Consider the following 47,089-nt stretch of genomic DNA (forward strand, 5'->3'; position numbering starts at 1 on the left):
TGACTTCGCATATTCCGCAGGCCTCCCCAGATAAGAACGTCATCTGTCTGCCCGCGACCACCCAAGTCTACAGGACTAGCCCTTGGCGGCTTTGGATTTCGTTGTGTTTTGGCAACTCATCCGACTAACCCTGCCTCCAATTGGGTTCGTGTACCTTGGCCCGTGCATTTGCCTCCGGCTTCCTTCAGATTCCGCCTCACGACGGACACCCTTGCCCTTGGCTACGGTAGGCGCTCGCCAGCCCCCGCTCGGGACTTTCACCCTAAAGATGACGTCCATGCTGGGCGTACAAAAAACGAAGGAGAACGGGCGAATCCCGCTCTCCTTCGGGTCGAAAAGCCGATATGGCCGAATCAAAGCCCGTAAAACCGGGTTTTGTCCGGAATGTTGCGATCGTACTCGGTTTTGATCTCGCTCCGGTAGGAGCGTTCGATTTTCCGAACGTACGGAAGCCGCTGGATGTTGCGAACCGTTTCCTCCGCTATGTCCGAGTTGACATATAAGACAGCGTAATTCATTCTGCGGGACACATAGTGAAGCGTTCCGTACTTTTCCAGCCCCCGCGCCGCCTTCCAATCGCTGAACCAAACGATATATCCTGTCCGTTCCGCAATCATGCGCGAACCTCCCGACATCGAAAAATAGAGCGCTCCCGGCGCCGCGCCGTTACCCGCAGCCGCCGCTGCCGCACGAACAGCTGCCGCCGCTGCCGCATCCTTTCGGATTCGGATCGTTGTCCGGCACCTTGATCGTGTCGGATACGGCGCGGGCAATCGCCAGCGACACTTCGTAAAGCAGATGGTCGACCGCCTCTTCGGCCGCTTTGAACCGCCGCACGGACTCGAAGCCGGCAAGCTCCCTTTCGAGCTCGCGAACCCGGTCCAGAGCGGCGTTGTAGTCGGGGTGAAAGCGCCCGAACCGCTCGCATTCGGCGAATTTTTCCTTCGCTTTGACGAATTCGCGCGACAGCGATTGGACCCGTTCGTCGCGCCGCACCCGTTCCTTGCAATAAACGTATTCCGCGGCAAGCGCGGATTGCTTGATCATCTCACCCAGCTCGAAGGCGCGGGACATCAGCAATGTTAAATCGGCGGCTTCTCCTTCGGCCTTGCCTCCCTCAGCCACCGCCGCCGGGAGGGTCTCCAGCCCGTTAACCATTGAGTCCACCTCACCTTTAGGCTTGCGGTCTTTCTTATCATACCACAAAGGCGCGCAAGTTGGTCAACGATTTGCCGTTTGCCTAGAGGTCGGACGGGAGCACGATCATCAGCTCGCGGCACTCTTCCGCAGTAAGCGCGACGGCGCCGCCGCTTGCGTCCGGTGCCGCGGAGGAGACCTCGTCCCTCCGGATGATCCGCCCCCGCACCCGCCAGCTTTCCTCCGCGCCTTCAAGCCGCTCCGGCACGAACGTCAGATGCCCTTCGTTCCCGACGCGCAGAGCCGTTCTCCAGGCGATGGCGAGCTCGATCAGCTTGCGCTTGGTGGAAGGGTGATAGCTGGCGGGTTTCTGCAGCCATGTCTTGGGCACGCCGTCCCACCCGGGGAATAGCTCGGAGCGGCCGGGAAGAAGCGGGTCCGGCTCGTAAACGGCCAAATCGTACCGTCGGCAAGCCCAGCCGGCCTCCGGCCGGACGGACGGGAAGGCGTCGTCCGCCTTGCTTTTCCGGTTGCCGCCCGCCGTTCCGCTCGTCTTTCTTCCCCCCGTTCCGCCCGCCTTGTCCTCCCGGCCGCCGCCGAGCAAGGCGGACGCGCCGTCGGGATCGACGTTTACCGGGTAGCCCAGCTCGTTTAGTCTTCGGGTCAAATCGTCCATCGCTTCGGGGCGGACGATGAACGCCGTCGTTCCGAGGCGTTCGGCCAGCGCTCCCACCGCCTGCGGGTCCGCGGCGATCCGGTCGGCCAGCTCCTCGTCCCGCACGCGGAGCAGCACGGCGCTTGCGAGGGACAAGCGGCCGATCGTGCGAAACCAGTCCGCAAGCGTGGAGCGGACGGAGTCGGGCAGCGGGCCTTTGGACAGCTCCTCCAGCGCGGCGGTCAGCGACGCAAGCCCGTACCCTCTTCGGCTGGCGGCAACGCAGCCCGCCTTGGTTAGCCGGTACGCGGATACGACGTCGGCCGTCACCCGCTCGGCGACTTCCTCCAGCCGCCATCGGCAGCCGAGCGTCACCCCCGGCGGAACCATAATCTCCAGATCCGGCAGCACGCATATCCGCTCGGGCTCGCCGGACGGACCGTTCTCCGGCCCGGACGGGGAGAGGGAGGGCAAAGCCGCATTTATGTTCCAGCGAAAAACCGGCTCCGCTTGCCACCTGCCTCGCTCCATCCAGCCCCATGCGCTCATCAGTCCGATCCAAGCCTGAAATCCGCCGCGCGCCTGCTCAGGCATTTGCGCAATCACGTCGGATTCCCGATGCCAGCGAAGCGGAGCCAGCGCCCGCAGCGCGGCGGCTGCGCCGTATAGCGGCGCATGCTGGGACGCGTAGCGGCATACCGCGGCCTCAAGGAGCTCACGGTCGGCCTCCGCCGGCGTCCGCCCCGCCCAGCCGGCGGGCGCCCCTTCCGCTTCCGTCACGGCAAATCCGTCCGGCCTGCGAACGAGAACTCCGAAATGCAGGCCGAGATCGAGAGCGAGCGACAGCGGAAGCGGACAAACGGACGCTTGCGGCAGCGCAAACGCGATCGGCGCAAGATCCGCCTCGGAAAGCCGCATTTCCGAGGCGATGCGGGCGGCGGCGGCTTTATGCGGCACCCCTTTGGCCGTTATCGGCAAGCCGTGTCTGCGGATGCCGGACCAAGCCGCAAGCAGCTCCAACGACAGCGGCAAGCGAAATTCCCGGGGATCGGCGCGCACCTCGCGTTCTTCCTGAGCGCCAAGCGGGCGGCTTTGGACCGGCAGGAGCAACTGCTGCCACAGCGCCGCCGTGTCGGCGGGAACGTACAGCAGCGTCTCTCCCCACAATTTCCGGACGGCGAATACGATGCCCGCTTGACGCAAGCGCACGAGGGCGACCCGGATTTCGGCGCCGGTAAGCCCCCCTTCGGACGCCAGTTCCCGCTCCGGCTTCTCCGCCTCAAAAGGCGTTGCCGCATACGCGGCGACAATTCTCCGCAGCGTCTCCACGGACGCGCGGTCCGCCCGGGCAGCCCATTCCCGGGCCCAGTCCGCATCCGAAAGCGTCTGCGTCAGCGAGCGCCCTTCTTTCAGCCGGGCGGCGATCAGCGGTTCGGCCTCGAGCCGCTCGCGTATGGCCGGCGGAAGCCTGGACAGCGTTTCGCTCAGCTTCACCGGCCCGCACCTTCCTTGCGTTCGACGGCCACGCCGACGTAAGACTCGATCTCATAGCGGTATCCCTGCTCGAGCAGAAACCGCTGCCGCCTGCGCGCGAATTCCACCTCTTCGGTCCCTTCGCTGACCAGCGTATAGAAGTGCGCTTCCGCTTGGGACCGTTTCGGCCGCAAAATCCGGCCGAGCCGCTGCGCCTCCTCCTGCCTGGAGCCGAAACTGCCGGAAATTTGAATGGCCACCGACGCTTCGGGCAAATCGACCGCAAAATTGGCCACTTTGGACACGACAAGCGCCCTCAATTCGCCGCGGTTGAACCGATCGAACAGCCGGCGCCGTTCGGGTTGCGGCGTGCTGCCCGTAATGACCGGCAAGGACAGCGATTCGGCGATGCCGCGAAGCTGGTCCAGGTATTGGCCGATAATGAGCGTCGGTTCGGACTCGTGCCGGGACAGCAGCCGCCGCACGAATTCCGCCTTCATCGGGTTTTCGCCGGCAATCCGGTGGCGGCTCCGCTTGGGGGCCGACGTATAGGCCGAAGCGGCGGTCTCGTCCATCGGCACCCTCAGCTCGCGGCACGTCGCCTTCGCGATCCAGCCCTCGTTTTCCAGACGAAGCCAGGGAAGCTCGTATTTCTTCGGACCGATCAGCGCAAAAACGTCCCCCTCCCGCCCGTCTTCGCGAACGAGCGTGGCGGTCAACCCGAGCCTTCGCGTCGCCTGCAGGTCCGCCGTCATGCGAAACACGGGAGCAGGCAGGAGATGGACTTCGTCATAGACGATCAGCCCCCAGTTGCGCTCGCCGAACAGCTTCCAGTGGGGGTTGCTTTCCTCCTTCGCCTTGCGGTGCGTCAGCACCTGGTAGGTGGCCACCGTTACCGGCCGGACACGCTTCGTTTCGCCCGTGTATACCCCGATGTCGGCTTCCGTCAGCGTGGTATTTTGCAGCAGTTCCCGTACCCATTGGGTAACGGAGACGGTGTTGGGCGTCAGAATCAGCGTTTCGCAGCGCAACGCCGCCATGACGGCCATCCCGACCCATGTTTTGCCCGCGCCGCACGGAAGCACGACGACGCCGCTGCCGCCGGTTCCGTCTTTTCCATGCAAAAAGGCGGCGGCCGCCTCGGACTGATAGTCGCGAAGCCGAATCGGCTTCCCGTTGCTTCCGGCGTCCCGGAACGCCAGGTCGAGCGCTTCTCCGGCCCGGTAGCCGGCTTCGTCCACCACGGGAAAGCCTTTGGCCGCCAGTTCTCGCTTGAGCCACCCCCTCGTCTCCGGCCGAATCCGGATCGCGCGGTCGCCGGACGGCTTCAGCCAGGCGGCAGCCAGCGCGCCGATATTCGTCACCGTCTTCAGCAGCCCGGGTTCCGCCGCCAGCAGCTTAAGCCCTTCCCCGTCCGAAACGAGCTTCAGCCGGCCGTATGCGTCCATGTAGCCCCGCAGCTTGTGCTCCCAGCTGGCGGGCACGCCGTACCGGGAAAGCGAGCGCAGCCGCTCCAGGACGGCTTCCGACGTCCACCCGGACGCGGCCGCGTTCCACAGCGTAAACGGGGTCATCCGGTACGTGTGCCACTGGCCGGGACGTTTGTGCAGCTCGGCCCACTCGCCGAGCGCGGCGGCGGCCTCTTCGTACCGCGCGTGGCGTTCGTCCAGCAGTACGGTGCCGTCGGATTGGACAAGCAGCGGCTTCGAATCGTCAAACGGCAAAACGTGCACCCCCTTGCAAAATGAGGACGATCAAATCGTTTCACCCTGATTTTGTCCAATTTCGGCCGGTTTAAGACCCGCCCTTTTTGCCGCACAAAACGGCCGAAAACGCAAAAAAAAGCCGCTGTCCGGGCCGTAAAGGCTCCGGCAACGGCCGCAAGAAGCGGGCGCTTCAATGCGCGTAAGACGGTTCTTGGTGATTGTGCTCGGAAATGCCGCTGAGCGCCTGGCCGGCTTCATCGACGAAAATTTCCCGCACCGCCAGGTCGCCGATCGAGACGATCCCTTTCAGCTCCCCGTTTTCGACGACCGGAAGCCGGCGGATTTGCCGCGAAGACATGATCGATGCGGCTTCGTCGACGGACATATCCGGAGTGATCGACTCCACCTCTTTGGTCAGCACCGACATGACGGATTCGGAACCGGAATGCTTCTCGGCATACCCCCGGATGACAAGATCGCGGTCCGTCACGACCCCGATCAGCTTTTGGCCTTCCACCACCGGCAGAAAACCGATATCGTGCTCTTTCATTTTAACGGCGCATTCGTAAATGTTGTCTTGCGGCGTGACGGTCACGCAGTCTTTGGACATGACGTCGGCGATTTTTCGCATAGGCAGATGAGTACCTCCTTTTTTCGTCCCGCCTTTAGCATGACCGGATCAACCGCCGCCCATACGAGCGCCCCGCTTCCATCATTAAGCTCCGGACCCGGTTTCGGACGCGGAATCGTCCGCTGCCGCCACCAGCAGTCTTGCCGCCACCAGCATCGCCCGTTCGTCGATATCGAAGCGCGGATGATGATGCGGCGGCGAGCTGCCGTCCTCCCGGCCGGCTCCGACGAAGAAAAAGCAGCCCGGGCGCTCGTTCAGATAATAGGAAAAGTCTTCGCCGGCCATAATCGGCTCGCATTCAAGCACGCGGTCTTCTCCGAGCAGCGCGCTTGCGACGCGCAGGATTCTGCGCGCCTCCCGCTCGTCGTTGACGACCGGCGGATAGCCTTCGACAAATTGAAAGTTCGCCTCTACGCCATGCAGAGCCGCCGTATGCCGGACGACTTCTTCCAGCCTGCTGCGCATCAGCGAGCGAACCTCGGGCTTAAGCGACCGAACCGTGCCGGCAAGCTTGCTTCGTTCGGCGATGACGTTGTTGGCCGTACCCGATTGGAAGCGGCCCACCGACAATACGGCCGATTCCAGCGGATTGACGTTGCGCGCCACAATCGTCTGCAGCGCCGTGACCAGATGCGCGCCGGCCACAAGCGCGTCGGCGCTCTGATGCGGCAGCCCACCGTGGCCGCCCCGCCCGATCAGTTCGATTTCGAACTCGTCCGGCGAGGCCATAAACGGACCGGGACGCGTCGCAACGATGCCGTACGGAAACGGCGACCACAGATGAACGCCGTAAACCGCCGCGACGCCGTCGAGCGCTCCTTCCGCGATCATCCGCAAAGCCCCGCCCGGCAGCGTTTCTTCGGCAGGCTGGAACAGCAGCACGCGTTCGCCGGGCATCTCTTCCCGATGCAGCGAATAATAGCGCGCAACGCCCAGCAGCTCCGCCGTGTGGGCGTCGTGGCCGCAAGCATGCATGACGCCGGGCACGGCGGATGCGTATTCGCATGTTTTCTCGTCCTGGATCGGGAGCGCGTCGATATCGGCGCGCAGCGCGATGGTCCGCCCGGGACGTCCTCCCTTCAGTCGGGCGATGACTCCGGTGCCCGCCGCGCGGGTCACCTCGTACCCCCAAGCTTCCAGATGATTCGCGATGAACCGGGACGTTTCCCGCTCCTGAAACGAAAGCTCCGGGTTCCGATGCAGGTGACGGCGCCATCTGACCATGTCCTCCTGCAAGGACAGCAGCGTTTCTTCCCGTAAATTCATCATGCGGCTCCCCATTCTCCATCCTTTTTGGTTATCATTGTACCAGATCGCCGGGGCCCATGTAATCCCGCGTCCCGGCCGACGAATTTTCGTCACCGCTTCGTCGCCCGGCAGGCTTGCGCAAGAAAGACAAACCGTCTATGATGAAGGGGTAAGTAAAACGGCTGCGCCGATCTTTACGGGCGGCGCGCGCGTTTTCGCGGAAAAAGGTCCGGCGGAAAGCCAAGCGCTTTTCCGAACCGCACCTTCGGCCTGGTTGCCGTTTCCGCCGCGGCTCGGCGTACGGTTCGGTACGCTTTGTCCTAGAACGATGAAGGAGGAACTTTCATGATTCTCGAAAATACGGGTTTGAACGGCATTAAATCCGACCTTGCGCACCTCGACGAATCCGCGGAGAAGGTGGGCTTCATCCGGTGGCAGTGGGAGTACCGGCGCGCAACCTACGATCTGAAGCTTCACGACAGCGCGAGCGGCTACGACTACTATCTGCGCTTTAACACCCGCGCGGTCGAAGGCAAGCTGGAAAATCCGGAAGCGATCCTGCAAATTGAATCCGTCTACATAGGCCGGGCCACGTTCCCGCACGGGCTGGAGTACGAGTCCCCGATTCCGCCCGCGATTTTGGATACCGCGAACCAAAGGTTGCAGCAGCTTAAGCAGCTTCTCGTCTAAGGACGCGGGTGACCGAGGAATGAAGAATCCGGGGAGCGGCCAGCGGGGAACGCCGGATTTCTTGCTGCTTATCATGACGCTGTTGCTCGTCGGCTTCGGGCTTGTCATGGTGTTCAGCGCCAGTTCCAGCATGACGGTCGTTTCCAAGAAATTCGGTTACGACGCCCTGTACTTTACCAAGCGGCAGATCATGTGGGCGGGCCTCGGCACCTTGGCCATGCTCGTGCTGATGAACATTCCATACGAACGGTACAAGAAATGGTTTGCGCCGTTTCTGCTTTTCACCGTGATTTTGCTGATCATCGTACCGTTCTCCAAAGGGATTAACGGCGCCAGCAGCTGGCTGCTTATCGGAGGAATGGGCGTCCAGCCGACCGAGTTCGCCAAGCTGGCGGTCATTTTGTATCTTGCCGCCATCATTACGAAGAAGCAGGAGAAATTTCGGGAATTTAAGCGCGGACTGCTTCCTGTCATGATCGTCGTCGGATTCATCGCCGGCCTTATCATGCTGCAGCCGGATTTGGGTTCCTGCGCCATTCTGGTCATGTGCGCCACGGCCGTCCTGATTGCCGGCGGAGCCAATCTCAAGCAGCTTCTGCTGACGGCCTGCGCGGTGACCGGCGTGGGCGCGCTCGGCTTCAGCCTCTACCTGCTTGCGCATCCGGATTTTGACGGCGGCTATCGGATGGCGCGGTTCACCGCGTTTATCGACCCTTTTTCGGATCCCGAGAACTACGGTCTTCAGCTTCTCCGCTCGCTCGAAGCATTCGGGCACGGAGGATTGACGGGGACAGGGCTCGGCAACAGCGTGCAAAAGCTTTTTTATTTGCCGTATGCGTACAACGATTTTATTTTCGCGGTCATTGCTGAGGAACTCGGCTTTATCGGAACGACGTTGTTCATCCTGTTTTTCCTGCTGTTCCTCTTGCGCGCGCTCGTGGTCTCGCTTCGCTGTCCGGATCCGTACGGGACGCTTGTGGGCGTAGGGCTCGTCTCGCTGATCGGAATCCAGGCCCTGATCAATATGGGAGGGGTAAGCGGCGCGATTCCGATCACCGGCGTCACGCTTCCGTTCATCAGTTACGGCGGCTCGTCGCTGCTGAGCTTGATGATGGGAATGGGCATTCTGCTCAGCATCTCGAGGGAATACAACCGAAGCGGCAGAAGCTCCCAGCGGACACGCGAAACCGAGCGCAGAAGCGGCCGATAATCAAACGCGCAAATCCGGCCAAAAACGAAAGCGGCGCCCTGCCGGCTGTAGAAACCAGCCGCAAGGGTGCCGCTTTTTCGCTGACGTTTTATTTAAGGCGGTTCGCTTCCTCGTTCTCCGCCTCATCCTTAAAAGCGACGCCTTCTACCTTGACGTTCACCTCGACGACCCGCAATCCCGTCATGTTCTCCACCGCTTCGCGCACGTTTTCCTGAAGCCGCACGCCGACTTCCTGAATCGGGATACCGAACTGGACCACGATTCGCAGATCGATGGCCGCCTCCACCTGGCCGACTTCAACCGTCACGCCCTTCTGCGCATTGCGGCCGCTCAGGCGCTTGGCCAGTCCTTCGGAAATGCCCCCCGACATTGCGGCGACGCCCGGCGTTTCCAAGGCCGCCAGCCCGGCGATGGTCGCGACGACATCGTTGGAAATTCGAATTTGTCCTTGCTGCAATTGTTCTGTCATGGGCGGCTCACTCCCCGTTTCATTCGTATTTCCATTGTATAGGAAGAACCCATGCGCAAGCAACCCGGCCTGAGGTCCGGATTTGCGAATTCGTTTCGGCCGATTTACTTCGTCCCAAGTTTTGGTTATAGTAAGGTTTGTTGCCTTTACTAAACTCGAAACCTGAGGTGCGTTTGCTTGAAAAAATGGTTTTTTCCCCTCTTGATCGCAACCTTCGCGCTCAGCGCGGCGGCGCATTACGCGCATTGGAACTCGATTTTGCAATTTGTGACCGCAGCGGTCGCAATCGTCTTCGCAGCCGGCTTTCTCGGCAAAGCGACGGAATCCGTCGCGCACTACGCCGGCCAAAGGCTCGGGGGCTTCCTCAACGCCACATTCGGCAACGCGGCTGAACTGATCATCGCGATTTTTCTGGTCAAGGAAGGGCTGTTCGATATGGTGAAAGCCAGCCTGACCGGCTCCATCATCGGCAACCTGCTGCTCGTGCTCGGAGCAAGCGCGTTAGCCGGCGGCCTGAAGTTCAAGGAGCAAAAATTCAATCTCCATCTGGCCGGGCAGAACGCCACCTTGATGCTGCTTGCGGTCATCGCCTTGTTCATTCCCGCCGTATTCGTCAAAAGCGAGCATCTGAGCGAACAAGATTCGCTTACGCTGAGCGTGACGATCGCCGGCGTGCTGATCGTTGCCTATGCCGGCTGGCTGATCTACTCTATGATTACGCACAAAAGCCTGCTCGAAGACCATGAAGAAATGGCGCCGGATCACGGCGAAGCGGCCTCCTGGTCCCGAGGGCGGTCGATTCTCTATCTGGTCTTGGCCACCGTCATGGTCGCTTTCATAAGCGAATGGCTCGTCGGGACGCTGGAAGTGTTCACGCACCGATTCGGCCTGTCCGAGCTGTTCGTCGGCGCCTTCATCGTGGCGATCGTCGGCAACGCCGCCGAGCACAGCGCGGCCGTCATGCTCGCGATGAAGAACAAAATCGGCGCCGCCGTCGAAATCGCCGTCGGCAGCAGCCTGCAAATCGCGCTGTTTGTCGCCCCGGTCCTCGTGTTCGTCAGCCTGTTGTTCAGCCAGCACATGAACATTTTGTTCTCGACGGTTGAACTGGCGGCCATCGGCGTGGCGGTTCTGATCGCGACCTCGGTGTCCCGGGACGGCGCAACGACCTGGTATGAAGGCAAGCTGCTGCTTCTGGTTTATGTCGTTCTGGGCGTCGCGTTTTATTTTGTCCAATAATGGCCGATCTTTGACGCTCAGGCTAAAAGCCTGCCCAAAGCATCCCATGAGAAAAAGCCTTGGACCCCGGTGTCCAAGGCTTTAACGTTTTCCAAAAGTTGGCCGGTCTCAGGCTTCTTCCTTCTTCGCCATCGCTTCGTACAAATTCGCGAGGTTGCGCTCAAGCTGACTGATGAGAAGCTTACCTGCGCCATCTTCCACAAGTCCTGCCCGCACTGCAAAATCAACCGCCCGAGAGAAGCCGTACATTTGCGTGTCCAACACTTCTTCGTAAAGCGGGCATTTGCGGGTCGCCAAATTTTCCATCTGAATGGCGATCAGTTTCTCGATTTTACTGGCGTCATCCTGCAGCAGGCGAAGAGCCTTCTGATTCAGGTCCACCATAACATCCGATGAAGCCATTCCCACTCCCCCTGTGCCCTAACTTGCCAACTAAAGCTATTCCCTTTCATATTAGACGAAATTAGCCGTCAGCACAAGGACAGGACGGTTGCAAATTCGAATCTTTTGGGTCCGGCGGCTCATGACCCGCCGATTCCCTGCCTGCCGATGCGGCGCTGCAGCAGCCAGGCCGCCGGCGCAATGAGGACCAGCGCGGCGACGATGGCCGTCATTTCGCGGTGAACCCACTCCTCCGCCTGGCGCCAATGCTCGCCCAGCATGACGCCGATCAGCGCGAACACGCTCGTCCACAGCAGCGCGCCCAATGCGGCATACAGCGCAAAAGCTCCGTACGGTCTTCTGCCCGCTCCGTACAGCAGCGCCGTTACATGCCGCATGCCGGGGATAAAGTATCCGACCAGCAGGATGGAATGCCCGTACTTTTCGAACCGCTTCTCGTGGCGTTCAAGCCGCTCCCGGGACAACCCCAGACGGGCGCCGTAGCGGCTGAGAACCATGCCGAAAGCCGTGCGTCCGACCCAGTAGCTGACGGACATTCCGGCTACGCTCCCGCTTACCGCGGCCAGCATCGTAAACCCCAGATGCATGCGCCCCTGGGCAATCATGTACCCGGACGAAGTCAGCAGCAGCTCATCCGGCATGGGCAAGCCCGCAATGCCCAACGCCATCGCCAAAAAAAGCCCCCAGTAGCGGAATTTGAATACAAGCCCAAGCAGCAGTTCGGTTGCGGACAAGGGTACCATCCTCTCATTTGCCAAAAGCCCCCGTCCATGCGGACCGGGGGGATGTGTACGGTATCATAGAACGGGCGTTGACGCCTCTTGAAAAAACTTATTCGACGATCTTGACGTTCAGATTGTGTTTGGCGAAAACCGTTGCCAGTTCCTTCTTCGCTTCTTCGGCGTCGGGGCCGTGAACGTGAAGCTCGTAAGATTGTCCTCCGACAAGCGTCGTGAACAGCCCGAGAATGCTTTTGACATCAATATACTTATTTTCGGCTTGAAGCACGATCGAAGAACGGAATTTGTTTGCGGTTTGAGACAATTCCACAATTGCTGCATTATTGGACATGGAAATCCCTCCAAATGTTAGGGTGGTCAATTTCTCCCCTCATCATACCCTTTTCCAGGCTGCGCATGCAAGAGGGAAAACGCTTTATTTCAGAGAATCCGGGTTTAGTCCGGCCAGTTCGGGCAGGACAAACAGTCCGTCCTTGCGGACGAGCACATCGTCGAAATACACTTCGCCTCCGCCGTATTCGGGCCGCTGGATGAGGACGAGATCCCAGTGAATGGAGGAGCGGTTGCCGTTGTCGCATTCCTCGTACGCCTGCCCCGGCGTCAAATGCAAGCTTCCCGCGATTTTTTCGTCGAACAGCGTGTCTTTCATCGGATGCAGGATGTACGGGTTGAAGCCGAGGCTGAACTCGCCGATATAACGGGCGCCTTCGTCGCTGTCCAGCACCGCGTTGAGGCGATCCGTATCATTGGCCGTCGCCTTGACGATCTTCCCGTTTTCGAAGGTAAACGAAATCTGCTCGAAAACGAAGCCGTTGTATACGCTTGGCGTATTGTACGTAATCGTGCCGTTCACGGAATCGCGCACCGGGCAGGAGAAGACCTCGCCGTCGGGAATGTTGCGCTTGCCGGAGCATTTTTTGGCGCCGATGCCTTTGATGGAAAACGACAGATCCGTGCCGGGGCCGGTGATGCGGACTTTGTCGGTGCGGACCATCAGGTCGTAGAGCGGGTCCATGGCCCGGTCCATTTTGGCATAATCCAGATTGCAGACGTTAAAATAAAAGTCTTCGAACGCTTCCGTGCTCATATTGGCCGACTGGGCCATGGAGGCGTTCGGATAACGCAAAATGACCCAATTCGTTCGTTTGACCCGCTGTTCCATATGTACGGGGTGACGGTAAATTTGGTCGTACAGCTTCATGTTGTCGGCCGGCACGTCCGCCAGTTCGCTTGCGTTCTCGCCGGCGCGGATGCCGATGTACCCCTGCATCCGCTTCATGCGCTCAAGATCGTAGGCGGCCCATTCCTCTAGCTGCTCTCGGGTCGCATGCCGCAGCAGCGTCCGGGTAACGGACCGGTCTTCGATTTCGACGAAAGGCCTGCCGCCGCGCTTGGCAACCTCTTCGATCAGGCACTTGACCAGCTCCCGCTCGGAGCCGATCATCTCGATCAGCACATTGTCTCCCGGCTGCACATTGATGGAATATCCGACCAGATTGGCCGCGAGTTGGGCGATACGCGGATCCCGCATACCCGTCTCTCCCCCTTTGGAATGAAATCACATGCCTATTTTACCACTGTCCGCGTCCAACCGGAAATTCGTCACGGACGTACGCTTCTCGGTATATACCTTCCCGTTCCACGTATAACGGATCACCGATTCTTCCGCCATCTCGCGGGGAAACCAGGTGCGGCTGTCCGCCGTCCAACGGCATACGGTCGAAACCTTAAGCGTCGGCAGCACCTTTGCCAGAACGGCGTCCGCTTCCGACAATTTCCGTTCCGCCAGCATCAGCCGCCGATCGTCCGCCGTGCCCGTTCGCGCCAAAACCCGCTTCGCTTCTTGGGTTTCCGCGCGAACGGAAGCCATTTTCATCCGAATCGTCTCCTTGATTCGCTCGGCTGCGGCTTCCGGCCGAACCGTCACCTTCAGCACGATATCGCCTCTCTCCGCAGGTTCGTAGGCGATGGAACCGGCATGCGCCTGAACCGCCTTCAGCAGCGAAAACGGATCGTTCGGCCCGGCGGCATTCGGCTTTCGCCCGTGCTCCCATTCCAGGGCCAAAGGCTTGTGATCCGCCACTTTTCCCCGGAAAGCCGCTTTCTCCGCCACGTTCCCGTTCGGGTCGTATAAAGCCACCTCGCCATCAAACTTAAACCGGTCATAGCCCGAAAGCGCCGAAGCGGACCTGGCGAACGCCTGCTCGGCGGACAGCCGCTCCCACTTCACGGCGCACCCCGGCAATGCCAAAGCGGCCGCCAGCCACCCGCATACCGCGCCGGCCGCAAGCCGCCCGATTCCCGTTCGGCGCCGGTTTCCGAACCGTTTGCCCGTTATTCGCTTCATGTGGACCCATCTCCCCGCTTCTTTTCCCCCTATCGTATCCCGTTGGGGCGGGCTTATTCGGCATCATGCAACAAAAAAAGCCGGCGGGCACGCTCCCGCCGACCCGTTCGCGGCGAGCGGGGCGATGTCCAAGCCGGCCGGTCAACCGACGGCCACGCTGTTGCGGCCTTTGCGTTTGGCCACATACAGCGCCATATCCGCCCGGTAAAACAGGGACTCGACGCTGATCCGCCCGTCGTTTTTCGTCCACTGCGACACGCCGCACGATACGGTTACTTTCGGGTCCGTTTCTTCCTCCACCTGCTTCCGGATCCGTTCCGCGATGCGCAACGCCTGCTCCAAACCGAGCTGGGGCAAATAAATCGCGAGTTCTTCGCCGCCCCAGCGGGCCGCGATATCCGAATCCCGGATCGCCGACCGGACAATGCCGCTGACCTGCATCAAAATGGCATCCCCCACCTGATGCCCGAACGTATCGTTGATTTTCTTGAAGTGGTCGATGTCAAGCAAAATAAGGGCCCCCGAGCCGTCCCTCAGCTGCCGGCGCTGAATCCGTTCGTTCAGGTAATGGCGCGCAAACAGGCCGGTGAGATTGTCGGTAATGACCATGCGCCGCAGTTCGGCGTGCAGCGTAGCGTTGGAGACAGCCAGCCCAAGATGGGCGGCGAGAACCTGAAGCAGCTTGTAGTTATCGTAGGAGAAATGGTTGGGCTGACGATGGGCGACCAGAACCGCACCGATAACGTCTCCGTTGATGAGAAGCGGCGAAGCGATCAGCGACCTTGAGCGCGTTTCGTCCATAATGCGCGAACGGACGGGCGAAGCATGGCGATAGTCGGAAAGGATGATCGGCTCTTTGGTGGACAGCATGACGCCGCAAAAGCCGTAATCCGCGGCAAAAGCTTCGGCGGTCATCTCCGGAACGTTGGAGGCGATGACGGTAAAACGGGTCTTGAAGGAATCCAGTTGCAGAATAAAGCAGCAATCCGCCTTGAATATGTCGAGCAATTCCTGGGTCGCAAACGCCATCGTCTCTTTCAGCCTCAAGCTGCTGTTCAGCCGCTGCGTCAGCTTGTTGATGAGCCTCAACTCTCCGACGAGCGCATTGGCCTGCTCATGGAGCTTCGCCTTTTCGAACGCGGTTCCGGCCCCGCTGGTCAGCATGGCGACAAAACGCTTGTCGGCGTCGTCAAATTCTTCTTCCGGCACGTTCAAAAGCAAAATGCCGTACACGCCCTGCTTGCCCGCAAGCGGCAGCGCGATCCGCCGGTTCTTCCCGTCGGACTCCTCGCGCATTTCCCCGTCCACAAAGGCCTTCCAGCATATATCCATTTCCTGCCGGAAGGCAAGCGGCTTGACTTTCTCGTTCGTGCTGCTGTAATCCTGGGACAAAAACAAGTCCGTCCGGCAGAACGGATAGACCTGCTCGAGTATGCCCAGCACTTCCGACAGCACATGCTCGACATCGATGCGGTCGTTCAGCCTCCGTATCGCGTCGAACAGCAGAATGCTCCTTCGTTCTTCCTTGCCGGCCAATTCCCTGGAACGAACGTAGTCGCCGATCAGCAGCAGCTCGAACTGCCGGTAAAAGCAGCTTCGCAAATGAAGCGCGGCCGCCTGCAGCAGCTTCAGTTCCCCCGCCTGCGCTTGCCCCGCCGGCATCAGGCAGACCAGCACGCCGAGAAGCAGGCCGGAATTCCGGGTGAAGAGCGGAACCGCCAACGTATCGTACGGCTTGAAAGCGGCAAACGCGTGCTCTTCGCTGCGAATCAGCGCCGGCCGGCACGATTGCAGCGCGGCGCTGGCCGCCGTCGTCCCGATCGCCTTCGCGTTCCAGTCCGGCGGAAACAAGCCCGGCCCTTCGGCGCTGTGCGCGGCCGCCGTCCCGTCGGGATGAAGCAGCGCGATCGGGCAACCCGCCAGCCAAGGGAATTCTTCACCCTCCTCCAGCCAATCCGCAAAGCTTTCGGCAAGCAAGGAATGGATGTAGGGCAGATCCGCCTCCGAAAGGTCCTGGTTTCGTATCCATGTCGTGATGTCGTTGGGAGTGCGGGATGGGCGAACGTCATCTGCATCAAGCCGGTTATGGCCGCGATATTCGTCATCCTTTCCCATCCGCGCAAACCTCCTTACCGTCCGCTCCTTGTTTTCACATATACTCACTATACAATGAATACAGGAATTTTGCACTATATTAAACCCAAAATAAAGGGACTTACGGCATGAATTCGCGGCGGTGAAAGAATGTTTTTGCGGAAACGCTTTCACCCTTCCGTCCACTTGACACGCTCCCATGACCTCTTATAGAATTTATAGTTGAATATTGGGGAAGGTTTGTGGTCACCCTCTCGGACAATCCGCCGACGGGCAGCGGCTGAATTTTTCTCGTCGGAATCGAAATCAACATGTGTTTCGATATGGAAACATCCGGCGCAACGGCACCCATTTTTCAAAAAAATTTTTTTTGGAAAAAGGAGCTTGCATCCATGTCACGTTACACTGGACCCAAGTTTAAATTGAGCCGTCGTCTTGGCATTTCCCTGAGCGGAACGGGCAAAGAACTGAAACGCGCGTTTCCTCCGGGACAACACGGCGCAAGCCAACGCCGCAAGCTGAGCGGCTACGGCGTACAGCTTCAAGAGAAACAAAAGCTTCGCCACATGTATGGCCTGAACGAACGTCAATTCCGCAACCTGTTCGAGCGCGCTTCGAAGCTGAAAGGTAAAGCCGGCGAAAACTTCATGATCCTGCTGGAAAGCCGCCTGGACAACCTCGTGTACCGTCTTGGCTGGGCTAACTCCCGCTACGGCGCCCGTCAGCTCGTGTCGCACGGTCACGTTACGGTAAACGGCCGCAAGGTCGATATCCCCTCCTACACGGTTCAAGTAGGCGATGTTATCGGTCTTCGCGAACGCAGCCGCGGCTTGAAAACGATCAAGGAAGCGCTGGAAGGACGTCATCACCTGCCGGGCTATCTCGATTTCAACGCCAACACGATGGAAGGCAAGTACGTTCGTTTGCCTTCCCGCGACGAGCTGTCCCAAGACATCGACGAACAACAAATCGTCGAGTTCTACAGCCGTTAAGGCTCTGCAAAAAAACCTTGCCGGTTTCGGCAAGGTTTTTTTGTTCTGCCGCCGGACCGCTTGTTTGGCTTGCGGCCTGGGCGCGGTTTACGGTTCCGCTTTGACGTCGGGCTTCGGCGCAGCCCGCGAATCGCCCGGCGAAAGCTGCGGCGCCGGAGGAATGATTTTGCCCGTCAGCCCTTTCACCAGCCGGTCGAGGTCGATCCCGGATACGCTTTTGAGCATTTCGGGCGCTGTCGCCATAAGCGACGTCACATAGTTGCTCACCCTCGCAGCGCCCTCGCCATGACCGGTATCGACGACGGTCAGCTTGTCGATCGAAGCGATCGGCTCCGCCACCTTGCCCGCCAGCTCCGGCAACATTTTCGCAATAATATCGAGCACGGCCGCTTCGCCGAATTTTTCGAACGCTTCGGCCAGCTTCTCTTTCGCTTCCGCCTCGGCCAAACCGCGCAGCCGGATGACTTCCGCTTCGGCCGCCCCTTTGGCCCGCTCGGCTTCGGCTTCCGCCAAGCCGTTCAGCCGCTTCAGCTCGGCGTTCGCCTTCGCTTCCGCCTCGATGCGGTATTGCAGCGCGTCCGCTTCGTAAATCCGTTTCGCCTTCTCGGCTTCCGCCGCTTGCACGACCGCATAGCGGTCGGCATCGGCTTTTTTCTTCACTTCCGCGTCATACTGCTTCTCGCGGCGTAGGATTTCCTTCGCTTCGAGATCGATTTCCCGCTCCTTGCGGACCAGTTCGACCTTCATCTGCTCCTCGACCACGCTCTGCTTCGAACGGGCTTCCTGAATGGCGTAGGCCTGATCGGCCTCCGCTTTGGCCTGGTCCTGCTCCTTCTTGAAGGAAGCGATTTTCAGTTCCTTCTCCTTCGTCGCTTCGGCGATGTTCGTATCCCGCAGCAGCTCCGCCTTCTGGCCCTCTTCTTCGGCGCGCGCCTTCTGGATTCGCGCGTCGCGGATCGCCTCGGCTTCGGCGACTTCGGCATCCCGCTTGACCGCCGCGATCCGCGGCTTTCCGAGCGCTTCCAGATACCCGTGCTTGTCGCGGACATCCTTGATCGTGAACGAAACGATCTGCAGGCCCATCTTCTTCAGATCCTTGGCCGCAACGGCCTGGACCTCCTGGGCGAACTTGTCGCGGTTGCGGTACACTTCCTCCACCGTCATCATGCCGAGTATCGCCCGCAGATGCCCTTCCAGCACTTCCTGCGCCTCGCCTTTGAGCGCTTCCGTCGGCTTGCCCATGAACTGCTCGGCCGCAGTCGCCACGTCCTCCACGGAGCCGCCGATCTTGATGATCGCCACCGCGTCGGTCATGACGGGCACGCCTTGTTCCGTATACACTTCGGGAGTCGTGACATCCAGCTTGTGCGACAGCAAGGACAAAAACTGCGCCTGCTGGAAAATCGGTAAAATAAAGGCGCCTCCGCCGCGGACGATCTTGATGCGGCGTCCGGAATCGTCCACGGTCACATTTTTATTGCCGAGAAACGAGCCCGTCACGATCATGGCCTCATCCGGCGAAACCGTTTTGTATCTCGCCCAGAAGGCAAGGCCGAGCGCAACGAGCACCGCCACGACAATCAACGGTATGTACAGATAATCCGGAATCCCCATTTGGTTACCCCTTTCCACCATGAAAATCGGGCATCAGTCCAACTTGGCCACGTACAGCGTTCCTTCCTTGACTTCGACGACGACAACCGGCGTCCCTGCCGGCACCGCTTCCCCTTCGAAGCTGGCCGCGATATGGTTCGCGTTGCCCGCCCCCACCCGAACGAGCACCTCGCCGTAGCCGCCTTCCGGAATGGCGGTCAGCACCTCCGCGCGTTTTCCGGCCAGGTCTTGCATGGAATACCCCAACGAATTCTCGCTGTTTTTCATCGGGCGAACGTAGACGAAATAGATGCCCGCGCTCACCAGAGCCGCAATGCAGAAGGCCAAGGCATACACTCCGGGCGCAGGAAGGGACGAATAGCGCGCCAGCAGCAGCCCCGAACCGCCAAAAACGGTTATGCCCCCGGCCAGAACGACGGGTTGGAAGACATGATGCGCATCGATCGACAGCCATTCGAACATTCCGTCCACTGCCGCGTCCAGCGCGTCGCCCAATATAAGCGTGACGGCCGCAAGCAGCGCGCCGAACGCCAGGCAGCACCCGAACACGATTTCCATGGACTCGCTCCTTTCTTTCCGATTCCTTATCCCTTCCGATAAATAATACGCGCCGCTGTCATCAAAAGTTTCTAAAAAATCGGCAAATTTCGAAAACGCTTCCGCTACCTGGGGACGCAGGACCGCCCCTGCCGGCGGTTGGACATGCCTGCGTCCTTCGTCCGCCGCCCGGCCCGGGATCCGCGGCCTCCTCCCGTTCCCGCTCGGTGTCCGGCCGCGGTGCTTAACCGCCATGTAGTCCGTCCAGTACCCTACGCCTCCGTCCGCAGAAAAAAAGGACAGGCCCGAACGGTCGCCCGTCCCGCCTGTCTGTTTGCCGGTCTGCCGGCTCCGATGCCCGGCGCAAACCTTCGCTTTTCCTGCTTACCTTTGCCCAAAGCGCATCCTTAACGCAGCACAATCCGCTTGAATTTCCGCTTGCCGACCTGCACGATGTCGCCGTCCTGCGGCGCCACATCCGCGTTCGGGTCGGTCAGCTTCTCCTCGTTCCAGCGCACCGCTCCCTGCTGGATGCTCCGCCGGGCCTCGCTGGCCGAGGATTGAAGGCCGATCAAGGTCAGAAGCTTGGCCAGCCGGATCGAGCCGTCCGTCAGCTCCGAGGCGGGAAGCTCGAACGTTTCGATGTCTTCGGGAAGCGCCCGCTGCTGGAAGACGGTGACAAAATGCGCTTCCGCCGCCGCTGCCGCTTCTTCCCCGTGATACATCCGGACAAGCGTCCGGGCAAGGCGCATCTTCGCGTCGCGCGGATGCACGCTTCCGTCGTCGAGACCCGCCCGCAACGCCGCAAGCTCCTCGTTCGTCAAATCGGTAGCCAGCTCGAAATATTTGATCATCAGTTTGTCCGGCACGCTCATCGCTTTGCCGTAAATTTCGTTCGGTTCTTCATCGATGCCGATATAATTGCCGAGGCTTTTGCTCATTTTGTTGACGCCGTCGAGCCCTTCGAGCAGCGGCAGCATGATCGCGGCCTGCGCCGGTTTGCCGTATTCCTTCTGCAGCGTTCTGCCCATCAGCAGATTGAATTTCTGGTCGGTGCCGCCCAGTTCGATGTCGGTCTCCAGCGCGACGGAGTCATATCCCTGCATTAATGGATAGAAAAATTCATGCACGCTGATCGGCTGTCCGGCCTGAAACCGCTTCGTAAAGTCGTCGCGCTCCAGCAGGCGGGCCACCGTCAGCTTGGACGCCAACTGGATGACATCCGCAAACTTGAGCGGCGACAGCCAGGCGGAATTGTAGTACACCTTCGTCTTGGCCGGGTCCAAAATTTTGAAAATTTGCTTTTGGTACGTTTCCGCGTTCCGCTTGACGTCTTCTTCGCTCAGCTGCTTGCGCGTTTCGGATTTGCCCGTCGGGTCCCCGATTTGTCCGGTAAAGTCGCCGATCAAGAGCTGAACCTCATGCCCCAGCTCCTGAAATTGCCGCAGCTTGTGCAGCACAACCGTATGGCCGATATGGATGTCGGGCGCGGAAGGATCAAGCCCGAGCTTGATTTTCAGAGGCCGTCCGGTACGGACGGATTCGGCGATTTTGGCCGCAAGCTCGTCCTCCGGCACGATTTCCGCCGCGCCGCGACGAATGACGGCCAGCTGCCGCTCGACTTCCTGCTTTTGTTCATGGGTCAACATTCCTGTATCTTCCGCCATAGTCAGTTCCAAATCCTCCGAATTTCTTCGCAATTTCTCTCTTTATAGCACACCCTTTCGAAGGAAGTCAAACCATGTTATCTGTGCTATAATAATTCTGTTTGTTGAAGGAGGTTCCTTATGAACGAATCGAACAAGACTTCTCCTCCATCCGGACGGAGAGGCTCCGGTTGGCTGATGGCCGTGCGGATCGCGGTCTATACCGTGCTGTGGCTCATCCTGTTCGGCGTGCTTACGGGATTGGTCGCCGTCGGCGCAGTCGGGGGATATGTGGCCGCATTGGTGAAGGACGACCCGGTGCGCCCGCAGGAATTTATCGAAAAGAAAATCAACGAAAACGCGATTACCGGATTCGTGTATTTTAACGACAATACGCTGATCGGCCAGCTCCGGACCGAAGAGGACCGGCAGCCGGTGACTTACGACGAAATTCCGCAGATCGTCATCGACGCCGTCGTATCCATCGAGGACAAAGACTTTTTCAACCATAACGGCATCGATGCGAACGGCTTGCTGCGCGCGGTCAAGCAGCAGGTGCTGAACGAATCCGTGCAGACGGGCGGAAGCACGATTACCCAGCAGCTGGCGAGGCAGGTGTTTCTGACCCTCGAGCGAACGCAGACCCGCAAAGCGAAGGAAATCTTCCTTGCCCTCCGCCTCGAACGGTTCCTCAGCAAAGAGGAAATCCTGACCGCTTATTTGAACAAGATTGCGTACGGCAACGGTTCGTCCGGCTATAATCTGTACGGGATTAAAGCCGCGGCGAAGGGAATTTTCGGCGTCGACCTGAAAGATCTCAATCTGGCCCAGGCGGCGTATTTGGCCGGCGTGCCGCAGCTGCCGTCCGCCTACTCCGCTTTCACCAGCAAAGGGGAATTCAACGAGACGAAATTCAAGCGCGCCGTCGCCCGGCAACGGCTCGTGCTGCAGAAGATGCTGGAAAACGGAAAAATTACGCAAGCCCAGTATGAGGAAGCGCTTAACTTCGATCTGTACGCTTCGCTCGCCAAGCCGACGCAGAAAGCCTACAACACGTACCCGTACCTGATGCTCGAAGTCGAGCGGCAGGCCGCGCAGCTTCTCGTTCTGCAGCAAAATCCGGGACTGACCCAGGAGGATCTGAAAAAAGAGGAGTACGTTCCGCTCGTCGAACAGGCGCGCGAGCAGCTTCTGCGCGGCGGCTACAAAATCACAACCACGATCGACAAAAAAGTCTACGATCTGATGCACGAAATCGCCGAAAACCCGGACAATTTCTCGCCGGACGATCCGACCAAGGGCGTCGAGCAGATCGCCTCCGTCATGATCGACCATAAGACGGGCGCCATCCTCGGGATGATCGAAGGCCGCGATTTCCACATCGAACAGCTGAACTTCGCGACCCAGATGCTCAGACAGCCCGGCTCGGCGATGAAGCCGATCGCCGCTTACCTGCCGGCGATCGACAAAGGGCTGATCCAGCCCGCGAGCGTGCTGGACGATTCGCCGATCATCCTGAACAACGGCAGCGGCGGAGCCAAGCATATTCCGAAAAACTCGAACAATTCCTACACGGGACTTGTGACGGCGCGGACGGCGCTCAACAAATCGCTTAATATTCCGGCGCTCAAAATCTTCCTCGAGAAGCTGACGATTCCGGAAGCGTGGGCGTTCGCCCGCAAGCTGGGCATCACTTCGCTCGTGGAGGAAGACAACTATGCGCAAACGGGCGTCATCGGCGGCCTCAAGTACGGCGTCTCCGTCGAAGAGCTGACGAACGCCTATGCCGCCATCGCCAACAAGGGCGTATTCAACGACGCGTACCTGATCGAGAAAATCACCGATTCGGAAGGCAACGTCGTTTACGAGCACAAGCCGAACCCGAAGCGCGTCGTTTCCGAACAGTCCGCCTATCTGATGACGGATATGCTCCGGACCGTCATAACCAACGGCACGGCGACCTCGATCAAATCGCAATTCAAAAATTACGGAAAAATCCCGGTCGCCGGCAAAACGGGCACGACGCAAAACTATGCGGACGTCTGGTTCGAAGGCTATACGCCCGACATTACGCTGGGCGTGTGGGCCGGCTACGAAAAATCGACCCATACGCTGTCGACGGCCGGACGCGCCCGGGCGCGGGAAATATGGGCGAAAATCATGAACGCCGTCACCGAAGCAAGACCCGATCTGTTCCCGACGAAGCAATTCGAGCGGCCAAGCGGCATCGTGACGATGACCGTATCGAGCGTCAGCGGCAAGCTGCCGACCGATTTGACCCGGCAGGCCGGTCTGCTTACAACGGATATTTTCAACAAAAAGTTCATTCCGACCGAATCGGACGACGCTTTGGTCCGCGTGAAATACATTACGTACAACGGCGTGAACTATTTGCCGCATGACGAAACGCCGCCCGATTTGCTCCGGGAAGCGATCATGATCAAGCGCGAGAAGCCGATCGACCAGCTGATCGAGGAGCTTCAGGCGGCGCTGCCGAAGGTGTCGGCGTCAAGCCGCAAGTCGCTGTCGTATTATTTGCCGAAGGACGCCAAGGACAGCGCGCCGTCCAAGAAGGACCCGCGCGTGGACGACGGAAGCGTCCCTTCCCCTCCTTCCAACGTGGCGGCGGAGACGGTCAGCGCAGGCAAGGTCCGGATTACGTTTACGCCCAGCCCGCAGGCCGATGTGGCCGGTTACCGCCTCTATCGTTCCGTGAACGGCGGGCCGTTCCAGAAAGTCGAGAATTCGGTGTTTGCCGGCGACGAGCCCCGATTCACCAACTACATTTCTTCCGGCAACGCCTATCGATACTACGTTACGGCGGTCGATGTCGCCGGCAAGGAGTCCGGGCGCAGCGCGATCGCCAGCGTAGGAGACGACAAGGAGCCCGACCCGGTCGATCCGGCGCTTCCGCCGGAGGACGGCAATCCGCAGAACGGCGGCGGCGCTCCGGGCGGCGAAGGCGGAACCGTCCCCGATACGCCGGACAGCGGGAATCCGCAGGCCGCGCCCGGTGCGCCGACAGGGCTGCAGGGGCAAGCCTCCGACGCCGGATTGGCGCTGAAGTGGAATCCGAATCCGGACGCGGATGCCGTAACCAAATACGAAGTCTGGTACAGCGCTTCGCAAAACGGCCGTTACAAGCTGCTCGGTTCGACTTCTTCGGCCGGCTACGAAGCGCCCGGGCCAGCAAGCGCGGGCTGGTACCGGGTGACGGCCGTCAACAAAGCGGGATCGTCCGAACCGTCCGCGCCCGTGGAAATCCGGACCAACTGACAACGGCGCAAGGCCGAAAAAAAGGTGTCGCCGCATGGTTTTCGAACCTGCGGGACACCTTTTTCGTCGGCTCGGAATGGTTGCCGCTTAATCCTCGATGGTCGACAAATCCCCCGTCGGCAGGTTAAGCTCCCAAGCTTTCAGCACGCGGCGCATGATTTTGCCGCTGCGCGTCTTCGGCAGCTTGTCGCGGAACTCGATCTCCCGCGGGGCCGCATGCGCGGACAGGCCTTCCTTCACGAACTTGGCGATTTCCGCTTTCAACTCGTCCGAAGGCGTATAGCCTTCCCGAAGCGAGATGAACGCCTTGATAATTTCCCCGCGCAGCGGGTCCGGCTTACCGATGACGCCCGCTTCCGCCACAGCCGGATGCTCGACGAGCTTGCTCTCCACTTCGAAAGGACCGACCCGCTCGCCGGACGTGTTGATCACGTCGTCGACCCGTCCTTGGAACCAGAAGTAGCCTTCATCGTCCACATAAGCGGAATCGCCGGAAACATACCAGCCCGGAAAACGGAAATACTCTTCGTACTTCGCCGGGTTGTTCCACACTTTGCGCATCATGGAAGGCCACGGCGTTTGAATGGCGAGATTGCCCATCCGGAAAGGAGGCAGCTCGTTGCCGCGGTCGTCGAGAATGGCCGCGCGCACGCCGGGAATCGGCTTGCCCATCGAGCCCGGCTTGATTTCCATGCACGGGTAGTTGCAAATCATATGGGCGCCCGTCTCCGTCATCCACCACGTATCGTGAATGCGCTGGCCGTACGTCTTCAGTCCCCAGCGGACGACCTCGGGATTCAGCGGTTCGCCGACGCTCAGCACGTGGCGCAGGCTGGACAAGTCGAAACCTTTGGCGACGTCCTCCCCCGCTCCCATCAGCATCCGGAACGCGGTCGGCGCGCTGTACCAGACGGTTACTTTGTATTTTTCGATGGTCGAATACCAATCCTGCGGACTGAACCTTCCGCCGCGGACCACATTGGTCGCGCCGTTCAGCCACGGGGCGAACACCCCGTAGGACGTTCCGGTCACCCAGCCGGGGTCGGCCGTGCACCAGTAGATGTCGTCTTCCCGCAGGTCAAGCACGATTCGGCCGGTATAATAATGTTGGATCATGGCGTTCTGCACGTGATAAATGCCTTTCGGCTTGCCCGTCGAGCCCGACGTGTAGTGGAGGATCAGACCGTCCTCCCTTCCCAGCCACTCGATTTCCGCTTCCTCGGAGGCCGCGTCCATCGCTTTCCGGTAATCGACGATGCCGCCGCCTTCCTCCACGTCTTCCCCGAACACGATCAAGTGCTTCAGGTCGGGAAGCTCGGAGCGGTTGACGCGGTGCAGAAGGCTCGACGTCGTGACGATCGCGGCCGCCCCGCTGTCCTGCAGCCGGTCCTTGACGGCCGACTCCATGAAGGCCTCGAACAGCGGTCCGACGACCGCGCCGATCTTCAAGGCGCCGATCAAGCTGAAATACAGCTCCGGCGAGCGCGGCATAAAGATGAACACCCGGTCTCCCTTGCCGATTCCCAGACCCCGAAGAACGTTCGCAAAGCGGTTGGACGCTTTCATCAGGTCGGAGAACGTGTACTTCTCGTCCCGCGAGCTGTCGCTGTAGTACAAGGCGATCTTGTCGCCTTTGCCATCCAGCACATGACGGTCGATCAATTCATAGGCCATGTTGACTTTCCCGGTTGTCGCCCATGAGAACCGTTGCTCGATGTCTTCCCAGCGGAAGTTCCGCACCGCCTGTTCATACGAACCGAGGTTGGACACCTTGGCCGTAACGGCAAGCTTCTCATTGTGCTGCAGGGTCATTGCCATCACCATCCCGTTCGAATACGAATACAAGCATTCCAAGGAATGCGCTTACAACAGGACGTCTTCGACGCGCCATTGACATTATAACACAACTATTCGCATTTCGTCACAATCTCGACACAATAAAAGCGTTTTCCTGGAAAGCGGTCTCCAACTCTTACGGGGTTTGGTGTATAATGACAGCATTCAAGGAGTGAAGGCCATGGAGCACCACAAGCGGTACTGCAGCCACACCCTCGCCGGCAAAAACGGCCCCATTCATGTCGAGGGCCCCGTTCCGCCGGAACAGCTTCGCCGTTATCGACTGCATCCGAAGCTGGACGCGTTTCGCCGTCCGGACGAGCAGCATGCGGCGCTCATCGAAATCGCCGGCCTCCCGGAAGGCAGAATTATCGTGGCCAGAGAAGGCGAGACCATCGTCGGCTACGTGACGTTCCACTACCCCGACGAGCTGGAAACCTGGTCGCAAGGAGGAATGGACGACCTGATCGAGCTGGGCGCCATCGAGGTGGCCGACGAATACCGTTCGCTTGGTCTCGGCAAAGCGCTGCTCGCAACGGCGTTTGAAGACGGGCAACTGGACAATGCCATCGTCTATACGACGGAATATTACTGGCACTGGGACCTGGAAGGCAGCAAATTAAACGTGTGGGAATACCGGGCCATGATGGAAAAGCTGATGAAGTCGGTCGGCATGGTCTGGTTCGCGACGGACGATCCGGAGATTTGCGCGCATCCCGCCAACTGCCTAATGGTTCGGGTCGGAAAGGACGTGCCGCTGTCTTCGGTGGAAAAATTCGACCGCATCCGGTTCAGGCAGCGGTTTATGTACTGAACTTGTGCGAAAGGAAGCGATGCAGTTGACTTCTCCGACTTCCGGCGCGCTGTGGATCGACTGCTCCGCCGCCGCAGGCTACCGGTTGCGCGAAGATCATCCCTTCCATCCGGTCCGGCTTCAATTGACGGAGGAGCTGCTTGCGGCCTGCGGCGCCTTGACCCCGGAACAGAAGGCTGTCCCTCAAGCCTCCGGGTGGGAAGAAGCGCTCGATTGGGTCCATCGCGCCGATTATGTGCAAGCGGTAAAAAAGCTGAGCGCGCCCCTTCCCGCCCGGGATGCCGTCGAACTGGCGGCCGGTTACGGGCTGGAAACCGACGGGGATACGCCTTTTTTTCCCGGCATGCACGAAGCCTCGGCCGCCGTCGTTCAAGGCACCGTCGCGGCTGCCGAAGCGGTCATGACCGGCCGGGCGCAGCATGCGCTTCACCTGGGGGGCGGACTGCACCATGCGCTGCCCGGCCGGGCGTCGGGCTTTTGCGTGTATAACGACGCGGCCGCAGCCATCGCCTGGATCCAGCGCAAATACGGTGCCCGAGTGCTGTACGTGGACACGGACGTCCATCACGGCGACGGCGTCCAGTGGTGCTTTTACGCCGATCCGGACGTCTTCACGCTCTCCATTCACGAAACGGGAAAATACCTGTTCCCCGGCACCGGATTTGCGCACGAACGCGGCATGCAGTCCGGCTACGGCGCGTGCCTGAACGTGCCGGTCGAACCGTATACGGAGGACGATTCGTGGCTGTGCAGCTTCTCCGCCGCGTTGGAAAAGGCCGCCGAGGCGTTCAGGCCCGACGTCATCGTCAGCCAGCACGGCTGCGACGCGCACGCGCTTGATCCCCTCTCGCACGTTCACTGCAGCATGCGGATCTACCGGGAGATGCCCCGCATGATCCACCGGATCGCCCACGAATGGGCGGGAGGACGCTGGGTGGCGCTCGGAGGCGGCGGCTACGACCACTTCCGCGTCGTTCCCCGCGCCTGGGGATTGCTGTGGCTGGAGATGAGCGGCCATCCCCTTCTTCGGACGATTGACGGATCGCCGTCCGGGGCGGCGCTGCCCGACTTATGGCTGCAGAAGCCGGAGCGGCAGGCGCCGGACAACATGCCCCGCACCTGGCTGGACGATACGTCCGCATGGACGCCGATGCCCAGGCGCGCCGAAATCGAAGCCAAAAACCGCGAGGTGCTGGAGCTTGCGCTTCAGCACCTCGCTTAACCGGCCGATCGGCCGGTTACAGCCTTTGCACGATGGCGTTCACGATGGCATAGGAGCGTGCCGCCGCTTCCACGGTAAATTCCGCGAAATTGACGTGCGCCGAACCGTCGGCTTTGTCGGACATGGAACGGATAATGACGTGCGGCACCCCGTTCATGGCGCAAACCTGGGCGACGGCCGCTCCCTCCATCTCCGTGCAGGCGCCTCCAAATTCCTCGTAAAGCCGCCTTACGGCCTCGCGGTGGGCGATAAACTGGTCGCCGGACAAAATTTTGCCCGTTTTGCAGCGCCCCGGATACAAGCGCTCCCCGGCCTCAACCGCAAGCCGGACCAGCGTCTCGTCCGCTTTCCATTCCGATACCTCTTGATAAGGAATGACGCCGCGCTTAAAGCCCAGCGCCGTTACGTCGAAGTCGTGCTGGACGCTGCTCGTCGAAACGACGATATCGCCGATCTCAAGTCCGGGGTCCACCGCTCCCGCAACCCCCGTGAAAATAATTTTCTCGGCCAGAAAGCGATCGATCAGCACCTGCGTGCAGACGGCCGCATTCACTTTGCCGACTCCGGATTTGCATACGGCCACTTTCCGGTCGTGCAAAGAGCCCACCACGTATTCGATGCCGGAACGGTTCATCTTCACCACATCCTGCATCCCGCCAAGCAGCAAATCGATTTCTTCCTGCATCGCGCCGATAATTCCGATCACGCGCTTTCATCTCCTTCTGCATCGGGTTATTCAGATAAAGAAACCCCGCCGGGGCAACCGTTTCCCGAGCGGGGCAAGGCGTATGGAAGCTGGTCGACGCCTTAGGGGCGCGCGCCGACCGATTGGCGCACGATCAATTCGTGCGGCAGCACGACTCGCGCCTGTTCCACCGTTTCCTTTTTCATCAGCTTCGTCAGCAAACGCATCGACACCGCACCGATGTCGTACATCGGCTGCGCCACCGTCGTGAGCTGCGGGCGAACCATCGAGGCCATGCGAATATTGTCGACGCTGATCACCGAAATATCGTCCGGCACCTTCAGGCCTGCGTCCTGAATGCTGTGAATCGCACCGATCGCCATTTCGTCGGTTGCCGCGAAGACCGCGGTAGGCCGCTCCGGCAGCCCAAGGAAATACTGCATCGCTTCGATGCCCGACTCGTATTTGTAGTTGCCTACGCGCACGTACGCTTCGTCGACCGCAAGCCCCGCCTGCTCCAGCGCCCGCTTGTAGCCTTGATAACGAGCGTAGCCGTTCGCCGGATCCTGAAGGGTGCCGCTGATCATCGCGATCCGCCGGTGTCCTTCGGAAATCAGCTTGTTCACCGCATCGAACGCGGCCGCTTCATGGTCGATATCGACGGAAGGCATCGTGCCCTTCTCGTCGGTCGTGGCGCAGAGCACGATCGGCACGTTGGACGTGCTGAACGCCTGCAGATGCTCGTCGGTCACCGCGCCGCCCATGAACAGCAGGCCGTCCACCTGCTTCTCCAAAAGCGTGTTGATGACGCGGATTTCCTTCTCTTTGCGCTTGTCCGCGTTGCAGAGAATGATATTGTAGTGGTACATGTTCGCGATGTCTTCGATGCCGCGCGCCACTTCGGCGAAGATGGCGTTGGCGATGTCGGGAATGACCACCCCGACCGTCGTCGTCTTCTTGCTCGCAAGCCCACGGGCGACGGCGTTGGGGCGATAACCGAGCCGTTCGATTGCTTCGTATACTTTTTTGCGCGTCTGAGGTTTTACGTTCGGATTGTTGTTTACGACACGGGAAACCGTCGCCATCGACACGCCGGCTTCTCGAGCCACGTCATAAATGGTTACCGTCACAGTCCTCGCTCCAATGTTCATGTACAGCCGCGAAAACGGCCTGTCCATGGGATATTAAGGTAATGATACGACAAATTTGCCGATTCCGCAATGTATCGCGATCGGCCGACAGCCAAAATCCGACTCCGGCCGGGCGGTCAGCCGGCTTTCGGTTCGCCCAGGCGCTCGCGGAAAAAGTCGTACGTAATCCGCCAGTGCGATTCGTCCCAGACCGCCTTGCCGTCCCGCACCAGAATGACCTGCGGAGACTTGTGCGTGACGCCGAGCGATTCCGCAATCGCATTGCTGACGGGCCGCTCCTCGATCACGTGAACGATCGCGTAATCGACCGCATCCGTTCCGGCGTCCGCCGTATAGTTCAGCCATTCCTCATGCGCGCCGGCGCTGACCGAACATTGCGTGCTGTGCTTGAAAACGAGAAGAGGCTTGTCCTTCGAGCCGCGAAGGGCGTCTTCCCAATCCTCGAGCGTCATTAAACGCCGTATCCGAGCCATCGTCGATGCCTCCTTGAAAATATTGCTCTTCGTTTTCATGGTAACAGAAAAGCGTTTTTTTCGCAAAAAAACGGGGCCTTCCGCCCCGTTGTCCGCCTTCAGCATATATATTGCGCGCTCAATTGCGACAAGCGGCCGTTCAATTCCGCTTTCCACGCCTCGTCCCCGATTTTGGAAGCGATCAGCAGCAGATCGAGCAGTTCGTTCATGCGCTCTTCCGTCTGCCTGGCGACGGCGCCGGCCTGCATCGGCTGCTTCCGGATTCTTAAGTCGACCAGCACCTTCGCCCACTCGTGCCGCTCTTCAAAAGCGATCGTCTGCAAGGGGGGATCCGATCCGAGCTCGCCGACGAGCCGGCCGAGTTCCGCCCTGACGCCCGGAAACACTTCGTTGCGGCCGCAGACGGCGCAGGTATAGACCGGCACGTTGGCGATGCTGGCCTTGCGCGCATGAATGACGGTGCGCAGCGTTAAGTTCAGGACATGGCCGCAGGGACAACGCTTGGACAACGGTACACTCTCCTCAACCCTCTTGGTAATGCTCCGAAGCCTTCGGTTTCGGCTCGGCTGTCTTTTACCGTATTCGTTCCGCCGCCGCCGTTCTCCTGCCGCCGGACGGCCTGTAAATGTTGGCATGGAGTGCGGAGCGGGGCCGCTTTACGGTTAGGCTCGTTTTTGCCGGCTCGCCTTTTGCCTTTTCGCCCGCCAGAGATATCCGATATAGACGATCGCCGCGGCCGCAGCGGCGCCGATGGCGTCGTGCAGCAGGTCGCTCGGATCGGCCGTCCGTTTCGGAACGAAAGTCTGATGCCATTCGTCCGTGAGGCCGTACGCCACGCTCATCAGCACGATCAGCGCGCATCTGGGCCCGTTCATCCTGCGGAAACCGAAGCCGTAAGCGAAGCACAGCGCAAGCGCGAAGTACGCGACGTAATGCGCCGGATCGAAGCTTTCAAGCCCGGGAAAAAGCATCTGCGCCCACGGAAGCACCGTGTCCAGCTCGTCGCCCGTGCGCGAAGACAGGATGAAAATGGCCGCCATGCAGATCAGGGCGGGCAGCCAGCGCCAGTAACGGCGAATGAAAGTACGAAACGCGGACATAGCGGATAAACGCTCCTTTGCTGCGATGATTTCGGGATGAAGCCGGGAACGGATTCTGTTACAATGAGTCTGCGACATTCGCCCTAATGATGATCACGTTGCTAGACATGCCAAGGAGGTTTAACCATGACCCGGACGAAAAACGTAATCTGCCTGCTGGACGACGAATTCGAGGATCTCGAGCTCTGGTACCCCGTCTACCGGGCGCGCGAAGAAGGCGCGGAAGTGCGGTTTGCCGCTCCGGAGAAAGGACGCAAATACGTCGGCAAATACGGCGTTCCCGCCGTGTCCGACCTCTCCTACGACGAGTTGGACGCGTCCGCGGCCGACGGCCTGCTCGTGCCGGGCGGATGGGCTCCGGACAAAATCCGGCGTTCCCCGAAAGTGCTCGAGTTCGTCAGGCAAATGAACGAAGCCGGCAAGCCGATCGGCCAAATCTGTCATGCCGGTTGGGTGCTCATCTCGGCGAACATCTTGCGGGGGCGCAAAGCGACTTCGACGCCCGGCATCCGCGACGATATGGAAAACGCCGGGGCGATATGGCTGGACGAGCCGGTCGTCGTCGACGGCAATCTCGTCTCCTCGCGCCGTCCGCCGGATTTGCCCGAGTACGCCAAAGCGTTCTGCGATTTGCTGTACGGGCGCCGATGAGCCGATGAAGAAAAGGGAGGATCTTGCCGGCTTGGAAAAGCGCCGGGGATCCTCCTTTTTTACACGCCCGTTTACACGCCCGGCTTGACGTTCCCTGCCGCGAGCGCCGTTTCCGCATGGAACCGCTCCAGCCGTTCCCGGATTTCCCCGGCGGTGCGGCACTGAAACAGCTCGTTCATCAGCGCTTTGCACTCCAGCGCTTTCGTCCGCAGAAGCGTTTCCTTGACCGGCAAAATCGCCTGCGACGACAGGCTCAGCTCGTGAATGCCGAGCCCCAGCCATATCGGCATCGTCCGCACATCCCCGGCCAATTCCCCGCATACCCGAACGGGGATGCCCTTGCGGTTCGCCGCATCGCTCACCGTTCGCAGCATCCGCAGCACGGCCGGATGGAACGGCTCGTACAGATGGTTGATCTTGTCGTTCATGCGGTCGACGGCAAGCGTGAACTGGATCAAGTCGTTCGTGCCGATGCTGAAAAAAGCCACTTCCTCCGCGAGCAATTCCGCGATGGCGACCGCCGCCGGCACTTCGATCATGACCCCGGCCGGCACGTTGTCCCGAAAGACCGCTCCCTCGGCGGCAAGCTCACGGGCCGCTTCGGCCAGCAGCTCGTTTGCGGCGCGCACTTCGTCGAGCGAAGCGATCAGCGGATACATAATCTGGATGTTTCCGTGTGCCGCCGCCCGCAGAATGGCGCGAAGCTGCACCTTGAACAGGTCCTTGCGGTCGAGGCTGAACCGGATCGCCCGATAGCCGAGAAAAGGATTGTCTTCCTCGGGCATCTCGTAATAATCCAGCTGCTTGTCGCCGCCGATGTCGAGCGTCCGGATGACGAGCGGCTTGCCGGCGAGGCGTTCCGCCGCCGAGCGGTACACCTCGTACTGTTCGTCCTCCGTCGGAAACCGGCTGCGGTCCATATACAGAAATTCCGTCCGGAACAGGCCGACGCCGTCGGCGCCGCTCGCCAGCGCCGCATCCAGCTCTTTGACGGAGCTGATATTGGCCGCAAGCTCCAGCGTCACGCCGTCCGGCGTGACGGCGGGCACCGCCGCGAGCGACTGCAGCCGCTCCCTCGTTTGCAGATGCTGCTTGCGCAGCTCCGTATAGCGCTGCAGCGTTTCGGGAAGCGGGTTGACGTGGAGCTGTCCGGTCCCCCCGTCGACGATCAGCAGGTCGCCGGTCACGATCGGCTCGGCCAGCTTCCCCTCCACGCCCATGACCAGCGGAATGCCGAACGCCCGCGCCATGATTGCGGCATGCGAGGACGGGCTGCCGACCATCGTGACGATGCCGAGCACGACATCCGGCTTCAGGTGGATAAGCTGCGAAGGCGTAAGTTCGCGCACGACGAGCACGAACGGCTGCGTATCGGTAGGAAGCGCAATTTCCGGAACCCCGAGCAGGTGCTTCAGCAACCGGTTGCCGACGTCTTTGATGTCGAGCGCCCGCTCCTTCATGTACTCGTCGTCGAGCAGGTCGAACATGGTGACGAAATGATCGATCGCTTCCTTCACCGCCACTTCGGCCGCCTTGTACTGGCGCTGGATAATGCCCTGGATTTCGTTCATGAACACCGGGTCGTCCAGAATCGCCAGATGGGCGTCGAAAATGCTGCTCTCCTCATGGCCGACGGTTTCGTCCATTTCGGTTTTGATCCGGTAAATTTCCGACTTGGAACGTTTGACCCCTTCGTACAGCCGGTCGAATTCGGCGGCCAGATCGCTGACATCGATCTTGTGTTCCGGCAGCTCCCATTCCCAGTTGGGCAGGACAAACGCCTTTCCGATTGCGATCCCCTCCGAGGCTCCCAATCCCTGAATCATGAGCTTACCCCCTTGTTCTCTCTCTCGCGCACGACAACGGACATGACTGCAGCCTGACCTTTTTTAACGGCTTTGAACGGCGCAAAACGCCAAGACCGGACGATGTCCGGATTGGTGATGACCATTGGAGTCGCAATGGACTTGGCGTGCTTTTTCAGCGTCGGCAGGTGGAACCGAATAAGCGGCTGGCCGGGCTTGACCTCGTCTCCTTCCTTCACGTAAGCCGTAAAGCAATCCTTCAGCTGCGAGGAATCGATGCCGATATGCAGCAGCACTTCAAGCCCTTCGCCGGTCTCGATCCCGACCGCATGCCTTGACGGATACAAATGAACGACGCGGCCCGCCACCGGCGCGACGACCTCTCCCTTGTCGGGGATAAAGGCGACGCCGCGGCCGACAAGGCGCTGCGAGAAAATCGGATCGTCCACTTCCTCCAGCGGAATCATCCGCCCCTGCACCGGCGCGTGGAACTGAACCTGGCGCACGTCCTGCTGCATCAGCTTGGCGATTTCTTCGCGGATCAGGTCGGAATACGTGCCGAAGACGACCTGCACATGCCCCGATCCGAGATGAATGACGCCCGCCGCTCCGAGATTGCGTAGCGATTTCGCGTCGACACGGCGGTCGTCCGCAAGCGTCAGCCTGAGCCGGGTAATGCAGGCGTCGAGCCGAACGATGTTGTCCTTGCCGCCAAGCGCCTGCAGAACGAGCGGGGCGCGGTAAGGAATGTCGCCGGCCCAATCGTCAAGCCTGAGCACGTCCTCGCGGCCGGGCGTCGACAGCTCGAACTTGCGGATGCACAAGCGGAACATGACATAATACAGCGCGCCCCATACGAGCCCGATCGGAATGAGCAGCCAGCCTCGATGGGACAAGGGCAGGTTGATCGCGAATTCCAGCGCCCCCGCGGAAAAGCTGAACCCGTGGCGAATCCCGAGCTCATAGGTCAGCCACATCACGCCGCCGGAGAGCAGCGCGTGCACGATAAACAGGTACGGCGCCACAAACAGGAACGCGAACTCGACCGGCTCGGTCACGCCGGTCAGGAAAGCCGTCAGCGCCGCAATGCGGAACTGCTTGCGGACTTTGGGCTTCAAATCTTCCCTCGACTCGTGAATGATGGCGTACGCGATCGCTGGCAGCGCGAACATAATGACCGGATACAAGCCCGCCATGTAGACGCCCGCTGTCGGGTCGCCTGCGAAAAACCGCGGCAAATCCCCGAAAAAGACGCCGCCGTCATCCGTCCGGTATTCCCCCACCTGAAACCAGAACAGATGATTCAGAATATGGTGCAATCCGAACGCAACCAAAATCCGGTGCAAAAATCCGTACAAAAACACGCCGAAGCCCCCGGCGGCGGAAACGACATGTCCGGAAGCGGCTACAAAATCGCCGATCCCGTCCCCGATCACGATCATCAGCCAGGAAAAAACCAGCGAGACTCCGGCCATAAACACCGGCACGAAGCGGGAGCCGCCGAAAAACTGCAAATACTCCGGCAGCTTGAGCGACTTGAACCGTTCTTGCGCCCAGCCCGCCGCGATCCCGATGACCGCCCCGGCGAACATGGACGGCTGCACGCCTTGCGGATCGTGGGCGTGCGTAACCGCGGCGAAAATCATCATTCCCGCCAGCGCCGACATCCCGGCCAAGGCCGACTGATTGGACAGGCCGAGGGCGATGCCCGCCGCGAATACATAAGGCACATATTCGAACAGGTTCAGGCCGGCCGCCTCAAGCAACTGAGGCAGATTAGGCCATCCGATCGCCGCCCATGGCAAATGCGAGAGCATGATAAAAATCGCGGCGGCGGGCAGCACCGTCATCGGCAGCATCATCGCCCGTCCGAGCCGTTGGAGATAGCCCACACCCCACATGAGCTTGCGATCCCCTCCTTTCTCTCGATGTTACGTCGAATGGCCCGTTTTTGTCAAAACCGTCATTTCGGCTTGATCGCGTAAAACACGGCGAAGCCGTACCGCTTGTAGACGCAGTCGGCTTCGGCAAAGCCGGCTTCCCGCAGCCAGCCGAGCTGATCCGCCACGGTGGCGTTGCGGTCCTGCTTTCTTCGTTCCTTGGACTCTTCGATCCGTTCCGGCGGCAATCCCGAGGCGGCGACCTCCCGCTCCCACTGCCGCATATTGAACGCTTCGAAAAACGGCGTTTCCCCGGCGGCCTGATCGGCGTTGACGAACGCGCCGCCGCCGTTCAGCAGGCCGTAGACCGTTTTGAACAGCTTCCGTTTGTCGGCATCCTCCAAATGGTGAATCGACAGCGCGGAGACGACAAAATCGAACGTTTCCCCAAAGGCGTACGCCGCGTAATCGCCCGCAATGCAGCGGACTTCGCCGGGATGGCGGCTGAACCGCTCCCGCGCCCGGGCGAGCATCTTTTCGCTGAAGTCGATCAGCGTAAGCTTGGCGTGCGGGTATGCGGCGGCGATAAAAGACGTCAGCAACCCGGTGCCCGCCCCCAGATCGAGAATGGATGGGGCGGCTTGTTCCGTGCGGACAAGCGACGCCGCAATGCCGTAAAACTGGTCGAAATCGGGAATCAGGCTTCGGCGCTGCCAATCGTACTGATCGGCTCCCGCGTCAAACATTTTTTTCACACGCTCGTAAGTAAAGCTCTCGTCGGTCATGGCAAACCCTCGCTTTCGTCCGCTTGATGGTATTAGAGTTGACTCTCTTGATGGATTTACAGTTGACTCTATTGTAGCGGAGCGGGGGCAAGAGATAAAATATATAAATGCAATCGATTTAATAGTGTGGAACTATAAGAAACCGCGAAAGCCGTCCGGCAAAATGCTGTGCTTTCGCCGCAAGCCGCGGATAAACCGCGGAAACCGTCAGGCGAAACGCTTATGCCTCGCCGCCCGAGGTTCATATTGCGTATCCTGCGCGACGGACCGAATGAGCGGAACTGTAGTTGCCTTAATAGCAACTGCAACGCCGGTTTTCACGTGATCCCCCGATTTAAGTGCCAAAAAGGCAATTACATCGGGTATCTTGGCCGCCGGACCGGATGAGCGGAACTGTAATTGCCTTAACCGCAACTGCAAAGCCCGTTTCCCCACGATCCCCCGATTTAAGTGCTAAAAAGGCAATTACATCGGACGGCCTGACCGCCGAATCGGAGGAGCGGATTTTTATTTACTTGCAAACGGAAACCGTCTGGATAATCCGCTATCCCCTTCGCCGCACGCCGCGGATAAAACGCGGAAGCCGCTAACCGCTCCCCGCAGCGGACAAAAGCGCCCGCCGCGGGAAGGCCGAGCATGACCGATTACCGTTTCGCCCTGCCGCCCGGCAGCAAAATCGAATCCTCCACCTTGATGCAGCGGTCCATGATGACGAGAAGGCCGCCCTTGCGGGCGATTTCGGCCGCTTCTTCGTTGACGATGCCAAGCTGCAGCCACAGCACCTTGGCGCCGATCGCCACCGCTTCCTCGGCGATGGCCGGCGTATGCTCCGGCCTGCGAAACACGTTGACGATGTCGACCGGCTCCGGGATGTCCTTCAACGAGGCGTAGCTTTTTTCGCCCAGGACGCTCTCCGCGTTCGGATTGACCGGAATGATGCGGTACCCTTTGGCCTGCATCGCGGCCGCCACTTGGTGGGACGTTTTCGACGGATCGTCGGACAGCCCGACGACGGCGATATTGCCCGCGTTTTCCAACACCGATTTGATTTGCTCGCGCGCCGGGTTCTCGAATGCCATGCCGGATCGCCTCCTTTTTCCCTTATTTTACCCATTCGACCTGCGCCCCAAGCGAGGCCAGATGGTCGAAAAAGTTCGGATAGCTTTTGGCGACGTGATGCGCGTCCTTGATGCGAATCGGCTGCTTGGCTCTCAGCCCCACGACCGACAGCGCCATAATGACGCGGTGGTCGTAATGAGCGTCGATCGTGGCGCCGCCTTCCACGCCTTCCGGCCGTCCGTGAACGATAATTTCATCCCTTTTCTCCTCGACGTTCGCGCCGGCCTTGCGAAGCTCGGTCAGGAAGTCCGTAATGCGGTCGCATTCCTTGTACCTTAAATTCTCCACGTTATAAAAGCGCGACGTCCCCTCGGCGAAGACCGCCGCGGCGACCATGGCCAGCACGCCGTCCGTGAAGGCGTCGCCGTCGAACTCGCCGGCCTTGAGCCTGCCGTTGCCCGTAACCCGGACGATTCCGTTCTCGTGCGTCAGCGGAACCTCCATGCTGCGCAGCACGTCGACGACGGCCCGTTCGCCCTGCTTGCTGTTCTCCAGCAAACGGTGGACCTTCACGTCCGACTCCGTCACCGCCGCCGCAGCCAAAATCGCCGCGGAGCCGGGATAGTCTCCCTGAACCGTATACGTCTGCGCCTTGTAGCGCTGGCGTCCCGGAATACGGTAGTGCATCAGGTCGTCGGAAGCCTCCACGACGATGCCCGCCTGCTGCAGCACTTCGAGCGTCTGTCCGACGACGACCTTGGATTTGAGATCGTTCAGCACTTCGATTTCGCTGTCTTCCTCAAGCAGCGGCGCCAGAAACAGCAACGAGCTTAAATACTGGGAGCTGACGCTGCCCGACACCCGAATTTTCCCGCCGCGAGGCCGTCCGCCGCGAATCGTGATCGGCAGCCTGCCGTTCTGATGCTCCACTTCGACGCCCATGCTTTGCAGCGCGGCGATCAAATCGTCATGCGGACGCTTGCCGAGCGACTGCGGATAGGCGTTGACGAACGTCACCTCCGGCAGCAGCGCCGCCACGGACATCAAAAACCGCAGCACCGCGCCCGCGTTGCCGACGTTCAGCGTCTTTGCGGGATAGGGAGAACGGCCGAAGCCCTTGATAACCATTTTCTCGTCGTCTTCCTCAATGACGGCCCCCAAATCGCGGATGCAGCGGCGCATGGCGTCGCTGTCCTCGCTGCGAGCGGGAAACCGGATCGTGCTCGTGCCTTCCGCCAAAGCCGCGACGAGCATATAGCGCGTGGTGTAGTTTTTGGAGGAGAGCGCCTGAATTTCGCCCTGCAGCTTTCCGGTAGGAGTGACGATCATATCCATTCTTGTTCATACGCTCCTTATATTTGGCATCGTTTATTGGTGCCAGAAAGCCCGTCCGAGCAGCCAGCCCGCGGCGAACGCGGCCCAGCCTCCCAAATAGGTCGCGGCGGCGTAACCGGCGAGTTGCCGCCAGTTCCGCGCGCGGGCCATTTCCGCTTTCTGCACGTTTAATGTCGAATAAGTGGTGAGTCCGCCCATGATGCCCGTGCCGGCAAACGCGTAAACTTCCGCATGGCTCGCGCGCAAGTTCCCGCCGGCCATCAAGCCGAGCAGCAGCGAGCCGGTCAGGTTGACGGCGAGCGTCGCCAGATGCGGCTTGCCTTTCCGCCTCGCGTTCCAGCGGCTTGCGCCGTACCGGAGCAACGCGCCGGCGGAACCGCCGATGCCGACCAGGCAGGCTAGCATCCATCCGTTCATCCGTTCCGCCCCCATCCCAGCTTCAGCCCCGCTGCCGCGAACAGCCAGCCCAGAAGTCCGCTGGCGGCGGCGTAGAGCAGCGCCGAAACGAAAGCGCCGTGACGCACCAGCTCCCACAGCTGGGCATTAAACGCGCTGAACGTGGTATAAGCGCCGAGAAAGCCGGTGCCGAGCGCTTCCTTCCACCAGGGGGACACGAGCTTGCGCAGCGCAAGTCCGGACAGCCAGCCGAGCAGCAGCGAGCCGCTCAAATTGATCGCAAGCGTCGCCCAGGGGAACGAAGCGCCGCCGCCGTCCGGCAAAAGCAGTGTTACGCCGTAACGGGACACGGCGCCCAAAAAACCGGCGATCGCAACCGCTACGATTTCGCTCATCCGTTATCGCTTCCCCTTTTCCGAATCGTTCCAAAAAGAGGACGGCCCCTTCTCTCCTTGTTTGACAGCGGGTCCGCCGTTTCATATGATAGTGCTGTTATCAAGGCCAACCGACCGTACAACGGTTCCATGAGAGGAGACATAACCCATGAGCGAATACGCGACGATTACGGCCGAACAGCTGAAAGCCCGGCTCGATGCGGGCGAGAAGCTCCGCCTGATTGACGTCCGCGAAGACGAGGAAGTCGCGCAAGGCATGATTCCCGGGGCCATCCACATTCCGCTCGGGCAAGTTCCGCAGCGGCTGGACGAAATCCCCCGCGACGAAGAAGTGATCTTCGTCTGCCGCAGCGGCTACCGCAGCGGTCAGGCGTGCGGGTACCTGGCTTCGCTCGGCTTCAAGCAACCGGTCAACCTGGAAGGCGGCATGCTCGCCTGGCAGCAGCTATAGCATCCAGCGCAGAAGCAGCTCGGCCACTTCGGCGGGCGTCCGCCCGGAGGTATCGACCGTCGCGTGGGCGAAGTCGTAGGCATGACGCCGCGTCCGCAGCAAACGGTCGATCCGCTCCGCCGCGTCGCCCTTTAGCAGCGGCCGCGCTCCCGTCCCCGCCGGATCCGCCTCGGTGACGCGGCGCAGCAGGGTCTCTCTGTCCGCCGTCAGCGCGACAACCCAGCCGCCGGCCAGCATGAGGCGTCGATTTTCCTCCCGGAGCACGGCGCCGCCTCCGGTCGCGACGATATGCCGGCTGCCCGCAAGCACCTCTTGCAGCACGCGGCTTTCCCAATCGCGGAAGGCCGCTTCGCCTTCCTCCGCAAAAATGTCGGGAATCGTTTTGCCCGCTTGGCGAACGACCTCATCGTCCGTATCGATGCGCTCCCATCCGAGGCGCCCGGCGAGCAGCCGGCTTACGGTCGACTTGCCCGTCCCCATAAATCCGACCAAAATCACATTCCTTGGTTTCGCTCGTACGCTCAAACCGCCTCTCCCCGTTCTTCTATTGCACTCCATTTATCATACCATATCTATGCTAGCGGCGCTTCAGGTATAAATTCGTGCGTTTTTTCGTATGGTGGTAATAATCGATCGAAATAGAATCCATTTCCGAAATCAAGGTGGTCCTGCCGATGAGCTCCATTCACCACGGCGGTTTGCCGCAGCCCCGATTTCCCGGCGAACCTCTGAAGCGCTTGCTCGATCCGTCCTATCCGATGTGCCGCGAAGATCTGATCCTGGCGCTGGACTTTATCAAAAGAAAAGTGGCCGAAGGAGCGCCCGAATGGACGGGGCTCGATCGGCCACGGCTGCTTGCGCATTTCGCCTGCTACGCCGAGCTTGCCATGCATCTGGTTCACCGGCAGAACCTGTGCGGCGAAGACGCGGCCTGCTTGCGCGCGATGCTGGCGGACATGCTCCCCTGAATTACGATTCCATCCAGTTGTGGTGGAAGACGCCTTCCTTGTCCACCCGCTTGAACGTATGGGCTCCGAAATAGTCGCGCTGCGCTTGAAGCAGATTAGCCGGCAGGCGTTCGGAACGGTAGCTGTCGTAATAAGCGAGAGCGCTCGCGAACGCAGGCACCGGAATGCCGTAACGGACGGCCGTTGCGACGACTTCGCGCCATGCGTCCTGATAGTTCTCGACAACGCCTTTGAAGTACTCGTCGAGCAGCAGGTTTTTCAGCTCGGGATTGCGGTCGTAGGCGTCCTTGATGTTTTGCAGGAAGCGGGCGCGGATAATGCAGCCGCCGCGGAAGATCATCGCGATGTTGCCGTACTGCAGGTTCCAGTTGTACTCCTCGGAAGCGGCGCGCATTTGCGCGAAGCCTTGGGCGTACGAACAGATCTTGCTTGCGTACAGCGCCTTGCGGACGCTCTCGATGAACGCGGCCTTGTCGCCTTGGAACGCCGGTTTTTGCGGTCCCTTGAGCACCTTGCTGGCCGCGACGCGCTCTTCCTTCATCGCGGACAGGAAGCGGGAAAATACCGATTCCGTAATGATGGACAGCGGAACGCCCAGATCGAGCGCGCTTTGGCTTGTCCATTTGCCGGTTCCCTTTTGGCCCGCCGCGTCGAGAATGACATCCACCATCGGCTTGCCGGTTTCCGGATCTTTCTTGGAGAAAATGTCGGCGGTGATTTCGATCAGGTAGCTGTCGAGCTCGCCTTTGTTCCATTCGGTGAAAATCTCGTGCAGCTCGTCCGTGGACAAGCCCAGCACGTCCTTAAGCAGTTGATAAGCTTCGCAGATCAGCTGCATGTCGCCGTATTCGATGCCGTTGTGGACCATTTTGACATAGTGGCCCGCGCCGTCCGGTCCGATGTACGTGCAGCACGGATCGCCGTTTACTTTGGCGGAGATGCCCGTCAGAATCGGCTCGACCAGCTTATAAGCTTCCAGCGGGCCGCCCGGCATGATCGCCGGACCTTTGAGCGCGCCTTCTTCGCCGCCGGATACGCCGGTCCCGATAAAGTGGAAGCCTTTCTCGGTCAGCTCCTTGGAGCGGCGCTGCGTGTCCGGGAAGTAGGCGTTGCCGCCGTCGATAATGATATCGCCTTTGTCCAGGTACGGAACGAGCGACTCGATCGTCGCATCCGTGCCGGAGCCGGCTTGCACCATGATCAAAATTTTGCGCGGTTTTTCCAGGGAATTGACAAACTCCTCGACGGAGTAGGTCGGAATGAGGTTTTTGCCTTTGCCGTCCGTTGCGATCAGATCGTCCGTCTTCTCGCGGGAGCGGTTATATACCGCTACGGTGTAACCGCGGCTTTCAATGTTTAAGGCCAGATTGCGTCCCATTACGGCCATGCCGACGACGCCAATGTGTGCTTTAGACATGTTTCGCTTCATCCTTTAGACAATATTTTCACAATATCGTTATTGTACTCTTTTTGCGCGCAGATGAAAACCTCTTTAATGGAATCTTCACATTCGCGGGACGCCCCGCTGCCACTCGAAGCCGATCGCATTCAGGAACGCCCGCGCCAAGGTCATGTGGCCGGCGGCGTTCGGGTGGACGCGGTCCCATGCGATCGTCGCCGGGTAGAGATGTTCCATCACGCGGTCAAACTCGGCCTGCGTATCGACAAACAGCGTGCCGTGGCGCTCAGCCGTTCGCTTGACGATTTCCCCGTAGCGGTCCATCGCCGCCCGCATCGCGTCGTTGCGGTTCGGCTCCAGGTAAAACGGCGTCATGAGCACGATCCCCTTTACTTCCGGCTTCGTCCGGGCGACCAATTCGTCCAGCGTGGCTTCGTATTCGTCCGCATAGACGTGGGATTCCTTGATGGCCGGCAAGTCGAACTGCCGCCAGACGTCGTTGGTCCCGATCATGACCGAAACCCAGTCCGGCTTCAGATCCAGCACGTCGGTCTGCCAGCGCCCCTTCAGATCGCGCACCGTGTTGCCGCTGACGCCCATGTTGACGACGCGCACGCCAAGTTCCGGGTAAACCGACCCCAACAGGCCGTCCACATACGAGACGTAACCTTTGCCCAGCGCATGGAACAGTCCTTCGCCGACGGGCCGCGCCCTCTCGCAATCCGTAATCGAATCCCCGATCATCACCAATTTGTCGCCTTTGTCCAGACGCATGCGCTTCTCCCCCTATGTACGATTATTTTGAAAAAAAGACAGTCAGCCCTATTATACTCCTGCGGTAAGCGCATTCAATCCGAAGGCAAAAAAGGGACGCCAAGCGGCGCCCCGGATCGTCCATATGGCCGAAAATCCTCAAAGCTCAAGCAGAAGCATTTCTTTGCGCATCTCGACAAGCTTTTGCTTGCTCGTCTCGACGGCTTCGTCATCGCCCCGCTGCAGCGCCTCGTGAAGCACCGCGAGCTCGTAATCAAGCTCGAGGCGGAGCACTCCCGCCCGGAGTTCGGCACGTTTGGACTTGAAGGCCTGCACGATGTCTTCTACCGTAATTTGGGGGCGTTTCTGAAAAATAATCCGATGTTCCATGCCCGACACCTCCACGAGACGAATAATTTCGCCGAACATAATGTTCTCGATGAGCATCTGGCGATCGCGGAACCGTTTCACGACCGCATGGCCGCGCGACTCGTTGATCAGCTTCTCGATGCTCCGCGCCAACCTCTCGTCCTTCACGATATACGTCCCAACCATTTTGTACCGGGCGCCGGCGCGCTGAAACCGAAATTTCAGCAGCTTCCGGCCGCTTCTCACGGAAACGAGGAAATAGTGCTCCCACTCGTTCCAGTACAGAGAATAGCCGTCCTGGATCAATTCGCGTATCCAGTTTAGAATTTGTCTGCGGTCAAAACGAAGCTCCAAATCGCAATATTCCACTTCGTAGCTTCGATTCACGGCCATCCCCCCTTCCGCAATGGTTGCACGGCCTGAGTTATTGACCGAATGTTCAGACATTTCTTGCTTACTTCTATCTTATACTCCATCTTATGTTCTGGCAACTTGGTTTCTTGACTAATTTCCATTATAGTGGGGTCAAAGAGTTCATCGATTTGCATGAGGTGAAAACATTGAACGCAACTTATAATCCGTCCGACCTTTCATCCGCCGCGGAAGCCGCCGGTTTTGCCGGCTTTGACGGCTTTGGCCCCGACGATTTCGATGCGATGGCCGTTCCCGGCCTGCAGCCCCGGATGGCTGCCATCATCGAGCGCGTCCGGCCGAAGCTGCATGCGTTGGGACAAGCCCTCGCCCCGCAGCTGTCCCGATTGTGCGGAGAGCAGATGACCGCGCACGTCGCCAAGCACGCGCGGCGGTCCGTCAATCCGCCCGACGACACATGGGTCGCCTGGTCGCCGAGCCCGAGAGGCTACAAGGCGTTTCCCCATTTCCAGATCGGCCTGTGGTCGACGCATTTGTTTATCCAGTTCGCCGTCATTTACGAATGCCCGGCCAAAAGCGCGTTCGCCGAACGCGCGGAAGCCGAGCTGGCTTCGATCCGTTCCTCCGTGCCGGCGGAATATCAATGGTCCAAGGACCATATGCAGCCGGAAGGGACGGCGCACCGGGACTTGTCCGACGAAGAGCTGAGCGCGCTGTTCGTCCGGCTCCGCACGGTCAAAGCCGCCGAGCTGACTTGCGGCCTGCACATTCGCCGGGACGACCCGCTGCTGTCGGACGGCAAGGCGCTGCTCGCCAAGGCGGAGAGCGTTTTTGAAACGCTGCTGCCGCTTTATAAGATGGCGCGGGCTTAAGTTCGGTATGGCCGGCTGGCAAACGAGGCAAAGGCTGCCCCTTATGCACACTGAACTGCATGATGGGACAGCCTTTTCGCGCCTCTGGGCGCTCTCCGCGCAACGTAAGTTATGCACCGCCTGTACCTCGCCTCATGAAATTTTTCTCCATGCTTCGCGAGAGCAGCGAAACCCCGCCGCGTGTCGTGCGCCGACATACCCCCCTTTCGTCGATGACAAGCCGCATGCACCCCTTAACACCGACGACAAACGGACAATATCGAGCGAGAAGATGACGGGACGATGTTTTTTGTGGAGCCGGACAAGACATCCGTTAATTATGAGCCTTGGCTCGAAATCGACGATTTGGGGGACACTCGATCCGCTATTGCCTCTAGATCGTCCATAATGGCGCATGTTGGCGAGAATTAGCGGAACCTGTGTCCGCGTCGTTTGGATTTTAGGCCGTTACGATCACATTAACGAACCTACGGTCCGTTTCATCCATTAGCGCGAAGATGCTGCCGGCCAACCACGGCGGATCGAATGCAGCCGCCATCGTGTCTCGCAGGAAGAAAACGGCTCAGGCGGATGCGCTTTTGTCCGTACGCGGCCACAGCGTGTAGCTGAAACTGATGATAAAATCGATGCCAAGCACGATCGCCCATCGCAAGCTCCACGCCACAAACGGCGAATTGACGCCAAGTTCCCCGACTCCGGCCAGAACGTGCATGCCGAGCAGCAGCAGGCTGCCGATGCACCAGGCGAGCAAATGCAGCAGCCAGCCCCTGCGCTCGTGCGCCGCATGCTCTCTTCCGTATAGCTTGCGGGGCGCGGGCCCGCCCTTGAAGCGGCGAGCGAACCGCTCGTCGGCCCAGCGAATCATCCGATGGCCGAAGGCGACGGACACGCCCAAGTAAACGGCAGCCAAGCCGTGCGTCCACGAAGGTTCGGCCCCGCCCCGCAAATCGATGACCGTCGCGATGAGCAGAACCAAATCGACGACGGGCGTCAGAATCAGCAAAGCGGCGCCCGTTCTCCGCCAGTTCAGCATATAACGGCAGAACAGTCCGGCCGCCACCAACGCCCAGAACCCAATTTCACACCCGATGATCAACGCTCCGATCATACGCGGCCTCCTTTTTTAATACAGTCGTATGAAAACAAATTTATTTTAACACTACTGTACTAAAAAAAGAAGTGCTAAAATAAGCGTATGCCAAAAATCGTAGATCACGATGTCCGCCGTAAGGAGCTCGGAGAAGCGGCCTGGCGGATCATACGGCGGGAAGGACTGGATGCGGTAACGGTCCGAAATGTGGCCAAAGAAGCGGGGGTGTCGCTCGGTGCGCTACGGCATTATTTTACGAGCCAGTCGGATCTTTTGGCCTTCTCGATGCGCATGATCTCCGACCGCGTCAAAGAGCGGATCGCAAACGTCAAGCTGTCGGGCGACATTCGGGCGGATTGCGAGACGCTTATCGAAGAATTGCTTCCGATGGATGCAGACAGGCGCAACGAAAGCGAGATCTGGCTCGCTTTTACCGGCCGAAGGCTCGTCGATCCGAAGCTGGCGGAACTGAACGCCCAAGTGTACGACGAGCTGTACAGCCTGTTTCTCAAGCTCGTCCGGGCGATCGTCCGCTATCGCGAAGCGGTTGCGGGCGCGCCATGCGGGCTTGACGCCGAACTGGAGGCGAGGCGCTTGAACGCGCTGGTGGACGGGCTTGTCGTGCATGCCGTCTCCCGCCCCGATGTGATGACGCCCGGGATGATCCGCAGCATTGTTCGCCGGCATTTGGACGGTCTGCTGCCGGAAGCCGAAGAAGGCGAATGAGGCGGGCCGCCATCCGGACAAAACGGTCCGGCCCTGAATCCCAGAGGGACCTAACCGAATCGGAGGAAATGCTCGGAATAAGCAAAGAAACTTCAGCCTCTCCGCCCTCGCGAATCGAGTAGGAGGGGGCGGCTAACCCCCGTCCTCTCACAACACCTAGCATGCGGGTCCGCACTAGGCGTTTCCAAAAGGTTGACAAAGTTCCAGATAACGAGAAAGCAAACTTTTCAGCCCTTTTGCTTCCCAATAGGAAGTTGGAAGGGCGTTGTTTATGGTTCGGGACATTTCCCAAGGACCTCGTCTAGAATTGGCCATCATGAAGACCATCCAATCGGGCATGCCAAGCGCCCGGAGTTCGCGGATGCGGGTTCGTACCCGTTTCCACTGTTTCCATTG

The 47,089-nt window shown here is 59.9% G+C and carries 46 protein-coding genes and 1 pseudogene; 12 read left to right on the top strand and 35 right to left on the bottom strand.

Annotated elements, in window-relative coordinates; all coding sequences use genetic code 11:
* Positions 1 to 353 precede the first annotated feature (353 nt).
* The 6 genes from F560_RS0117490 to F560_RS0117515 form a co-directional block, all read right to left on the bottom strand.
* A complete protein-coding gene (locus F560_RS0117490) occupies positions 354 to 617 on the bottom strand; it encodes a YlbG family protein (protein WP_019007060.1) in 264 nt (87 codons plus the stop codon).
* Between the two features lie 49 nt (positions 618 to 666).
* On the bottom strand, positions 667 to 1,158 hold the full coding sequence (locus F560_RS0117495; protein WP_019007061.1) for a YlbF/YmcA family competence regulator: 492 nt from the start codon (positions 1,156 to 1,158) through the stop codon (positions 667 to 669).
* Between the two features lie 82 nt (positions 1,159 to 1,240).
* On the bottom strand, positions 1,241 to 3,286 hold the full coding sequence (locus tag F560_RS0117500) for a helicase-associated domain-containing protein (protein WP_019007062.1): 2,046 nt from the start codon (positions 3,284 to 3,286) through the stop codon (positions 1,241 to 1,243).
* On the bottom strand, positions 3,283 to 4,989 hold the full coding sequence (locus F560_RS0117505; protein WP_019007063.1) for a DNA repair helicase XPB: 1,707 nt from the start codon (positions 4,987 to 4,989) through the stop codon (positions 3,283 to 3,285). The genes F560_RS0117500 and F560_RS0117505 overlap by 4 nt, the downstream gene beginning before the upstream one ends.
* A gap of 172 nt (positions 4,990 to 5,161) precedes the next feature.
* On the bottom strand, positions 5,162 to 5,602 hold the full coding sequence (locus F560_RS0117510; protein ID WP_019007064.1) for a CBS domain-containing protein: 441 nt from the start codon (positions 5,600 to 5,602) through the stop codon (positions 5,162 to 5,164).
* A gap of 84 nt (positions 5,603 to 5,686) precedes the next feature.
* On the bottom strand, positions 5,687 to 6,871 hold the full coding sequence (locus F560_RS0117515) for an amidohydrolase (RefSeq protein WP_019007065.1): 1,185 nt from the start codon (positions 6,869 to 6,871) through the stop codon (positions 5,687 to 5,689).
* 324 nt (positions 6,872 to 7,195) lie between these two features.
* Between F560_RS0117515 and F560_RS0117525 the strand changes: the two genes are divergently transcribed.
* Both F560_RS0117525 and ftsW read left to right on the top strand, forming a co-directional pair.
* A complete protein-coding gene (locus F560_RS0117525; protein ID WP_019007067.1) occupies positions 7,196 to 7,540 on the top strand; it encodes a YugN family protein in 345 nt (114 codons plus the stop codon).
* Between the two features lie 19 nt (positions 7,541 to 7,559).
* Entirely contained in the window at positions 7,560 to 8,750 is a 1,191-nt protein-coding gene (ftsW, locus tag F560_RS0117530) for a putative lipid II flippase FtsW (protein ID WP_019007068.1), read from the top strand.
* 88 nt (positions 8,751 to 8,838) lie between these two features.
* Here the strand turns inward: ftsW and F560_RS0117535 are convergent, their stop codons facing one another.
* Positions 8,839 to 9,219: an Asp23/Gls24 family envelope stress response protein gene (locus tag F560_RS0117535; RefSeq protein ID WP_019007069.1), complete on the bottom strand. Its 381-nt coding sequence runs from the start codon at positions 9,217 to 9,219 to the stop codon at positions 8,839 to 8,841.
* Positions 9,220 to 9,396: 177 nt separating this feature from the next.
* Between F560_RS0117535 and cax the strand changes: the two genes are divergently transcribed.
* Positions 9,397 to 10,458: a calcium/proton exchanger gene (gene cax, locus F560_RS0117540; protein WP_019007070.1), complete on the top strand. Its 1,062-nt coding sequence runs from the start codon at positions 9,397 to 9,399 to the stop codon at positions 10,456 to 10,458.
* Between the two features lie 108 nt (positions 10,459 to 10,566).
* On the opposite strand, the gene F560_RS0117545 is transcribed toward cax, so the two are convergent.
* The 6 genes from F560_RS0117545 to F560_RS23560 form a co-directional block, all read right to left on the bottom strand.
* Positions 10,567 to 10,860: an Fpa/YlaN family protein gene (locus F560_RS0117545; RefSeq protein WP_019007071.1), complete on the bottom strand. Its 294-nt coding sequence runs from the start codon at positions 10,858 to 10,860 to the stop codon at positions 10,567 to 10,569.
* A gap of 119 nt (positions 10,861 to 10,979) precedes the next feature.
* Complete coding sequence (locus tag F560_RS23555; RefSeq protein ID WP_019007072.1) at positions 10,980 to 11,594, bottom strand: DedA family protein; 615 nt, start codon at positions 11,592 to 11,594, stop codon at positions 10,980 to 10,982.
* Positions 11,595 to 11,691: 97 nt separating this feature from the next.
* Positions 11,692 to 11,931: an HPr family phosphocarrier protein gene (locus tag F560_RS0117555; protein ID WP_019007073.1), complete on the bottom strand. Its 240-nt coding sequence runs from the start codon at positions 11,929 to 11,931 to the stop codon at positions 11,692 to 11,694.
* Between the two features lie 84 nt (positions 11,932 to 12,015).
* Entirely contained in the window at positions 12,016 to 13,131 is a 1,116-nt protein-coding gene (locus F560_RS0117560; protein WP_019007074.1) for an aminopeptidase, read from the bottom strand.
* A gap of 27 nt (positions 13,132 to 13,158) precedes the next feature.
* A complete protein-coding gene (locus F560_RS0117565; RefSeq protein ID WP_019007075.1) occupies positions 13,159 to 13,947 on the bottom strand; it encodes a hypothetical protein in 789 nt (262 codons plus the stop codon).
* 141 nt (positions 13,948 to 14,088) lie between these two features.
* A complete protein-coding gene (locus tag F560_RS23560; RefSeq protein WP_019007076.1) occupies positions 14,089 to 16,062 on the bottom strand; it encodes a sensor domain-containing diguanylate cyclase in 1,974 nt (657 codons plus the stop codon).
* Between the two features lie 371 nt (positions 16,063 to 16,433).
* Between F560_RS23560 and rpsD the strand changes: the two genes are divergently transcribed.
* A complete protein-coding gene (gene rpsD, locus F560_RS0117575) occupies positions 16,434 to 17,033 on the top strand; it encodes a 30S ribosomal protein S4 (RefSeq protein ID WP_026298366.1) in 600 nt (199 codons plus the stop codon).
* Positions 17,034 to 17,120: 87 nt separating this feature from the next.
* On the opposite strand, the gene F560_RS0117580 is transcribed toward rpsD, so the two are convergent.
* From F560_RS0117580 to tyrS, 3 genes are all read right to left on the bottom strand, one after another.
* Positions 17,121 to 18,647, bottom strand: a complete 1,527-nt coding sequence (locus tag F560_RS0117580; RefSeq protein WP_019007078.1) for a flotillin lipid rafts scaffold protein FloT — start codon at positions 18,645 to 18,647, stop codon at positions 17,121 to 17,123.
* A 33-nt stretch (positions 18,648 to 18,680) separates the two neighbouring features.
* Positions 18,681 to 19,205, bottom strand: a complete 525-nt coding sequence (locus F560_RS0117585) for an NfeD family membrane protein (protein WP_026298367.1) — start codon at positions 19,203 to 19,205, stop codon at positions 18,681 to 18,683.
* 386 nt (positions 19,206 to 19,591) lie between these two features.
* Positions 19,592 to 20,833, bottom strand: coding sequence for a tyrosine--tRNA ligase (gene tyrS / locus F560_RS0117595; protein ID WP_245554877.1), 1,242 nt, complete (start codon positions 20,831 to 20,833; stop codon positions 19,592 to 19,594).
* Positions 20,834 to 20,971: 138 nt separating this feature from the next.
* Here tyrS and F560_RS0117600 point away from each other — a divergent pair, with 138 nt between their 5' ends.
* Entirely contained in the window at positions 20,972 to 24,106 is a 3,135-nt protein-coding gene (locus F560_RS0117600; RefSeq protein ID WP_019007082.1) for a penicillin-binding protein 1A, read from the top strand.
* 87 nt (positions 24,107 to 24,193) lie between these two features.
* Here F560_RS0117600 and acsA read toward each other — a convergent pair whose 3' ends face one another.
* Positions 24,194 to 25,918: an acetate--CoA ligase gene (acsA, locus tag F560_RS0117605; protein WP_019007083.1), complete on the bottom strand. Its 1,725-nt coding sequence runs from the start codon at positions 25,916 to 25,918 to the stop codon at positions 24,194 to 24,196.
* Positions 25,919 to 26,123: 205 nt separating this feature from the next.
* Between acsA and F560_RS0117610 the strand changes: the two genes are divergently transcribed.
* Positions 26,124 to 26,756: a GNAT family N-acetyltransferase gene (locus F560_RS0117610; protein WP_019007084.1), complete on the top strand. Its 633-nt coding sequence runs from the start codon at positions 26,124 to 26,126 to the stop codon at positions 26,754 to 26,756.
* A 19-nt stretch (positions 26,757 to 26,775) separates the two neighbouring features.
* Positions 26,776 to 27,978 (top strand): acetoin utilization protein AcuC, encoded by a 1,203-nt coding sequence (locus tag F560_RS0117615; RefSeq protein ID WP_033396362.1) that lies wholly within the window; start codon positions 26,776 to 26,778, stop codon positions 27,976 to 27,978.
* A 16-nt stretch (positions 27,979 to 27,994) separates the two neighbouring features.
* Here the strand turns inward: F560_RS0117615 and F560_RS0117620 are convergent, their stop codons facing one another.
* The 5 genes from F560_RS0117620 to F560_RS0117640 all read right to left on the bottom strand — a co-directional run bounded on the left by F560_RS0117620 (position 27,995) and on the right by F560_RS0117640 (position 31,387).
* Complete coding sequence (locus F560_RS0117620) at positions 27,995 to 28,684, bottom strand: 5'-methylthioadenosine/adenosylhomocysteine nucleosidase (protein WP_019007086.1); 690 nt, start codon at positions 28,682 to 28,684, stop codon at positions 27,995 to 27,997.
* A 101-nt stretch (positions 28,685 to 28,785) separates the two neighbouring features.
* Positions 28,786 to 29,793, bottom strand: a complete 1,008-nt coding sequence (gene ccpA / locus F560_RS0117625) for a catabolite control protein A (protein ID WP_019007087.1) — start codon at positions 29,791 to 29,793, stop codon at positions 28,786 to 28,788.
* 137 nt (positions 29,794 to 29,930) lie between these two features.
* Positions 29,931 to 30,287 (bottom strand): bacillithiol system redox-active protein YtxJ, encoded by a 357-nt coding sequence (gene ytxJ / locus F560_RS0117630; RefSeq protein ID WP_026298368.1) that lies wholly within the window; start codon positions 30,285 to 30,287, stop codon positions 29,931 to 29,933.
* Between the two features lie 98 nt (positions 30,288 to 30,385).
* Positions 30,386 to 30,796, bottom strand: a complete 411-nt coding sequence (locus F560_RS0117635) for a hypothetical protein (protein ID WP_019007089.1) — start codon at positions 30,794 to 30,796, stop codon at positions 30,386 to 30,388.
* A gap of 153 nt (positions 30,797 to 30,949) precedes the next feature.
* Entirely contained in the window at positions 30,950 to 31,387 is a 438-nt protein-coding gene (locus F560_RS0117640) for a VanZ family protein (protein WP_019007090.1), read from the bottom strand.
* A 126-nt stretch (positions 31,388 to 31,513) separates the two neighbouring features.
* Here F560_RS0117640 and F560_RS0117645 point away from each other — a divergent pair, with 126 nt between their 5' ends.
* The gene (locus F560_RS0117645) at positions 31,514 to 32,038 is read left to right on the top strand and encodes a type 1 glutamine amidotransferase domain-containing protein (RefSeq protein ID WP_019007091.1); all 525 of its coding nucleotides are present in this window, start codon (positions 31,514 to 31,516) and stop codon (positions 32,036 to 32,038) included.
* Between the two features lie 71 nt (positions 32,039 to 32,109).
* Here the strand turns inward: F560_RS0117645 and ptsP are convergent, their stop codons facing one another.
* The 7 genes from ptsP to crcB form a co-directional block, all read right to left on the bottom strand.
* Positions 32,110 to 33,864, bottom strand: coding sequence for a phosphoenolpyruvate--protein phosphotransferase (gene ptsP / locus F560_RS0117650; RefSeq protein ID WP_019007092.1), 1,755 nt, complete (start codon positions 33,862 to 33,864; stop codon positions 32,110 to 32,112).
* Positions 33,861 to 35,744 (bottom strand): glucose PTS transporter subunit IIA, encoded by a 1,884-nt coding sequence (locus tag F560_RS0117655; RefSeq protein WP_019007093.1) that lies wholly within the window; start codon positions 35,742 to 35,744, stop codon positions 33,861 to 33,863. Before F560_RS0117655 ends, ptsP begins: the two co-directional genes overlap by 4 nt.
* Positions 35,745 to 35,806: 62 nt before the next feature.
* Positions 35,807 to 36,508 (bottom strand): class I SAM-dependent methyltransferase, encoded by a 702-nt coding sequence (locus F560_RS0117660; protein WP_019007094.1) that lies wholly within the window; start codon positions 36,506 to 36,508, stop codon positions 35,807 to 35,809.
* A 644-nt stretch (positions 36,509 to 37,152) separates the two neighbouring features.
* Positions 37,153 to 37,587 carry a CoA-binding protein gene (locus F560_RS0117665; RefSeq protein WP_019007095.1) on the bottom strand — a complete coding sequence of 145 codons (435 nt, stop codon included), beginning with the start codon at positions 37,585 to 37,587 and terminating at the stop codon, positions 37,153 to 37,155.
* Between the two features lie 22 nt (positions 37,588 to 37,609).
* Complete coding sequence (gene aroA, locus F560_RS0117670; RefSeq protein WP_019007096.1) at positions 37,610 to 38,902, bottom strand: 3-phosphoshikimate 1-carboxyvinyltransferase; 1,293 nt, start codon at positions 38,900 to 38,902, stop codon at positions 37,610 to 37,612.
* A 33-nt stretch (positions 38,903 to 38,935) separates the two neighbouring features.
* Complete coding sequence (locus F560_RS0117675; protein ID WP_019007097.1) at positions 38,936 to 39,319, bottom strand: fluoride efflux transporter FluC; 384 nt, start codon at positions 39,317 to 39,319, stop codon at positions 38,936 to 38,938.
* Positions 39,316 to 39,693 (bottom strand): fluoride efflux transporter CrcB, encoded by a 378-nt coding sequence (gene crcB, locus F560_RS0117680; RefSeq protein WP_019007098.1) that lies wholly within the window; start codon positions 39,691 to 39,693, stop codon positions 39,316 to 39,318. Before crcB ends, F560_RS0117675 begins: the two co-directional genes overlap by 4 nt.
* A 148-nt stretch (positions 39,694 to 39,841) precedes the next feature.
* Here crcB and F560_RS0117685 point away from each other — a divergent pair, with 148 nt between their 5' ends.
* Positions 39,842 to 40,144, top strand: coding sequence for a rhodanese-like domain-containing protein (locus F560_RS0117685; RefSeq protein ID WP_019007099.1), 303 nt, complete (start codon positions 39,842 to 39,844; stop codon positions 40,142 to 40,144).
* Here the strand turns inward: F560_RS0117685 and F560_RS0117690 are convergent.
* Positions 40,139 to 40,669 carry a shikimate kinase gene (locus F560_RS0117690; protein ID WP_281167179.1) on the bottom strand — a complete coding sequence of 177 codons (531 nt, stop codon included), beginning with the start codon at positions 40,667 to 40,669 and terminating at the stop codon, positions 40,139 to 40,141. The genes F560_RS0117685 and F560_RS0117690 overlap by 6 nt on opposite strands.
* A 149-nt stretch (positions 40,670 to 40,818) precedes the next feature.
* Between F560_RS0117690 and F560_RS0117700 the strand changes: the two genes are divergently transcribed.
* The gene (locus F560_RS0117700) at positions 40,819 to 41,112 is read left to right on the top strand and encodes a hypothetical protein (RefSeq protein WP_019007102.1); all 294 of its coding nucleotides are present in this window, start codon (positions 40,819 to 40,821) and stop codon (positions 41,110 to 41,112) included.
* A 1-nt stretch (position 41,113) separates the two neighbouring features.
* On the opposite strand, the gene gndA is transcribed toward F560_RS0117700, so the two are convergent.
* From gndA to F560_RS0117715, 3 genes are all read right to left on the bottom strand, one after another.
* The gene (gndA, locus tag F560_RS0117705) at positions 41,114 to 42,529 is read right to left on the bottom strand and encodes an NADP-dependent phosphogluconate dehydrogenase (RefSeq protein WP_019007103.1); all 1,416 of its coding nucleotides are present in this window, start codon (positions 42,527 to 42,529) and stop codon (positions 41,114 to 41,116) included.
* An 87-nt stretch (positions 42,530 to 42,616) separates the two neighbouring features.
* Positions 42,617 to 43,285, bottom strand: a complete 669-nt coding sequence (locus tag F560_RS0117710) for an SGNH/GDSL hydrolase family protein (RefSeq protein WP_019007104.1) — start codon at positions 43,283 to 43,285, stop codon at positions 42,617 to 42,619.
* Between the two features lie 138 nt (positions 43,286 to 43,423).
* Positions 43,424 to 44,020 carry a hypothetical protein gene (locus F560_RS0117715; RefSeq protein ID WP_026298371.1) on the bottom strand — a complete coding sequence of 199 codons (597 nt, stop codon included), beginning with the start codon at positions 44,018 to 44,020 and terminating at the stop codon, positions 43,424 to 43,426.
* 173 nt (positions 44,021 to 44,193) lie between these two features.
* On the opposite strand from F560_RS0117715, the gene F560_RS0117725 reads away from it, so the two are divergent.
* Positions 44,194 to 44,877, top strand: coding sequence for a YktB family protein (locus F560_RS0117725; protein WP_281167180.1), 684 nt, complete (start codon positions 44,194 to 44,196; stop codon positions 44,875 to 44,877).
* Positions 44,878 to 45,439: 562 nt separating this feature from the next.
* Here the strand turns inward: F560_RS0117725 and F560_RS0117730 are convergent.
* Positions 45,440 to 45,985, bottom strand: a complete 546-nt coding sequence (locus F560_RS0117730; protein WP_019007107.1) for a hypothetical protein — start codon at positions 45,983 to 45,985, stop codon at positions 45,440 to 45,442.
* 87 nt (positions 45,986 to 46,072) lie between these two features.
* Between F560_RS0117730 and F560_RS0117735 the strand changes: the two genes are divergently transcribed.
* Positions 46,073 to 46,693, top strand: a complete 621-nt coding sequence (locus tag F560_RS0117735) for a TetR/AcrR family transcriptional regulator (RefSeq protein ID WP_019007108.1) — start codon at positions 46,073 to 46,075, stop codon at positions 46,691 to 46,693.
* A gap of 174 nt (positions 46,694 to 46,867) precedes the next feature.
* On the opposite strand, the pseudogene F560_RS25165 reads toward F560_RS0117735, so the two are convergent.
* A pseudogene (locus tag F560_RS25165) lies at positions 46,868 to 47,089 on the bottom strand (group II intron reverse transcriptase/maturase); the annotation flags it as partial.

Origin of the sequence: Cohnella laeviribosi DSM 21336, assembly GCF_000378425.1 — a bacterium.
GTDB classification, from domain to species: Bacteria; Bacillota; Bacilli; order Paenibacillales; family Paenibacillaceae; genus Cohnella; species Cohnella laeviribosi.

Bases quoted from the DNA above. Each gene is read 5' to 3' on its own strand.
- F560_RS0117490 (WP_019007060.1), bottom strand. From the start codon at position 617: ATGATTGCGGAACGGACAGGATATATCGTTTGGTTCAGCGATTGGAAG.
- F560_RS0117495 (WP_019007061.1), bottom strand. From the start codon at position 1,158: ATGGTTAACGGGCTGGAGACCCTCCCGGCGGCGGTGGCTGAGGGAGGC.
- F560_RS0117510 (WP_019007064.1), bottom strand. From the start codon at position 5,602: ATGCGAAAAATCGCCGACGTCATGTCCAAAGACTGCGTGACCGTCACG.
- F560_RS0117515 (WP_019007065.1), bottom strand. From the start codon at position 6,871: ATGATGAATTTACGGGAAGAAACGCTGCTGTCCTTGCAGGAGGACATG.
- F560_RS0117525 (WP_019007067.1), top strand. From the start codon at position 7,196: ATGATTCTCGAAAATACGGGTTTGAACGGCATTAAATCCGACCTTGCG.
- ftsW (WP_019007068.1), top strand. From the start codon at position 7,560: ATGAAGAATCCGGGGAGCGGCCAGCGGGGAACGCCGGATTTCTTGCTG.
- F560_RS0117535 (WP_019007069.1), bottom strand. From the start codon at position 9,219: ATGACAGAACAATTGCAGCAAGGACAAATTCGAATTTCCAACGATGTC.
- F560_RS0117545 (WP_019007071.1), bottom strand. From the start codon at position 10,860: ATGGCTTCATCGGATGTTATGGTGGACCTGAATCAGAAGGCTCTTCGC.
- F560_RS0117555 (WP_019007073.1), bottom strand. From the start codon at position 11,931: ATGTCCAATAATGCAGCAATTGTGGAATTGTCTCAAACCGCAAACAAA.
- F560_RS0117560 (WP_019007074.1), bottom strand. From the start codon at position 13,131: ATGCGGGATCCGCGTATCGCCCAACTCGCGGCCAATCTGGTCGGATAT.
- F560_RS0117565 (WP_019007075.1), bottom strand. From the start codon at position 13,947: ATGAAGCGAATAACGGGCAAACGGTTCGGAAACCGGCGCCGAACGGGA.
- F560_RS23560 (WP_019007076.1), bottom strand. From the start codon at position 16,062: ATGGGAAAGGATGACGAATATCGCGGCCATAACCGGCTTGATGCAGAT.
- rpsD (WP_026298366.1), top strand. From the start codon at position 16,434: ATGTCACGTTACACTGGACCCAAGTTTAAATTGAGCCGTCGTCTTGGC.
- F560_RS0117580 (WP_019007078.1), bottom strand. From the start codon at position 18,647: ATGGGGATTCCGGATTATCTGTACATACCGTTGATTGTCGTGGCGGTG.
- F560_RS0117585 (WP_026298367.1), bottom strand. From the start codon at position 19,205: ATGGAAATCGTGTTCGGGTGCTGCCTGGCGTTCGGCGCGCTGCTTGCG.
- tyrS (WP_245554877.1), bottom strand. From the start codon at position 20,833: ATGTTGACCCATGAACAAAAGCAGGAAGTCGAGCGGCAGCTGGCCGTC.
- F560_RS0117600 (WP_019007082.1), top strand. From the start codon at position 20,972: ATGAACGAATCGAACAAGACTTCTCCTCCATCCGGACGGAGAGGCTCC.
- acsA (WP_019007083.1), bottom strand. From the start codon at position 25,918: ATGACCCTGCAGCACAATGAGAAGCTTGCCGTTACGGCCAAGGTGTCC.
- F560_RS0117610 (WP_019007084.1), top strand. From the start codon at position 26,124: ATGGAGCACCACAAGCGGTACTGCAGCCACACCCTCGCCGGCAAAAAC.
- F560_RS0117615 (WP_033396362.1), top strand. From the start codon at position 26,776: ATGCAGTTGACTTCTCCGACTTCCGGCGCGCTGTGGATCGACTGCTCC.
- ytxJ (WP_026298368.1), bottom strand. From the start codon at position 30,287: ATGGCTCGGATACGGCGTTTAATGACGCTCGAGGATTGGGAAGACGCC.
- F560_RS0117640 (WP_019007090.1), bottom strand. From the start codon at position 31,387: ATGTCCGCGTTTCGTACTTTCATTCGCCGTTACTGGCGCTGGCTGCCC.
- F560_RS0117645 (WP_019007091.1), top strand. From the start codon at position 31,514: ATGACCCGGACGAAAAACGTAATCTGCCTGCTGGACGACGAATTCGAG.
- ptsP (WP_019007092.1), bottom strand. From the start codon at position 33,864: ATGATTCAGGGATTGGGAGCCTCGGAGGGGATCGCAATCGGAAAGGCG.
- F560_RS0117655 (WP_019007093.1), bottom strand. From the start codon at position 35,744: ATGTGGGGTGTGGGCTATCTCCAACGGCTCGGACGGGCGATGATGCTG.
- F560_RS0117660 (WP_019007094.1), bottom strand. From the start codon at position 36,508: ATGACCGACGAGAGCTTTACTTACGAGCGTGTGAAAAAAATGTTTGAC.
- F560_RS0117665 (WP_019007095.1), bottom strand. From the start codon at position 37,587: ATGGCATTCGAGAACCCGGCGCGCGAGCAAATCAAATCGGTGTTGGAA.
- aroA (WP_019007096.1), bottom strand. From the start codon at position 38,902: ATGGATATGATCGTCACTCCTACCGGAAAGCTGCAGGGCGAAATTCAG.
- F560_RS0117675 (WP_019007097.1), bottom strand. From the start codon at position 39,319: ATGAACGGATGGATGCTAGCCTGCCTGGTCGGCATCGGCGGTTCCGCC.
- crcB (WP_019007098.1), bottom strand. From the start codon at position 39,693: ATGAGCGAAATCGTAGCGGTTGCGATCGCCGGTTTTTTGGGCGCCGTG.
- F560_RS0117685 (WP_019007099.1), top strand. From the start codon at position 39,842: ATGAGCGAATACGCGACGATTACGGCCGAACAGCTGAAAGCCCGGCTC.
- F560_RS0117700 (WP_019007102.1), top strand. From the start codon at position 40,819: ATGAGCTCCATTCACCACGGCGGTTTGCCGCAGCCCCGATTTCCCGGC.
- gndA (WP_019007103.1), bottom strand. From the start codon at position 42,529: ATGTCTAAAGCACACATTGGCGTCGTCGGCATGGCCGTAATGGGACGC.
- F560_RS0117710 (WP_019007104.1), bottom strand. From the start codon at position 43,285: ATGCGTCTGGACAAAGGCGACAAATTGGTGATGATCGGGGATTCGATT.
- F560_RS0117730 (WP_019007107.1), bottom strand. From the start codon at position 45,985: ATGATCGGAGCGTTGATCATCGGGTGTGAAATTGGGTTCTGGGCGTTG.
- F560_RS0117735 (WP_019007108.1), top strand. From the start codon at position 46,073: ATGCCAAAAATCGTAGATCACGATGTCCGCCGTAAGGAGCTCGGAGAA.